This is a genomic window from Microbulbifer sp. SE14, assembly GCF_059834885.1.
In genome coordinates, this window is the sequence record NZ_JCBAJA010000020.1 from 1 (window position 1) to 57,671 (window position 57,671).

At 58.7% G+C, this 57,671-nt stretch carries 44 protein-coding genes, 2 tRNA genes and 1 pseudogene (1 of these 47 running past the window's edge); 11 read left to right on the top strand and 36 right to left on the bottom strand.

From position 1 onward, the window contains the following. Positions 1 to 122: 122 nt before the first annotated feature. The 6 genes from AC6R19_RS14315 to AC6R19_RS14340 all read right to left on the bottom strand — a co-directional run bounded on the left by AC6R19_RS14315 (position 123) and on the right by AC6R19_RS14340 (position 8,441). Positions 123 to 848 carry a DUF6445 family protein gene (locus tag AC6R19_RS14315; protein WP_500580518.1) on the bottom strand — a complete coding sequence of 242 codons (726 nt, stop codon included), beginning with the start codon at positions 846 to 848 and terminating at the stop codon, positions 123 to 125. 2 nt (positions 849 to 850) lie between these two features. After that, entirely contained in the window at positions 851 to 1,564 is a 714-nt protein-coding gene (locus AC6R19_RS14320; RefSeq protein WP_500580519.1) for a SapC family protein, read from the bottom strand. Positions 1,565 to 1,597: 33 nt separating this feature from the next. Further along, positions 1,598 to 3,151: a tryptophan halogenase family protein gene (locus AC6R19_RS14325; protein ID WP_500580520.1), complete on the bottom strand. Its 1,554-nt coding sequence runs from the start codon at positions 3,149 to 3,151 to the stop codon at positions 1,598 to 1,600. 203 nt (positions 3,152 to 3,354) lie between these two features. Then, positions 3,355 to 6,477, bottom strand: a complete 3,123-nt coding sequence (locus AC6R19_RS14330; RefSeq protein WP_500580521.1) for a TonB-dependent receptor — start codon at positions 6,475 to 6,477, stop codon at positions 3,355 to 3,357. 306 nt (positions 6,478 to 6,783) lie between these two features. Then, positions 6,784 to 7,881, bottom strand: a complete 1,098-nt coding sequence (locus AC6R19_RS14335) for a FecR family protein (RefSeq protein ID WP_500580522.1) — start codon at positions 7,879 to 7,881, stop codon at positions 6,784 to 6,786. Beyond that, positions 7,878 to 8,441, bottom strand: a complete 564-nt coding sequence (locus AC6R19_RS14340) for an RNA polymerase sigma factor (protein ID WP_500580523.1) — start codon at positions 8,439 to 8,441, stop codon at positions 7,878 to 7,880. Before AC6R19_RS14340 ends, AC6R19_RS14335 begins: the two co-directional genes overlap by 4 nt. Before the next feature lie 111 nt (positions 8,442 to 8,552). On the opposite strand from AC6R19_RS14340, the gene xylE reads away from it, so the two are divergent. After that, a complete protein-coding gene (gene xylE, locus AC6R19_RS14345; RefSeq protein WP_500580591.1) occupies positions 8,553 to 10,151 on the top strand; it encodes a D-xylose transporter XylE in 1,599 nt (532 codons plus the stop codon). 52 nt (positions 10,152 to 10,203) lie between these two features. Here the strand turns inward: xylE and AC6R19_RS14350 are convergent, their stop codons facing one another. Beyond that, on the bottom strand, positions 10,204 to 11,064 hold the full coding sequence (locus AC6R19_RS14350; protein ID WP_500580524.1) for a helix-turn-helix domain-containing protein: 861 nt from the start codon (positions 11,062 to 11,064) through the stop codon (positions 10,204 to 10,206). Positions 11,065 to 11,195: 131 nt separating this feature from the next. Between AC6R19_RS14350 and rep the strand changes: the two genes are divergently transcribed. Beyond that, complete coding sequence (gene rep / locus AC6R19_RS14355) at positions 11,196 to 13,229, top strand: DNA helicase Rep (protein WP_500580525.1); 2,034 nt, start codon at positions 11,196 to 11,198, stop codon at positions 13,227 to 13,229. A 247-nt stretch (positions 13,230 to 13,476) separates the two neighbouring features. On the opposite strand, the gene AC6R19_RS14360 is transcribed toward rep, so the two are convergent. Next, positions 13,477 to 13,896 carry a c-type cytochrome gene (locus tag AC6R19_RS14360; protein ID WP_500580526.1) on the bottom strand — a complete coding sequence of 140 codons (420 nt, stop codon included), beginning with the start codon at positions 13,894 to 13,896 and terminating at the stop codon, positions 13,477 to 13,479. Between the two features lie 223 nt (positions 13,897 to 14,119). Here AC6R19_RS14360 and AC6R19_RS14365 point away from each other — a divergent pair. The 5 genes from AC6R19_RS14365 to AC6R19_RS14385 all read left to right on the top strand — a co-directional run bounded on the left by AC6R19_RS14365 (position 14,120) and on the right by AC6R19_RS14385 (position 19,358). Next, positions 14,120 to 14,196: transfer RNA gene (locus AC6R19_RS14365), tRNA-Arg, on the top strand. 127 nt (positions 14,197 to 14,323) lie between these two features. After that, positions 14,324 to 15,358, top strand: a complete 1,035-nt coding sequence (selD, locus tag AC6R19_RS14370) for a selenide, water dikinase SelD (protein WP_500580527.1) — start codon at positions 14,324 to 14,326, stop codon at positions 15,356 to 15,358. Between the two features lie 94 nt (positions 15,359 to 15,452). Then, complete coding sequence (gene mtgA, locus AC6R19_RS14375) at positions 15,453 to 16,133, top strand: monofunctional biosynthetic peptidoglycan transglycosylase (RefSeq protein WP_500580528.1); 681 nt, start codon at positions 15,453 to 15,455, stop codon at positions 16,131 to 16,133. 106 nt (positions 16,134 to 16,239) lie between these two features. Then, positions 16,240 to 16,902, top strand: coding sequence for a CAP domain-containing protein (locus tag AC6R19_RS14380; RefSeq protein ID WP_500580529.1), 663 nt, complete (start codon positions 16,240 to 16,242; stop codon positions 16,900 to 16,902). A gap of 200 nt (positions 16,903 to 17,102) precedes the next feature. Then, positions 17,103 to 19,358 carry a TonB-dependent receptor gene (locus AC6R19_RS14385; RefSeq protein ID WP_500580530.1) on the top strand — a complete coding sequence of 752 codons (2,256 nt, stop codon included), beginning with the start codon at positions 17,103 to 17,105 and terminating at the stop codon, positions 19,356 to 19,358. A 313-nt stretch (positions 19,359 to 19,671) separates the two neighbouring features. Here AC6R19_RS14385 and AC6R19_RS14390 read toward each other — a convergent pair whose 3' ends face one another. Continuing rightward, positions 19,672 to 21,366, bottom strand: a complete 1,695-nt coding sequence (locus tag AC6R19_RS14390) for an alkaline phosphatase D family protein (RefSeq protein ID WP_500580531.1) — start codon at positions 21,364 to 21,366, stop codon at positions 19,672 to 19,674. Positions 21,367 to 21,536: 170 nt separating this feature from the next. Between AC6R19_RS14390 and AC6R19_RS14395 the strand changes: the two genes are divergently transcribed. Both AC6R19_RS14395 and AC6R19_RS14400 read left to right on the top strand, forming a co-directional pair. After that, the gene (locus AC6R19_RS14395) at positions 21,537 to 22,898 is read left to right on the top strand and encodes a Fic family protein (protein ID WP_500580532.1); all 1,362 of its coding nucleotides are present in this window, start codon (positions 21,537 to 21,539) and stop codon (positions 22,896 to 22,898) included. Beyond that, positions 22,895 to 24,370, top strand: coding sequence for a C13 family peptidase (locus tag AC6R19_RS14400; RefSeq protein WP_500580533.1), 1,476 nt, complete (start codon positions 22,895 to 22,897; stop codon positions 24,368 to 24,370). The genes AC6R19_RS14395 and AC6R19_RS14400 overlap by 4 nt, the downstream gene beginning before the upstream one ends. A 215-nt stretch (positions 24,371 to 24,585) precedes the next feature. Here AC6R19_RS14400 and AC6R19_RS14405 read toward each other — a convergent pair whose 3' ends face one another. Both AC6R19_RS14405 and AC6R19_RS14410 read right to left on the bottom strand, forming a co-directional pair. Next, a complete protein-coding gene (locus AC6R19_RS14405) occupies positions 24,586 to 26,787 on the bottom strand; it encodes an OsmC domain/YcaO domain-containing protein (protein WP_500580534.1) in 2,202 nt (733 codons plus the stop codon). Between the two features lie 181 nt (positions 26,788 to 26,968). After that, entirely contained in the window at positions 26,969 to 27,562 is a 594-nt protein-coding gene (locus AC6R19_RS14410; protein WP_500580535.1) for a tRNA-uridine aminocarboxypropyltransferase, read from the bottom strand. Between the two features lie 2 nt (positions 27,563 to 27,564). Between AC6R19_RS14410 and AC6R19_RS14415 the strand changes: the two genes are divergently transcribed. After that, the gene (locus tag AC6R19_RS14415) at positions 27,565 to 28,014 is read left to right on the top strand and encodes a GNAT family N-acetyltransferase (RefSeq protein WP_500580536.1); all 450 of its coding nucleotides are present in this window, start codon (positions 27,565 to 27,567) and stop codon (positions 28,012 to 28,014) included. A 211-nt stretch (positions 28,015 to 28,225) separates the two neighbouring features. On the opposite strand, the gene AC6R19_RS14420 is transcribed toward AC6R19_RS14415, so the two are convergent. From AC6R19_RS14420 to AC6R19_RS14510, 19 genes and pseudogenes are all read right to left on the bottom strand, one after another. Next, positions 28,226 to 29,101 carry an HNH endonuclease gene (locus AC6R19_RS14420; protein WP_500580537.1) on the bottom strand — a complete coding sequence of 292 codons (876 nt, stop codon included), beginning with the start codon at positions 29,099 to 29,101 and terminating at the stop codon, positions 28,226 to 28,228. Between the two features lies 1 nt (position 29,102). Further along, entirely contained in the window at positions 29,103 to 30,680 is a 1,578-nt protein-coding gene (locus tag AC6R19_RS14425) for an AAA family ATPase (protein ID WP_500580538.1), read from the bottom strand. Between the two features lie 294 nt (positions 30,681 to 30,974). Continuing rightward, positions 30,975 to 31,394 (bottom strand): ASCH domain-containing protein, encoded by a 420-nt coding sequence (locus AC6R19_RS14430; RefSeq protein WP_500580539.1) that lies wholly within the window; start codon positions 31,392 to 31,394, stop codon positions 30,975 to 30,977. Beyond that, a complete protein-coding gene (locus AC6R19_RS14435) occupies positions 31,387 to 33,492 on the bottom strand; it encodes a GNAT family N-acetyltransferase (RefSeq protein ID WP_500580540.1) in 2,106 nt (701 codons plus the stop codon). The genes AC6R19_RS14430 and AC6R19_RS14435 overlap by 8 nt, the downstream gene beginning before the upstream one ends. Positions 33,493 to 33,843: 351 nt before the next feature. Further along, on the bottom strand, positions 33,844 to 36,921 hold the full coding sequence (locus AC6R19_RS14440) for a type I restriction endonuclease subunit R (RefSeq protein ID WP_500580541.1): 3,078 nt from the start codon (positions 36,919 to 36,921) through the stop codon (positions 33,844 to 33,846). A 310-nt stretch (positions 36,922 to 37,231) separates the two neighbouring features. Next, positions 37,232 to 37,498 (bottom strand): hypothetical protein, encoded by a 267-nt coding sequence (locus AC6R19_RS14445; RefSeq protein ID WP_500580542.1) that lies wholly within the window; start codon positions 37,496 to 37,498, stop codon positions 37,232 to 37,234. Next, positions 37,495 to 38,067 (bottom strand): hypothetical protein, encoded by a 573-nt coding sequence (locus tag AC6R19_RS14450; protein ID WP_500580543.1) that lies wholly within the window; start codon positions 38,065 to 38,067, stop codon positions 37,495 to 37,497. The genes AC6R19_RS14445 and AC6R19_RS14450 overlap by 4 nt, the downstream gene beginning before the upstream one ends. Then, positions 38,033 to 38,353: a hypothetical protein gene (locus AC6R19_RS14455; protein ID WP_500580595.1), complete on the bottom strand. Its 321-nt coding sequence runs from the start codon at positions 38,351 to 38,353 to the stop codon at positions 38,033 to 38,035. Before AC6R19_RS14455 ends, AC6R19_RS14450 begins: the two co-directional genes overlap by 35 nt. Further along, on the bottom strand, positions 38,244 to 38,492 hold the full coding sequence (locus AC6R19_RS14460) for a type II toxin-antitoxin system ParD family antitoxin (protein ID WP_500580544.1): 249 nt from the start codon (positions 38,490 to 38,492) through the stop codon (positions 38,244 to 38,246). The genes AC6R19_RS14455 and AC6R19_RS14460 overlap by 110 nt, the downstream gene beginning before the upstream one ends. Further along, positions 38,474 to 38,770, bottom strand: a complete 297-nt coding sequence (locus tag AC6R19_RS14465; RefSeq protein ID WP_500580545.1) for a hypothetical protein — start codon at positions 38,768 to 38,770, stop codon at positions 38,474 to 38,476. The genes AC6R19_RS14460 and AC6R19_RS14465 overlap by 19 nt, the downstream gene beginning before the upstream one ends. Before the next feature lie 68 nt (positions 38,771 to 38,838). Continuing rightward, positions 38,839 to 39,313, bottom strand: a pseudogene (locus AC6R19_RS14470) (DUF4268 domain-containing protein). A gap of 9 nt (positions 39,314 to 39,322) precedes the next feature. Further along, entirely contained in the window at positions 39,323 to 41,713 is a 2,391-nt protein-coding gene (locus AC6R19_RS14475) for a DNA/RNA helicase domain-containing protein (RefSeq protein ID WP_500580546.1), read from the bottom strand. A gap of 2 nt (positions 41,714 to 41,715) precedes the next feature. Then, entirely contained in the window at positions 41,716 to 42,063 is a 348-nt protein-coding gene (locus AC6R19_RS14480) for a nucleotide pyrophosphohydrolase (protein WP_500580547.1), read from the bottom strand. A gap of 14 nt (positions 42,064 to 42,077) precedes the next feature. Then, complete coding sequence (locus AC6R19_RS14485; RefSeq protein ID WP_500580548.1) at positions 42,078 to 42,362, bottom strand: PIN domain-containing protein; 285 nt, start codon at positions 42,360 to 42,362, stop codon at positions 42,078 to 42,080. Further along, positions 42,343 to 43,416 (bottom strand): helix-turn-helix domain-containing protein, encoded by a 1,074-nt coding sequence (locus AC6R19_RS14490; protein ID WP_500580549.1) that lies wholly within the window; start codon positions 43,414 to 43,416, stop codon positions 42,343 to 42,345. Before AC6R19_RS14490 ends, AC6R19_RS14485 begins: the two co-directional genes overlap by 20 nt. A 388-nt stretch (positions 43,417 to 43,804) precedes the next feature. Beyond that, positions 43,805 to 44,959, bottom strand: a complete 1,155-nt coding sequence (locus tag AC6R19_RS14495) for a slipin family protein (RefSeq protein WP_500580550.1) — start codon at positions 44,957 to 44,959, stop codon at positions 43,805 to 43,807. Between the two features lie 488 nt (positions 44,960 to 45,447). Further along, positions 45,448 to 45,520: transfer RNA gene (locus AC6R19_RS14500), tRNA-OTHER, on the bottom strand. 318 nt (positions 45,521 to 45,838) lie between these two features. Next, entirely contained in the window at positions 45,839 to 46,921 is a 1,083-nt protein-coding gene (rtcA, locus tag AC6R19_RS14505) for an RNA 3'-terminal phosphate cyclase (protein ID WP_500580551.1), read from the bottom strand. 139 nt (positions 46,922 to 47,060) lie between these two features. Then, a complete protein-coding gene (locus AC6R19_RS14510; RefSeq protein WP_500580552.1) occupies positions 47,061 to 48,287 on the bottom strand; it encodes an RtcB family protein in 1,227 nt (408 codons plus the stop codon). Positions 48,288 to 48,511: 224 nt separating this feature from the next. Between AC6R19_RS14510 and rtcR the strand changes: the two genes are divergently transcribed. After that, positions 48,512 to 50,107, top strand: coding sequence for an RNA repair transcriptional activator RtcR (rtcR, locus tag AC6R19_RS14515; protein ID WP_500580592.1), 1,596 nt, complete (start codon positions 48,512 to 48,514; stop codon positions 50,105 to 50,107). A 53-nt stretch (positions 50,108 to 50,160) separates the two neighbouring features. Here rtcR and AC6R19_RS14520 read toward each other — a convergent pair whose 3' ends face one another. The 6 genes from AC6R19_RS14520 to AC6R19_RS14545 form a co-directional block, all read right to left on the bottom strand. Next, on the bottom strand, positions 50,161 to 50,601 hold the full coding sequence (locus tag AC6R19_RS14520; protein ID WP_500580553.1) for a hypothetical protein: 441 nt from the start codon (positions 50,599 to 50,601) through the stop codon (positions 50,161 to 50,163). After that, positions 50,588 to 51,172: a nucleotidyltransferase domain-containing protein gene (locus AC6R19_RS14525; RefSeq protein ID WP_500580554.1), complete on the bottom strand. Its 585-nt coding sequence runs from the start codon at positions 51,170 to 51,172 to the stop codon at positions 50,588 to 50,590. Before AC6R19_RS14525 ends, AC6R19_RS14520 begins: the two co-directional genes overlap by 14 nt. A gap of 141 nt (positions 51,173 to 51,313) precedes the next feature. Beyond that, on the bottom strand, positions 51,314 to 52,726 hold the full coding sequence (locus AC6R19_RS14530; RefSeq protein ID WP_500580555.1) for a DUF6880 family protein: 1,413 nt from the start codon (positions 52,724 to 52,726) through the stop codon (positions 51,314 to 51,316). Continuing rightward, positions 52,723 to 54,489 carry a DUF885 domain-containing protein gene (locus AC6R19_RS14535; protein WP_500580556.1) on the bottom strand — a complete coding sequence of 589 codons (1,767 nt, stop codon included), beginning with the start codon at positions 54,487 to 54,489 and terminating at the stop codon, positions 52,723 to 52,725. The genes AC6R19_RS14530 and AC6R19_RS14535 overlap by 4 nt, the downstream gene beginning before the upstream one ends. 342 nt (positions 54,490 to 54,831) lie before the next feature. Beyond that, on the bottom strand, positions 54,832 to 56,418 hold the full coding sequence (locus AC6R19_RS14540) for an AMP-binding protein (protein ID WP_500580557.1): 1,587 nt from the start codon (positions 56,416 to 56,418) through the stop codon (positions 54,832 to 54,834). A gap of 154 nt (positions 56,419 to 56,572) precedes the next feature. Continuing rightward, on the bottom strand, positions 56,573 to 57,671 hold the 3' portion of the coding sequence (locus tag AC6R19_RS14545; protein WP_500580558.1) for an alkyl/aryl-sulfatase. It continues 878 nt past the right edge of the window; only the last 1,099 of its 1,977 coding nucleotides appear in the window; its start codon lies off the right edge, out of view; its stop codon occupies positions 56,573 to 56,575.

Here is a 57,671-nt window from a genome sequence, read left to right on the forward strand (position 1 = left end):
CTTCTGGTTTAAGGCGCTTAGCGACCTTGTGATTCAATCTCAACCAGATTAGGGGACTGACCCCTTCCAAAGCTAGATCAATGCCTCGCCGCTTTATTACATCTCCTACAATCAGTGGAACATCAGTTTTCAGTGGCTTCGGGAACACTGAAACGGATAAAACTGGTGGCGGTCAGGCGGCCGGTGCGGGGATCGGCGGAGAGGCCGGCGGTGGGGTCTATCAGGCCGGAGTGCAGCTGGTTCCCGCGGTAGATCAGCGCCCGATTGAACTGCGCATCGAAGTGGGCAATCTGCTCGAACAGCTGGCTGTCGCCGCCGGCATAGCCTTGGGGCGGCGACGCCATCACCTGCTGCTTGAGCTCGGCGGCGTAACCGTGCAACCGCCCCGCGTCGATGGACTCGAAACCGCTGGCGCGGTGGCGGTAGAAGGCAGTGCCGCCGAAGTGCGGCGCGCACAGGTAGTGCACCACCGCCAGCTGGTCGGGGTCGCTGCTGTCGAAGTGCGGCAGCCGCTGTATCGGCCGCAGTTTTTCCGGCGGTGCGGTGGCGATGGACAGGGCGCACAGCAGCGGCTCGGCGGTGGCAGCGGCGGGCAGCCGGAACACCTCGCGCAGGGTTCTATCCAGGGCGCGGCACAGGTTCTGTGCATAGGCCGATGGCAGCGGCTTGCGGATCCCCGGGTAGTAATCGCCGGAGCGGGCGCTGAAGCCCGGTGCCGAAGCGGCGTATTCCAGCAGCGATTCCGGCTCGGCCGCCAGTCCGTCCACCACCAGCACCGGCAGCTGCTCATTGCCGATGGCGTTGACTTCCCAGCGCGGCTCTGCTGCGCAGGCAAATTTCCTTTCCACCGTCAGGCGGCCGTGGCGGCGTCGCGGCGATTCCTTCGCTCTATCAGCGAGTAGATATGCCCCAGGGATGTGAGCATGGTGTGGATGCGGGCCAGCTGGCCACTGGCGTGCAGCTGCTGCAGCGGTTCGCCGTCCAGCGATTGCAGTTTTTCCTCATCCACCGTGTAGAGCCCTTCGATGCGCTGCGACGAATCGTCGGCAAAGGTCACCTCGAGGCGCATCGGCGCAATCAATTCCAGCTCCTGTAACTGTTGCACGAACTCGACGCCCTGCCGCTCGCCGTCGAGCAGCTGCGCCAGTATGCCTTGCATCTTCTGCAGGTAGGACGTGGCCGCACCGCCTTCGTCGAACAACCGCTCACCTTTGTTTCGCACGCAGGGGCTGTCCTCGTCGATACATACCAGCGGTTGGCCACCGTCATCGGTGCCGACGAAAAACGGCTGGCGGGCGATGTTCAGCGGCGTGTACAGCGATTCCCAGCTGCCGCCCTGCCAGAACAGGTTTTCTCCCTCGGCGAAACCGAACAGGGCCACGCAGACGAACTGGCCGGTCTCCGCGTTCTTGGTCAGCACTATCGGGTAGTCGATTGCCAGCTTCAGGAATTCGCCCGGCATCACCGGCACCATGTGCAGCGCCGCGCCCTGCTGCTCGATCTTGCTGGTATCGATGCTCAGATTTCGGTGGTGCTCGCTGTTCAAGGCTACCAGTCTGGTCATGGTTTTTACCTCGCCGTTTTTTATCGGAATGAATCAAATCGCCTGCAGGCCGTACTCGTGAATTTTTTCCAGCAGTTCGCGGTGCTTCGGCAGCGCGGCCAGCGCGCGGGCGGTGGCCTTCTGGTTGGCGGCGAAGTGTTCCGCTGCGGCCTTACCGTCGCGCAGCCGGTGCGCCAGACTGCCGACCTCCGTCTCAAAACCCATGCCGTAGAGCACATACTGGTAGCTGGCCGCCGGGAACACCTCTTTGTTGCTGGTGAAATCGCAGTCCGCCGGCGGGCGGTGGCGCCACAGGGCCAGCAGTTCCCGCAGGCTGTCCGGTACCGAGGCCGGGTCGCGGTTGTCGCGCCAGAAGGCCTCCTCGCGCCGGCTCAACAAATAGTGCAATTTCAGGAAGTCGACGATGCGGTCCCAGCAGTAGCGGAAGGTGTCGTTGAAGCGGCGCGCGGTGATATCCATCACGTCGCGGCGCGCCGGCAGCTGTTCGGCGATCATCTCCGCCGACAGCTCCACCAGCACCAGTGCCGAGGCCTCGAGCGGTTCCAGGAAGCCCGCCGACAGGCCCACCGCCACGCAGTTATTGACCCAGAACTTTTCCCGGTGGCCGCAGTGGATGCGGATCTCGCGCACCGATAGTTTGTCGATGGCCGGGCCAACATAGTCGCGCAGCCGCTGTTCCGCCTGGGCCGCTGAAGTGTGGCCGCTGGAATACACATAGCCGACGCCGCGGCGGCGGGTCAGGCCGATATCCCAGATCCAGCCGGCGTCCTGGGCGGTGGAAATGGTGTGACAGGCGATGGGGTCGTCTTCCTTTTCGTAGGGCACCTGCACCGCCAGGGCGCGGTCGATAAACAACACATCGCCGCGATCGACAAAGGATACCTGATAGTGGCCGCCGAGCAGGCGCGAGGAAAAGCCGGTGCAGTCCACGAACAGGTCGCCGGCCAGCGCGCCGGAGTTGCGCATATTCAGGGATTCGATATCGCCATTGGGTTTAATGTTTACCGACAGCACCTCGTCGCGCAGGTGGCGCACCCCCAGATTCTGCGTGCAGTGGCGCTCCAGCAGCCGGGCGAATCTGCCCGCGTCCAGGTGGTAGGCGTAGTTGGCCACCGAGGCGAATTCCGGCGTGGTCATCTGCTTCGGCGCCAGGCCGCGTTCGCACAGTTGCTCCTGGTAGCAGACCGCATTGGAGAAGGACTGGCCGTACGGTTTCAGGTCGCGCTGCCAGTAGGGGGCCAGGTGCATCTTGGTAAAGCCCTGGGGCAGCACCAGCGGGTGGTAGTAGAAATCGTCTTCGCCGCCGTTGACCCAGCGCGCGAACTTGGCGCCCTGCTTGAAGGTGGCGCCACACTTGCGCAGGAATTCGCTCTCGGAAATGCCCAGCTTGCGCAGGGTGTTGCGCATCGTCGGCCAGGTGCCCTCGCCGACGCCGACGGTGGGAATATTCGGGGCCTCGATCAGCGTGACCTCGATGCCGCCGTCTCCCGCATGCAGCGCGGCGATGCGCCCGGCGGTGATCCAGCCGGCGGTGCCGCCGCCGACCACCACCACGGATTTTGTCGGTCTGTCTGTCGGTTCTTTCATGGCCGATCTCGTTATCAGTGATTAAACGGGCTCCCGCAGGGTCGGAGACCTGGGTGGATTCAGATCCACTCTAAAGTTCTTATGCGCCGGCAAAAAGGGCCGCAGCCCGTTTCGGGCGGCGGCCAAGGAGAGGCGACAAACGCCTACAAGCCGGGCGCCCAATCGGCGGGCGCCCGGCACTGTCCTCTTTTACCTCTTCCTTTTTAGAAGGTAGCGCGCAGGCCCAGCGCAAAGCGCCTGCCGCTGTCTTCCGCCAGCAGGAAGTGGTTGCTGTAGCGGCCGTGCTTCAACAGCGTTTCCTCGGTCAGGTTCAGGCCTTCGAAGAACACCGTGATGCTGTCGCTGACGTCGTAGCTGGCGCTCAGGTCCCACTGCTGGTATTCGTCGACGAAGGTCGGCTCGCCGCTGACATTCTGCACCAGGGACTGCAGGAACTCGTCGCGCCAGTTCCAGGCCAGGCGCGCCTGGAAGGGGCCCTTCTCGTAGAAGCCCACCAGGTTGAAAGAGTCGCTGAGACCGGTCAGGGCGAAGGTCTGGGTCACGTCGTCCACATCCAGTTCCGCGTCGCTGTCCACCAGGGTGGCGTTGGCGATCACGCCGAAGCCGGTGTCGGCGAAGCTGTGCTGCACCGCCAGTTCCAGGCCGTCCACCGCGGCGCTCTCGCCGTTGCTGGGCTTGGTCAGGGTGAACACCGCCACGCGGTCGTTGGCATCCACCGCGTTCTGCGGATCCTCGCCCGGGGCTATGCCGGTGATATCGCCGGTGGAGGGATCGGTCACCTGTTGGCCATCACTGTTGGTGAAGGTCTGCTCCTCGGTGGTGCTGATAATGAAGTTCTCCACATCCTTGCGGAAGTAGCCCACCGAGACATAGCTGCTGTCACCGTAGTAGTACTCCAGGGACAGGTCCAGGTTGTCGGAGGCGAAGGGCTCCAGTTCCTGGTTGCCGGAGCTGGAGCGCAGGTTGCCGCCCTGGCGGGTGGTGTTGATCACGGTGACCGGCGACAGCTGGTCCAGGGTCGGGCGGGTCAGGCTGCGCGAGGCGGCGAAGCGGGCCACCAGCGAATCGGTGATATCCAGCTTCACGTCCATATTCGGCAGCACCGCGTTGTAGCTGGAGTCGGCGCTCAGCGGCTGGGCCTCGCCCACCACTGCCTGCAGCTCGGTCAGGTCGAGGATATCCAGGCGTTGCAGCGGTGACTCGGTCCCCTCGACGGTGACGTCGGTGTTCTCCACGCGCACGCCGCTGTGTGCGGTCAGCGGCATGCCCGCCAGCTCGCCGGCGAATTCCAGTTCCAGGTAACCGGCGAGGATGTCTTCCTGCACCTCGTAGGAATTGTTGCGGCGCACCGCGTCGTAGCTGATACCGGCGATATCCTCCAGGTAGGCGAACAGCTGCTCGCCGTCGTGGGCCAGCCACCGGGTGGTCAGGTTTCCACTGCCGCTGACGTCACCGAGGAAGCCGGAGCCGGCGTCGAACACGCGCATGTACTCATCGGGAATATCGATACCCTCCGGGTAGCCGCAGAAGGTGCAGTGCACGCCGTTGGCCTCGTCGGTGAGGCGCACATTCTCCTTGGTCTGCTGCGAGTAGAGCAGGCCGAATTTGGCCATGGTCAGGCCGCTGGAGCTGCCCTCGTCCCAGGTGCCGTCGAGGCGGAACTGGTTCACCCGGTCCTCGGTGGCCCAGCCGCGGCGCAGCATCACGTGGGCGCGGCCGTTGCCCGGGTCCAGGTAGTCGCTCACCCCGGCCTGCACGCCGTCGGCGTTGTAGATGGTGCTGTCGGCGGACTGGAACTCGCTGGAGTGCGGCAGTATCTGCCCATCGTGGATCTGCAGGCGCGAGCGGTTCAGGTAGCCGATCAGCGACAGCTGGTTCTCGCCACCGTTGTTGCCGGCGCGCTCGGCGCGGGAGCTGGAGGCATCGAAGCTGAGGTTCAGGTTTTCGCTCGCCACCCAGTCGACGTTGACCCCGAACTGGGAGGTCTCGGTCAGGCGGTCGAATTTCTTCGCGTGGAAGTCGGTCGCGTGGCCCACTTCCTGGAACAGGTCTATGGCGGTGCCGTTCTCGTCGAGGACGATATTTTCCAGGTTGTCGGCGGTGAACCAGTGGCCGAAGGAGGTGGCGTCCGTCTCGATATCGAAGTCGGAATAGATACCGTCGACGGTCACCTGCAGCTCGTCGCTGGGCGCGAACTGCAATACCAGGCTGCCGTTGGTGCGAGTGCGCTCCTCGAAGGTCACCTTGGTGTCGAAGTTCTGCGGAATAAAGGTGTTCTGCGAGCGGCTGGCGGAGTCGTCTATCTCGCCCGGGTCCACGTTGCCGAGCACGTTGGTGAGCCAGCCGTCGGTCTGCGCCTGGTTCAGGCGGGTGCTGCGCTCCTGGTGGGACAGGGACAGCAGCACGCCGAACTTGCCGTCGGCGAAGGTGTTGCTGACCAGGCCGGACACCTGCGGCGACGACTCGCCGCTGTTGTCGTCATACAGGCTCTTGACACTGCCGGCGACCTTGAGGCCATTGAAGTCGAAGGGGCGCGCGGTGGTCACATTCACCGTGGCGCCGACGCCGCCGGACTGGCGGGTGGCGGTAGAGGTCTTGTGCACCGCTATGCCCTTCACCAGCTCCGAGGCCAGGGTATCGAAGCTGAATTCGCGGCCCTGGTTCTCGGTGGCCATCTGGCGGCCGTTGACCAGTACCGTATTGAACTGCGGGCCGAAGCCGCGCACGGTGATCAGTTGGCCCTCGCCGCCGGAGCGGTCGATGGAAACCCCGGTAATGCGCTGCAGGGATTCCGCCAGGTTGGTATCGGGAAACTTGCCGATATCCTCGGCGGAGATGGCATCCACCACGCCGCTGCCGTCGCGCTTGATATCCACAGCGCGCTGCAGGCTGGCGCGGATGCCGGTGACCGCCACTTCCTCGATGGTATTCGCCTGCTGACCATCATCGCTCTGTGCCTGGGTGCCAGCGCCGGTCATGGCAGCCATGACCGACAGAATGGCGCTGGACAACTGATTCTTCTTATACACTGTGCTCGACCCTCCGATGGGATGTCCCGCTGTTATTGTCAGCTGGCCACCGTCGCCCACCATCGCCCTGAGGCCCGTTCCCTTCAGCAGTATCGCAACCGCCTCGTCGACCGGGTAATTCCCCACCAGCCGCTGTGCCTCGATTTCCCGCACTTCGTCGAAGGGGAAGATCAGGGTCACGTCGGCCTGCTCGGCAAATTCCGTGAGCGCGATGTCCGCTCTCTGCCGGGGAATATTGAAGGGGGTTTTTTCGTGTAGGCGAGCGCCATCCGCCAGCAACGATGAGGAACTCATCATCAGCAGGCCGAAGGTCAAACTCTGGAATAAAGCCCTGTCGTCCTTCCCCGTCGCCGCCGTTGTGGCGGCGTGGTTAGAAGACGACCCGGCTGAAAATTTCCGCCATCGGGTCACAGGTATTTGTGCATCTAGTTATTATTTTTGCAGTTTTTCTCTCACGCCCCATTGAAAGGAATTAGCGGACTCCTTTCAATGGCTATCCCGCCGTGCGGGGCACATAATTTTTCTCGCGGACCGACTCTGCAAACCGCACCAATATTGTGCAGCGGCGCCGGCCGGCCCGCCTCCCCCTCTGCTGGGGTTTGCTCAACGCGCCTCTTTGTGGGCCTCGCGGCGCGCCCTGAGCACCACCGTCTGCGCGTCGAGTCGCTCGCTGGCGATATCGAAGTTACTGTCCAGGGTGCTGAGCAGGCCCTTGACGTCGCCGGTGCGGAAGAGTCCGGCCACGCGCACACCCTTCAGCTGTTCGTCCTCGATGCGGAACTGCACCGATGTATAGCGGCTGATCTCGGCCATCGCCTGCTCCAGCGGCTCGCCGCGGAACACCAGGTTGCCGCTGCGCCAGGACAGGCGCGCATCCATATCCGCCGGCTCCATTTTTTCCACCTGTTCCGGGCCGGCCTGCGGCTGCCGCTCACTCATCAGCAGCCGCTCGCCGCCGGATACCGCGGTGGCGGTGGCGGGCAGCGGCTTCGGCTCCCTGCGCGCCGGCCCGCCCGCCTCGCCCTCGCGGTCAGCGACCCGCACCCTGCCCTCGGTGACGATCAGCTCCACGCGCCTGTCGCGCAGCAGCTGCACATTGAAGGCGGTGCCCACCGCCTGTACCACCCGCCCGGCGGCCAGCACGCTGAGCGGGCGCTGCTTGTCGTGCGCCACCTGCACGTTGAGCTCGCCCCGCTCCAGTTCGATCAGGCGGTGGGCCGCGGTGTAGTGCACGCGCACCAGGCTGTCGGTGTTGAGTACCAGCACCGAGCCGTCCGGCAGGTTGACCGTGGAGTGCTCGCCGATCGCGGTCTCGTAGAGACTGTCGACATTGGAGGCCATCCGGGATTCGGGCAACAGCAAAACGCCCGGCAGGGCGCCCGACTGCCACAGGACGGCGCCCACCAGCAGCAGCACCGAGGCGGCCGCGGCCAGCCAGCCGGGAGCCAGCAAATTGGGAGATGGCCGCGGTTTCTTTTCCGCCGCCGGCGGAAACAGGTCGGCGAGCCGGGACAGGATGTCCATCTTGTCCCACAGCTCCGCCACCTGCATGAAGGTGTCATGATTCTCGCGGCTGGCCGCCAGCCAGCGCTGGAAATCGCGGGTCTCGGACTCATCCAGGCCGCGGTCGAGTTTCGCCAGCCATTCGCTGGCCTCATCCAGGCAGCGCTCGGGGTCCGGCAGCCGGTAAACGTTGCTCATTTCTGCCCCCCGCGGCCGGCCCTGGGCCCGCCGGTTTTTGACGCGTCACTGTTGCGCTGCTGCAGCATAAACAGGGTGCAGCGCTTGATCCCTGTGGCGATATGTTTTTCCACCGTACTCTCACTGATATCCAGCTCGCGGGCTATCTCCCGCTGCGAATAGCCGTAGACCTTTTTCAACACGAATGCGCGGCGGCACTGGATCGGCAGCTGCCGCACCGCCTCGCAGAAGTGCGCGAACTCCTCGTTGCTGGCCACAGCCTCGAAGGTGCGGTCGCTCGCGTGACCCAGGTCGAGCCCAAGGTCGAGCTCCTCGTCCATGCTCACCGTCAATCGCGACTCGGCGCGCTTCACGTAGTCCAGCGCCAGGTTGCGCGCAGTGCGCAGCATGAACGAGCGCGGCTGCTCTATGGTGCCGCGCTTGGCCGCCTGGCAGACCCGCACATAGGTCTCCTGGACTATGTCCTCAATCTCCTTCGGCGGCGCTATGCTGGAGACCAGCCGCGCCAGACTGCCGCGAACACCGAGGAAGATGTTCGCCAGCCTGTCATCATTCGCCATAAGACCGCTCAATATTATTGAAATTATTATGTTTCCACGCGGGTAGACGACTCGGGAAAAGTTTTCCCCCAGTGCCCCGCCGAATTCTTAAAAAAAACCTGCACCCCGTATATTTTCGCTTTTCTCCTCCGATGGAATTGGTTAGCTTCGGCGCGCTCGCACAATAATAACCGCTGTTCGCGCCCTCCTTTCAGTCAGTGGGCCCCGGCAGTCGCGCGCCGAAGCAGTGGACAAAACCAACTTGGGAGTCACCCTATGTCAGCGGAAAACCTGGGCCAGATACGCCTGCTCACCCTGGTCGCCTGTCTCGGCGGCCTGCTGTTCGGCTACGACACCGCGGTCATCTCCGGCGCCGTCGGCTCGCTGAAGAGCCAGTTTATCCTGCCCCAGGCACTGGGCGAGGCCCAGGCCAATTCGCTGCTCGGCTTCGTCGTCTCCAGCGCACTGATCGGCTGCGTGATCGGCGGCGCCGCCGCCGGCTACCTGAGCCACCGCTTCGGCCGCCGCAGCATATTGCTGCTGAGCGCGGCGCTGTTCAGCCTGTCCGCGCTGGGCTCGGCACTGCCGGAGCTGGGCTTCGCCGCCGTCGGCAGTGACTATATCGTACTGGAGCAGTTCGTCTTCTACCGCATCATCGGCGGCATCGGCGTCGGCATGGCCTCGATGCTGTCGCCGATGTATATCGCCGAGATAGCCCCGGCCCACGCCCGCGGGCGGCTGGTGTCCTACAACCAGATGGCGATCGTGACCGGCATCGTCGGGGTCTACTTCGTCAACTACAGTATCGCGCTCGCCGGCGACACGGCCTGGAACCAGGCCTGGGGCTGGCGCTGGATGTTCGCCTCCGAGCTGCTGCCGGCGCTGCTGTTCTTCGCCCTGCTGCTGCGCGTGCCCGAGAGCCCGCGTTGGCAGGTGCTGAACGGCCAGGCCGGGCAGGCGCTGGCGACCCTGACCCGACTGCAGGGCGCCGAGGCCGCGACCGCTTCCATGCGCGAGATAGAAAAGTCCGGCAGACAAGTCGGCGGCAGGCTGCTGTCCTTCGGCGCCGGCCTGCTGCTGATCGGCATCATGCTGTCCGCCTTCCAGCAGTTCGTGGGCATCAACGTGGTGCTCTACTACGCGCCGGAAATCTTCAAGAGCATGGGCGCAGGCACAGACGCGGCCATGCTGCAGACGGTGGTGGTGGGCGCCATCAATGTGATCTTCACCCTGGTGGCGATCAAGACCGTGGACCGCTTCGGGCGCAAGCCCCTGATGATCTCCGGCGCCCTGGGCATGGCGGTGGCCATGCTGGCCCTGGGCACCAGTTTCGCGCTGCAGGCCACCGGCACCGCCGCGCTGCTGTTTATGCTGCTGTACGTGGCCTGCTTCGCCTATTCGTGGGGCCCGGTGTGCTGGGTGCTGCTCGCGGAGATATTCCCCAACAGCATCCGCAGCAAGGCGCTGGCGGTGGCGGTGGCCGCGCAGTGGATCGCCAACTACCTGGTGTCCTGGACCTTCCCGATGATGGATGGCAACAGCGCACTGGTGGAACGCTTCCACCACGGCTTCGCCTACTGGCTCTACGGCCTGATGGCGCTGCTGGCAGCGGGGCTGGTGTGGAAGCTGCTGCCGGAAACCAAGGGCAAGACCCTGGAGGAGATGGGAGAGCTGTGGCAGAAGGAGCCTGCCGCTGGCGGCGGCACTGCCGAGCCGCTGCCGCAGAACTGAGATTCGCCCGACTGAAAACCGGGAACCCGCCCCCTGCGCGGGTTCTCGCGTTTTACAGGTCGCGAAACAGCAGTGGATGCTCCGCCGGCGCCGCCGCCAGTTCCGTCTCGCTCAACAGGGGCGCGCCGTCGTCGCGGTAGATGCGCCCGATCAGCAGGCGCGGCTGCACCAGCAGCGAAGTGGAGGACAGGGTGTCGTTGTAGACGGTCAGGTCGATTGCGCCGCTGTCGATGTTCAGCGCCAGCGGGTAGTCGCTGGTGTGCACCAGCCTGCGGCCCAGCTGCTCCCAGTTGTCCGGTATCGAGCCGGAGGCCCGCAGCCGCTCCAGCAGCGCCCAGCCCTCGGCGTCGTCCCCCTGCAGTGTCTCCATGGTGAGATAGAGGGCCAGGCCGCTGGCCAGCGCGCGGCCGTTGTGCAGCCGCGGGCGCAGGCCCTCGGGGTTCATCACCAGCTCATAGATATTGGCATCGCCCTCCAGCAACCGGGGCGAAACGCGGGGCAGGAAGAAGGCCAGCCAGGCGCGGTTCACCGCCAGCAGGCGGCCGTAGTTGTCGTGCACGAAGGCCGGCGCCGGCTCTGTCTGCTGCAGCGCCGTGCGCATCGCCTTGCGGATCCACACCGACAGCTCCGGGCAGTCGAACACCGACTGGTCGGCGGAGAAGCCAGCCGCGGTCAGCAGGTAGGCGCGGTCCCGCGCCGACAGTCCGAAGATATCCGCCAGCGTCTGCGCGACGATGCGCGAGGGCTTGGAGCGGCCGGTCTCGAGGAAGCTGATATGACGGGTGGACACCCCAAGCGGCTCGGACAGCTGCTCCTGGGACAGGCCGGAGGCCTTGCGCCAGAAGTGCATCAGGCGGCCGAAGGCGCTCTCGCCCCTGGACTTCTCGACCAGGGCCAGCGGGGATGGCTTCATGGTTGGCACTTCTCGTTACGCTGTTTCGGGCCAATATAAAACGAATCCGCCGCGACCGCCTAGTGACCACTCACAAGGGCCCAAGACTGGTAGAATCCCCGCCTCGCTCAAACCGAAGATTTAAGCCCAGAATGACCAAGCTGAACCCCCGCCAGGCGGAGGCGGTGAAATACGTCGACGGCCCCTGCCTGGTCCTGGCCGGCGCAGGCTCCGGCAAGACCAGCGTGATCACGCGCAAGATCGCCTACCTGATCGAGGAGTGCGGCTATGCCGCGCGCAATATCGCCGCGCTGACCTTCACCAACAAGGCCGCCCGCGAGATGAAGGAGCGGGTCGGCAAGCTGCTGGCGGGCGCGGACGGCAAGCGCTCCAGGGCCAGCCATGGCCTGACGGTGTCCACCTTCCACAACCTGGGCCTGAATATCCTGCGCAGGGAGTACCGCGCGGCAGGCTTCAAGCCCGGCTTCTCCATCTTCGACGCCGAGGACGCCCGCGCCCTGATCAAGGAACTGATGCTGCGCGACGGCGACCTGGACACGGACCTGCTGGACCGGGTGCAGAACCAGATCTCCAACTGGAAGAACGACATGCTCACCCCGCGCAGGGCCCTGGAGCAGGCGCAGAGTCCGGGCGAGCAGGCCATCGCCGTGGCCTACGGCCGCTACTGCGACGCACTGAAAGCCTACAACGCGGTGGACTTCGACGACCTGATCCTGCTGCCGGTGCAGCTGTTCGACACAGACCCGGAACTGCTGCAGCGCTGGCGAAAGAAGATCCGCTACCTGCTGGTGGACGAGTACCAGGACACCAACAATTCGCAATATCTGCTGGTGAAACTGCTGGTCGGCGGCCGCGGCGGCCTCACCGTGGTGGGCGACGACGACCAGTCCATCTACGCCTGGCGCGGCGCGCGCCCGGAGAACATGAGCGCGCTGAAGACCGACTTCCCCAATCTGCGCCTGATCAAGCTGGAGCAGAACTACCGCTCCACCAGCCGCATCCTCAAGGTGGCCAACCACCTGATCGCCCACAATCCACACGAGTTCGACAAGGCGCTCTGGTCCGACCGCGGCCTCGGTGAGGAGATACGCGTGCTCAAGGTGGCGAATGAGAACGAGGAAGCGGAGCGGGTCGCCAACGAGATATTCCTGCAGAAGGCGCGCCGCGGCTGCAAGTTCATGGACTTCGCAGTCCTCTACCGCGGCAACCACCAGGCGCGCCTGATAGAAATGAAGCTGCAGGAAAACCAGATCCCCTACCAGATGTCCGGCGGTACCAGCTTCTTCGCCCGCGCGGAGATCAAGGACGTGATGGCCTACCTGCGGTTGCTGGTTAACCCGGACGACGACAACGCCTTCCTGCGCATCATCAACACCCCGCGCCGGCAGATAGGCACCAGCACCCTGGAGGCCCTGGGCAACTACGCCAAGGGCCGCGAGATATCCATGTTCAGCGCCTGCTCCGAGATCGGCTTCAGGGAGCATATCAACGAGCAGGGTTACGAGCGCCTGAACCGCTTCGCCCTGTGGCTGGAGGGCGTGCAGCGCAACTGCCGCGAAAACAGCCCCGATGCCGCGTTAAGGGAAATGCTCGACGATATCGACTACGCCGGCTGGCTGTCCCAGAACGCCAGCAGCGAGAAGGTGGCCGAGAAGCGCATGGAGAACGTCTACTGGCTGCTGGAAAGCCTGAACAAGATCATGGAGGGCACCGACGACGAGCTGGAGCAGGATATCCGCCTGGAGCAGGCCATCTCCAAACTGATACTGCGGGACATGCTCGAGCGCCAGGAAGAGGAAGAGGCCACCGACAAGGTAAGCCTGATGACCCTGCACGCGTCCAAGGGCCTGGAATATCCCCATGTGTTCATGATCGGCATGGAGGAAAACCTGCTGCCGCACCGCAACAGCATCGAGGACGACAACATCGAGGAGGAGCGTCGCCTCACCTACGTCGGCATCACCCGCGCGCAGAAGACCCTGACCATGACCCTGGCCGGCAAGCGCAAACAGTTCGGCGAGACCCAGGACACCACCCCCAGCCGCTTCCTCGACGAGCTGCCGGAGGAAGACTGTGTCTTCGAGGGCTTCGGCAAGGCGACGCCGGAGCAGAACCAGGCCAAGGGGGAGGAGACGCTGGGGTCGCTGCTGAGTATGTTTGACTAGTTCGGGCCAGGTGCCACCCCGAGCACTGGCGAACACAAGGTTCGCCCCTACATGGCAGAGTTAACTGATAGCCATAACCCGTCGGCGCGCCCCCGGCACTACCGGTGCTTTGCACTCAAGAGCCGATCCGTAGGCGCCGCGAATGCCTGGAGCGGCTGGAACGAACCTTGTGTTCGCCCAACCCAACCCGCGGGCACAAAAAAGCCGCTCAATGAGCGGCCTTCTCGCAACCAAAGTAAGCAGTCGTTTACTGGCTGCCCTCCACCATATAGTCCACAGCGGCCTTGACCTCGTCGTCGCTGCAGTCCATGCACAGGCCCTTGGCCGGCATCGCATTGAAGCCGTTGATTGCATGGGTGTAGAGCGTATCCATGCCCTTGCCGATACGGGGGCCCCAGGCTCCGGCATCGCCGAACTTGGGCGCGCCTGCAGCGCCGGTACCATGACAGGTGGCACAGGTCGCCTTGTACACATCCTCACCACTGCGGGCCGCGCCGCCCGCCGCCGGCGCCGCGGCGACCGCCGCCGCGCACTCGTCGCCCTGCATGCAGGTCTCGCCTACCGGCGCGATGCGCTGGGCTATCGCCTCGTCCACCGACTGCGCCACTGCAGCGGCCGCACCCGCAACCACGGCCAGCGCCGCCACAACACTCAAAATCTTCTTCATCCTATCCCCCCTGTGGGCCACTTTCCCCTAATGGTCGAACTGGGCGACCCGTAGACTTCCGGCACACCGCCGCATACCTCTACCAGCGGCGCATTATAAGCACTGAGGCGCCCGCTGCGAAGGGCGCCAGCCTTTATTGCCCCGATAGCCCCCAATCCGCTTTGCCGCACAAGCGCCCTTCTGTATAATCCGCGTCCGCACTGGCCACAGGCCAGACCGCGACCCGCCCCTAGCTCAGCTGGATAGAGCGTTGCCCTCCGGAGGCAAAGGTCAGAGGTTCGAATCCTCTGGGGCGGGCCACATACGAAAAAGGCCACCCTCGCGGTGGCCTTTTTCGTATGTGGCCCGCCCCAGGGCTTAGATTCGAGCCTCGGCACCGCGCACGTTTGCTATTATCCCGCCTCGTAGCACTGCCCCAGGAGTTCCAATGACCGACCCGATCCGCCTCACCCAATACAGCCACGGCGCCGGCTGCGGCTGCAAGATTTCCCCCGAGGTGCTGGAAGTGATCCTCGCCGGCAGCGGCGCCCAGAACCTGGATCCGAACCTGTGGGTCGGCAACGCCTCGCGGGACGATGCCGCGGTCTATGCCATCGACGAGGAGCGCGGGGTCGTGTCCACCACCGACTTCTTCATGCCCATCGTCGACGATCCCTACGACTTCGGCCGCATCGCCGCCACCAATGCCATCAGCGACGTCTACGCCATGGGCGGCGATCCGCTGATGGCCATCGCCATCCTCGGCTGGCCGGTGAACCTGCTGTCCGCCGAGGTGGCGCGCGAGGTGATCCGCGGCGGTCGCGCCATCTGCGACGAGGCGGGTATACCGCTGGCCGGCGGCCACTCCATAGACGCGCCGGAACCCATCTTCGGCCTGGCCGTCACCGGCGCGGTGGACAGGCGGTTCCTCAAGCGCAACGACAGCGCCGGCGCCGGCTGTCGCCTCTACCTGACCAAACCCCTGGGCATCGGCGTGCTCACCACCGCGGAAAAGCAGGGCAAACTGCGCGAACAGGACGTGGGCCTCGCCCGCGACTGGATGTGCACCCTGAATAAAGCCGGCAGCCGTTTCGGCCGCCTGGAGGGTGTGAAAGCCATGACCGACGTCACCGGCTTCGGCCTGCTCGGCCACCTGGTGGAGATGGCCGACGGCAGCGGCCTCAGCGCCCGGATCGACTACACCGCGGTGCCGCGCCTGGCCTCCGTGGAACACTACCTGGAACAGGGCTGCGTACCCGGCGGCACCCACCGCAATTTCGCCAGCTACGGCGAGCGCATCGCGCCGCTGGCCGAAGCGCACAAGCTGCTGCTGTGCGACCCGCAGACCAGCGGCGGCCTGCTGGTGGCGGTCGCCCCCGAGGGTGAGGCCGAGTTTCTCGCCACCGCCCGGGAACTGGACCTGGAACTGGCGCCGATCGGCGAGCTGTGCGCGCCGCAGCGCCACGCGGTCGAGGTGGTGTGACGGGGGAAGTCCGGGGCCGACTGCCCTCCCGGAACCCCCTGCCCCCACAGGCGTCTCAGTACGCAAGCCCGGACGACCAGCAACCAGCGCCGCCATGCCCCGATTCCTGAAGCGCCCTCTCAGACTCGCCCTCTGGCTCTGCGCCACCTTTGCGACGGTCACGGCCGTGCCGGTACTGGCACTGCGCTGGATAGACCCACCCACCTCCGCGGTGATCCAGTCCTGGCAGCAGCACAGCGGTCGCGAGGCGCAGCACCAGTGGCGCCCGCTGGAGAAGATCTCCCCCCATCTGCAGATGGCCGTTATCGCCGCGGAAGACCAGAAGTTTCCCCACCACCACGGCTTCGATTTCGCCTCGCTGCAGAAAGCCCTCAGCGAAAACCGCAAGCGCACCCGCGGCGCCAGCACCATCACCCAGCAGACCGCCAAGAACCTGTACCTGTGGAACGGCCGCAGCTACCTGCGCAAGGGGCTGGAAGCCTGGTTTACCCTGCTGATGGAACTGCTGTGGCCCAAGGAGCGGATCCTGGAGGTCTACCTGAATATTGCCGAATTCGGCGAGGGGATCTACGGCGCCGAGGCTGCGGCGAGGAATTTTTTCGGCACATCCGCGCGGAATATCAACCGCCGGCAGGCGGGGCTGATGGCGGCGGTACTGCCGAGTCCAAAGCGAATGTCTGCGAAAGTACCGTCCCGCTATGTGCGCAGCCGCGCATCGACCATCGACCGGCAGGTGCGGCAACTGGGCGGCACCGGTTACCTGAAGGGACTGTGAAGGCGGAGTCCCGGTTCCGACCGGCCATTCACTGCCCTGTGGATCCGGTGATGTCCGACAATACAATTCCGGCGTTTTCCGGCGCAACCATTTATTGGGTGACAACGTGAAGCAAACCTGCAGGGCCCTGCTTGTCGTATCGATGTTCTTCACCATAGCCGCGCCGTCGAATGCGGCCCAACCGAATGCGGCCCAACCGAATGCGGCCCAACCGGACTGCACCAGGCCCGACAAGTGCAAGGCCCTGGAACTGCACAACCAGGTGCGAAAACAGCTGAACGCCGGCCGCCTGCCCAACAGCCCCAAGCCGAGCCCGCCGGTGGCGATGCTGGAATACGACCAGGCACTGGCGCGCACCGCCCACAACTGGTCGGCGGCCCAGTGCAATTCCCGCCCCGGTCACAACAGCAAACGGCGGGAGCACTTTATCGCCAACGGCGGCAACCCCGCCTATCCCTCGGTGGGTGAAAATATCTTCTACTACTCCGCGCGCCTGCCGGAGAAGGACGCACTGGCACAGGCGGTGGCCAGCTGGGCCGCGGAAGCCGGGCAGTATCGATACCGCCCTTTCAGGGACCTGAAGACCGGCCACTACAGCCAGCTGATCTGGAACACTGTGGATGCGTTCGACGCGCATGGAAAGAAGCTGCCCCGCGCTGTGGGCTGCGGGGTTTATTACTGCGTAAAGGGAAACTTCAGGACCATAGTGACCTGCAACTATGCCCCGGCGGGCAATATCTACAGGCACCTGCCCTACCGGATTGACTAGAAAACCCGCCTTTGCAGGGTGCGCCATGCGCACCGAAATGCGCCGACGCCATACCCGACCGTCACGGTGCGCGCGGCGCACCCTACCGCCCTTTCCTCTTCCTGAAGAAAACTGATTGTAACGAATCAGTCACACCACCGTATCAATCGGCCTCTAGTATCCAGCACCTCGAAACACCGATAACCAGTGCTGGAGTCACCATGAATAGAGCAGCAAAAAGGACCTTTCCTGTTTCCATCCTGTCCTGCCTGATCGCGGCGGCAGCCGCGCCTTCGGTTCAGGCGCAGCAGGGCGATTCGGACATGCTGGAAGAGATCATCGTCACCGCGCAGAAGCGCGAGCAGTCGATCTTGGATGTGCCGCTGACGATCAGCAGCCTGGACGGGGAGACCCTGAAAGACCTGGGCATCGACCGCTTCGACAGCCTGTCGGACATGGTGCCCGGCCTGGTGGTGCAGCAGCAGAGCGTCAACAACAACGGCTATGTGATCCGCGGCATCACCTCCGACGACGGCAGTGCGCCCGGCGCCGCGCGGGTTTCCGTCTACCTGAACGGCAGCGACGTGTCCCGCTCCCGCGCCTCCTATTTCGAGGTGTACGACATGGAGCGCATCGAGGTGGTCAAGGGGCCGCAGGCCACCCTGTTCGGCACCGCGGCCTCCATCGGCGCCATGAGCTTTATCACCGCCAAACCACAGCAGGAGTTCGCCTCCGAGCTGACCGTCGGCGCCGGCGATTACGATATGCGCAAGGTCGAGGGCATGGTCACCGGCGGCAGCGACACAGTGCAGGGGCGCCTGGCCTTCGTTTCCCGCGAGCGCGACGGCCATGTGGAAAACACCAGCGGCGAGGCGGACCTGAACGGCTACGAGCGGTTCGCCTACCGCCCCAGCCTGCGTATTGCGCCCAGTGAGAGCCTGACCATCGACCTGGTCTACAACTACGACAAGGCCGAGGACCCGGGCACCGCCTTCGTCAACGAAGCAGTCCTGTTCACCGACAATGCCGCGCTCGGCGTGCCGGACAACGATGTCCTCGGCATGGACGATATCGGTGTGGACCGCACCGTGAAGGACTTCAACGCGACCGTGTCCTGGGACATCGGCGACAGCCTGGTGCTGACCTATATCGGCGCCCGACGCGATTACGACTCCCTCGAGGCCTTCGATGCCGACGGCACCGGCTTCGAGATTCTGAATTTCTCCGAAGAGGCCAGCGGCGACCAGAGCAGCCACGAACTGCGCCTGAATTTCAGCGGCGATCAGTTGAACGGCTTCGTCGGCGCCAGCTATTTCCGGGAGGAGGCGGAGCAGTTCGTCGGCTTCGCCACGGAAGAGGGGCTCTACCTCAGCTGCGCCGGCGTTTTCGCGCCCGCCATCGAGAGCTGCGAGCCGAACTCCACCGCACTGCTGAGCGGCGGCCTGCTGTCCGCCCTGCCCTACGAGAGCTTCTACGCCAACGGCGCCGACAACAGCAGCCTGAACCTGTTCGCCGACGTCTCCTACCAGATCACCCCGGACCTGGAGGCCACCGTCGGCGCGCGCCTGGTGGAAGAGGAGCGGGAATCCAGCTATCGCAGCGAGCTGCCGCCCTCGGCGATACTGGCCGCCCAGGGCATCAACAGCGACCTCTTCTTCGGCCTGGCGCTGAACACCCAGGGCCAGACCATCGACGGAAATACCGACAACTCCGCCGTGCTGCCGCGCTTCAACCTGCTCTACACCCTGAACGACAGCGTCAACCTCTACGGCACCATCTCCCGGGGCGAGCGCTCCGAAGTGGTCGACGTGTCCGCCGGTGTGGAGAGCATCATCCCCGCCGAGGAGATCACCAATTACGAATTGGGTATCAAGGGCCGCCTGGCCGACACAGCGCTGGATTACTCGCTGGCCGTCTTCTACCAGGACTACGAGAATTTCCAGGTCAATGTGGTCGACCAGGACAACGGCCAGGTCCGCACCGAAAACGCCGGCTCCGCCACCAACACCGGTATCGAGGCGGACCTGCGCTGGAGCGCTTCCGAAAACCTGATGCTGCTGGCCAACGCCGCCTATATCGATGCCGGCATCGACGACGACCCGGCCAACGGCAACTACGCCGGCAACCAGTTCCGCCTGCAGCCGGAGGTGACCGGCGCGGTCAGCTATATCTACGAAATGCCGATCAACGCCGGCCTGCTGTTCACCAGCAGCGGCAGCTGGAGCTACCGGTCCTCGGTCTATTTCGATATCGAAAACCGCTTCGAGGAAGACGCCGTGGACCTGCTCAACCTGCGCGCGGGCGTCGCCGCCAGCGACCGCAACTGGACACTGAACCTGGCGGCGAGCAACCTGCTGGACGAGGAGTACATCATGGACGCGGGTAACACCGGCAGCGCCTTCGGCTTTCCCACCTATATCCAGGGCGCGCCGCGCACCCTGAGCCTGGAGTTCAGCAAACGGTTCGGCGCTTTCTGATCACTGGCAGTACTGCCCACAAACAAAAATGCCAGCACCTTCGCGCGCTGGCATTTTTTCAAGGAAGTCCCGTAACTACTCACCCCTGTGGGAGCCTGCTTGCAGGGCCAAGCCGCGAGCTTACAAAGAGCAGCTTTGTTCGCGGGTTGGCGACCCGCCAGGGATGGCGGGACCGGGGCCTGATCGAACGCGTCTCCGTCTCGCCATGGATGGCAACTGGAGACCTATTGCCGGCACGGTTCGCCTGCAAGCAGGCTCCTACAGCGTGGCTTCGTTATACCGACGCAGGCCGGAGTGACGAAGTGGGTTTGGATCAGACCAGGCTGTGCACCACCCGGTGGCTGCCGGCCTCGGCAAACTCGGTGCTGAGGACATTGTCGATAAACTTCCACTCCGCCTGCACCTGATCTTTGCGGAAGGTCAGCGCCATATAGCCGCGCTGGTGCAGGTTGCAGTACTGCAGGTCGTCGACCAGCAGCGACATGCCCCGGGCCAGTTCCTGCGCAGACTCGTCGTCCAGCTTCAGATAGCTCTCCATCCCCGGTGAAGTGACACTGGGCGCGGCGAATTCCAGCCCCACCAGTTGGCCATTCGCATCCTTCAGGTGATTGAACCAGGCATTGTGGGTATCCCCCGCCACCACCACCAGGTTCTTTTCCAGCTCGCTGGCGCGCCGGTACAGCGCCTCGCGCTCCACCGCGTAGCCGTCCCAGGCGTCCAGGTTGTAGGGCACCAGCTGCTCAAGCCGCGCGCGCTGGGCATCGCTCAGGGGCTCGCCCTTGAGGCTGGCCGCCTTCAGGGCCACAAGCTCGGGGGTGGGGTCCTGCTTCTTACCGCCGGAAGCGAAATTCATCATGATTTCCGCCGGCAGGTGCATCTTGCCCATCAGCACCTGCTGGCCCAGCAGCTGCCAGTGGCCGGTGGATTTCTCCAGCGCCTCGTCCAGCCAGGCGAGCTGCGATTTGCCGAGCAGGCTGCGCTCGGGGTCGGCCATTGCCGCGGCGAAGGAGCGGCCATCGAAGCTGCCGTCATCACCGATATAGCCGGCGAAATCGATCTGCCGGTCGCGGCCGATCACGCGGGTGTCGAGCATGTGCAGGTCCAGCAGGTCGCCGAAACGGAAGCTGCGGTAGATCTGCGGGTGCCGCTCGCCCATCGGCGGGCGGATCGGCAGCCACTCGTAGTAGGCCTGTACCGCCGCCGCGCGGCGGGCGAAGAAATCGCCCTCGCCCTCGTTGTGGTTTTCCGCCCCTTCCTTCCAGGTGTCGTTGGTGATCTCGTGGTCGTCCCACACGGCGATAAAGGGCGCGGCCGCGTGCAGCGCCTGCAGGCCGGCGTCGGAGCGGTAGAGGGCGTAGCGCTTGCGGTAGTCGGTCAGGGTCAGAATCTCGCCGCCGTTGTCCTCCGGCAGCGCGCGGCCGATTTCCGCCGAGCGCTCGGTGGCGTAGCCGTCGGCGGGGTATTCGTAGATGTAATCCCCCAGGTGCAACACCGCGTCCCAGTCGTCGCTCTGCGCGGCCAGTTGATAGGCATTGAAATAGCCGGCGGGATAGTTGGAGCAGGAGAAAACGGCCAGCTTCACCTGCTCCACGCCGCCCGCGGGCAGTGTCTTGGTGCGGCCGACCTGGCTCTGCTCGCTGGCGCCGACAAAGCGGTAGAAGTAGCTGCTGCCCGGCTGCAGGCCCTGCACATCGATCTTGATGGTGTAGTCCCGGGCCAGATCCGTCTCGGCGCTGCCGCGGCGCAATACGTCCGCAAACTCCCTGTCCCGGGCCAGTTCCCAGGTCACCTTCACCGGCCCCGCCGGTGCACCGCCCCCGGCCGGTGTGGCCCGGGTCCAGAGGATCACCGCATCCTGCAGCGGGTCGCCGCTGGCGACGCCGTGCTCGAAGGTGACCTCCGAGGGCAGCTCGGGGCGGGTCATCGCCTGCAGCGGAGTGGATACCAGCACGCCGCCGGAAGTAGCCAGGGCGGCCTTGATGAAGTTGCGTCGGGTGAATCTGTTCACGGTTGTCACGCCTGTCTTGTTCTGGTTATCGGATGGCCTCACAGCTTAGCGGGGGAGTATGACAGCCCGGCTAAATAGCAGTGAAGCGGCCAATTCTCACCCGCCCAACCTTTTGCAAATTGGCCGTATTCTGCCTATATTGGCCGTATTCCAACGATTTGGCCGTCAAAATGGTATCCAACCCCAAGAAAATGGCCGTATTCGAGGCGCTGGCAGAGGCCCGGGAGCCCGTTGGCCTCCCCGTACTCCTGGAGATGCTACCCCCCGGTTTTGCAGAGCGCTCGGTGCGCCGCTGGCTGGGCGAACTGGCAGAAGAAGGCCTGGTCATCAAATCCGGCCAAAAGCGGAGTACCCGCTATCAGCTCAACCCCTCCCGCCAGGGCGAACCCGGTACATACGGTGAGTCGGTCTTCAGCCCTGCGGCGCAGGAAGCCATCAATTACGTCAGGCAGCCGCTATTCAAACGGAAACCCGTGTCCTATAACCGGGAATGGTTTGAGAGCTATAGGCCCAACCGAAGCAGCTATTTCAATAAAGGCGAGATGGAGGCGTTGGCCGAAAGCGGGCAAAGGGTATCCGCGCGGGAGCCAGCAGGAACCTACGCCAGGCGAATCTACAACCGCCTGCTGATCGATCTCTCCTATAACTCATCCCGACTCGAAGGCAATACCTATTCGCTGATCGACACCGAGCGCCTGCTTATAGAAGGCAGGAGTGCCGAGGGCAAGCTGGATGAGGAGATGGTCATGATCCTCAACCACAAAGAGGCGATACGCCACCTGGTCGAGGGGGTGTCGAGAGTAGAGGTCAGCTACGACGAAATCTGTACCCTGCACTACCTGCTGTCCGACGGCCTGGTGCCCGCGCGCTATTCGGGAAAGATCCGTGATCACGGCGTGCGGGTCGGAGCATCGACCTACGTGCCATTGGAAGGGCCACAGGTGCTGGAGCGGCAATTGCTGACCATCGCCGACAGGGCTGCCACTATTCGCAACCCCCACGAGCAAAGCCTCTTCCTGCTGATTCATATCGCCTACCTGCAGGCCTTTACCGACGTCAACAAGCGCACCGCCCGCCTCAGCGCCAATATTCCGCTGCTACTGAATAACCTGGTTCCCCTTTCCTTCAATTCGATCGGAAAAGATGACTACGCCTCGGCTATGATCGCCATTTACGAACTCAACGATGTCAGGCCACTGGTGGACCTCTACCGCACCTCCTACCTGCGCGGCTGCCAGGAATACGACGCAACTGCGGAAGCCATGGGGTTTGACGAGATTCGGGTGCGTTACCGCGATCAGCGGCGGCAGGTCATCCGTGAAGTGATTGCCAACCGTCTTACCGGCAAGGCGCAGCGTGCCCGCATCGTTGAGATGGCAAGACAACTGATTCCCGACGGAGACCGGGATGGCTTTATTGAAGATGTCATGGAAGATCTGGAAGAAATATCCCCCCAGCGGATTGCCGGGCTGGGAATTACCCGACAGCAGTTGGCGCTATGGCTGGAGTCACGGCAGAGAGAAATGAAATGAAACGAGTTTGCTTACCCACCCTGCTGTTACTCCTCACCGGCTGCGGTCCGGATCAGTTCGCCGGCGGCACCGCACTGCCGGACGGCTCCGTCTATAGGGGCGATCTCGAAAACGGCCTGTTCCACGGCCAGGGCAAGCTGACCTGGCCGGATGGCCGCACCTACGAGGGCGAGTTCCGGCAGGGCCGGATGACCGGTCGGGGGCGGTTTGACTACGGCGATGGCTGCATCTACGAAGGCGAGTTCCTCAATGGCAATCTCAGCGGCAGCGGCCGCTACGACTGCGGGGAGACCGCATGGGAGGGAGAGTTCCAGCAGGGGGAACTGCTGAAAGGCTCCGTCTCCTGGCAAGGCGGGGAAGTCTACGAAGGGGAGTTCCTGGAATGGCAGCCCCACGGCCAGGGGCACCGGACAACCACCGAGGGCGCCCACTACGAGGGCACCTTCGAAAACGGCTACCTGGTGCAGGGCAGCTACCGGGACCAACAGGGCTATCGCTACCAGGGCGGCTTCGAATACTCCTACTACGCCGGCGAGGGGGAACTGACCCAGCCGGACGGCACCATCATCCGCGCCACCTTCGAGTACGGCGAGGCCAGTGGCGAGGGCGTGCGCATCCGCGTGGACGACAAGGGCGAACCGCTGGAGGAAGCGGGCTATTTCGTGTCCGGCCAGTACTACCCGAGCAAGCAGGCCTGGCGCGGCAACGACAGGCAACAGCGGGCCGCCGTGGAAGCGCGCCTCTACTCCGAGTCCGACCGACTGCAATCTGCTTTCTCCTCACTGGCCCCGCAACGGCCCGGCGTGCGCGATGTGTACCTGCTGATCGTCGGCGGCGACGGCACCTCGCCCGTGTTTGCCAAGGAGGTGGACTGGGTGTCGCAAAGGCTGGGCAGCGTACTCGATATCGAGCAGCGGCAGCTGCGCCTCTCCAACGGCGGCGGCGACAGATTCCCCCTCGCCACCCGCACCAGCGTGCGCGAAAGCCTGAAGGCGCTGGATGACCTGATGGACCCGGAGGAAGACCTGCTGCTGGTGCATCTGGTCAGCCACGGCGGCGACAACGGGGACTTCAAGCTGGCCGAGCAGAAGCTGCCGCTGAACGACCTGTCGGTGGCGGACGGTAAGCAATGGCTGGACGGCCTCGAGGCCCGGCACCAGTGGATCATCGTCTCCGCCTGCTATTCCGGCCTGTGGAAAAATGCCCTGGCCAGCCCCGAGCGCGCCGTATTCACCTCCGCCGCCGCGGACCGCACCTCCTTTGGTTGCGGCGATGACTCGGAGCGCACCTGGTTCAGTGCGGCGCTCTACGGCGACGCGCTGGAAACCGGTGTCGACGATCCCGCGGCCTGGTTCGCCGCCGCAAACAAGCGGGTTACCGAGATGGAAAAGGAACAGGGTATCGAGGAAGACGCGCACTCGCTGCCGCAGCATGCGGTGGGCGCGGAGTTTTTGCGCTGGTGGAGACCTTAAGGGCGATTTAGCGCCACCAGTCTGTCTACGACACCTCCGCGAGGCTTTCCCAATTCGAGAGACACTGTCTCTCGAATTGAACCGATTCCGTTGGCCGGTCGAAAAATTTCCTTAAGCAACTCTAAATCTCGTCATTCCGGCGCAGGCCGGAATCCAGAAACTCCGTAGCTTTCTCTGGGCTCCGGCCTACGCCGGAGTGACGAATCGTAAATAATTCAGCACAGGCCCGCCCTGGCCGCCCGCGCCGCATGCAGCTTCTTGTAACTCTCGATTAGCCGCAGGTGCTTATCCAGCCCTTCCAGCTGCATATTGGTCGGCGTCAGCCCGTGGAAACGCACGCTGCCATCCACCGAACCGACCACCGCATCCATGACCTCCTCGCCAAACATCCTCCGCAGGTTGGCAATGTAATCGCCCAGCTCCAGCCCGTCGTCGAGGACAATTTCCAGCACCGCATTCACCGCCTGGTAGAAGAGGCCGCGCTCGACGGTGTTGTCGTTGTACTGCAGGAAGGTCTCCACCAGCTCCAGCGCCTCCTCGTGGCGCTGCAGCGCCAGGTAGATCAGCAGCTTCAGTTCCAGCACCGTCAGCTGCCCCCACACGGTGTTCTCATCGAACTCGACGCCGATCAGGGTGATGATGGTCTCGTAGTTGTCGATCTGGCTCTCCTCCAGGCGCTCCACCAGGTCTTCCAGTTGCTCATCGTCCAGGGAGTGCAGGTTGAGGATATCCTCACGGTAGTCCAGGGCCTTGTTGGTGTTGTCCCAGATCAGGTCCTCGACCGGGTAGACCTCGGAGTAACCCGGCACCAGGATGCGGCAGGCCGGTGCGCCCAGGTCCTCGTAGGTGGCCAGGTACACCTCCTTGCCCATCTCCTCGAGAATCCTGAACAGGTCGCTGGCCTCTTCCCGGTTCGTCTCGGTGTGATCGCCGGTGAAATCCCACTCGCAGAATTCGTAATCGGACCTGGCACTGAAGAAACGCCAGGACACCACGCCGGTGGAATCGATAAAGTGCTCGACGAAGTTGTTGGGCTCAGTCACCGCCTGGCTGTTGAAGGTGGGCGGCGGCACGTCGTTCAGGCCCTCGAAGCTGCGGCCCTGCAGCAGTTCGGTGAGGCTGCGCTCCAGTGCCACGGGGAAGCTCGGATGGGCGCCGAAGGAGGCGAAGACACCGCCGGTGCGCGGGTTCATCAGCGTCACGCACATCACCGGGAAGCGGCCGCCCAGGGACGCGTCCTTGACCAGGATCGGGAAGCCCTGCTTTTCCAGCGCCTCGACGCCCTCGAGGATATCGGGGTACTTTTCCAGCACCGCGCGGGGCACGTCCGGCAGCGCGATTTCCCCCTCGATGATCTCCCTCTTCACCGCCCGCTCGAAGATCTCCGACAGGCACTGCACCTGCGCCTCGGCCAGGGTATTGCCGGCGCTCATGCCGTTGCTGAGGAACAGGTTCTCGATCAGGTTGGAGGGGAAATACACCGTCTTGCCGTCGGACTGGCGCACAAACGGCAGGGCGCAGATGCCGCGGTCGGCGCGGCCGGAGTTGGTGTCGATCAGGTTGGAGGCCCGCAGCTCGCCATCCGGGTCGTAGATGGGCAGCGTGTACTCATCCAGGATGCCCGCAGGCAGCGCGTCGTCCGGCCCCGGCGCAAACCACTTTTCATTCGGGTAATGGACGAAGTCGCTGTGGGCTATCTCCTCGCCGAAGTACTGGTCGTTGTAGAAGAAGTTGCAGTTCAGCCGCTCGATAAACTCGCCCAGCGCCGAACACAGGGCGGCCTCCTTGGTGGCGCCCTTGCCGTTGGTAAAGCACATGGGCGAAGCCGCATCGCGGATATGCAGCGACCACACATGGGGCACTATATTGCGCCAGGAGGCGATCTCGATCTTCATGCCGAGATCCGCCAGTATCTTCGTCATATTGGCGATGGTCTGCTCCAGCGGCAGGTCCTTGCCCTCGATAAAGGTGCGGTGCTCGGCGTCCGGCTGCACCATCAATAGCGCCTGGGCGTCCTCGGCCAGGTTCTCCACCGTCTCTATCTGGAACTCGGGGCCCGTCTGCACCACCTTCTTGACCGTGCAGCGGTCGATCGAGCGCAGAATGCCCTGCCGGTCCTTCTCGGAGATATCCTCCGGCAGCTCCACCTGGATCTTGAAGATCTGGTTATAGCGGTTTTCCGGATCGACAATATTGTTCTGCGACAGGCGGATATTGTGGGTCGGAATATCCCGCGCCTTGCAGTAAACGCGAACAAAATAGGCCGCGCAGAGCGCAGAGGACGCCAGGAAGTAGTCGAACGGACTCGGCGCCGAACCGTCGCCCTTGTAGCGGATCGGCTGATCGGTGATGACCGTGAAGTCGTCAAACCTGGCTTCGAGGCGCAGGTTATCGAGAAAATTGACGTTGATTTCCATTGCGGGACTGTCTCGCTAGTGCGGGGCTGAAGGCTGCGGCGGCCTAGAACTGAGGGCCGGCATTATCCCGATTTTCCCCCCCAGCCACCACACCCTCCCCTTGTAGGAGCGGCCGTTGGCCGCGATCCCAACCCGACGCCACCACAACCGCCATTACCAGGCACGAACCCCCGGACCACCCCTACCCGCCCGATCCGCCCCCGTCACCCCAAGCCCCCTGCAACAAAACCATCCTCTCAAACGCCCCCAACATCCCCAAAAAATCCCCCTCCGGCTCCAACGCCCCCATAGCCGCCACAATACTCTCCAACGTCGACAGACTATTGGGCAGAGAAGACCGCCGAACCCGATAATTCGACCGCAACTCCCCCTCAAAACTAACCCGAGGCAACCGCTGCAACACCGGATGCAGATGCAACATCTTCTTGGACTTCCGCCAGCTGGCATCAATCACCACCAACTGCTCCAGCGCCCGGGCCTGCGCAGTGCCCGCCTCCACCCGCTCCACCACCGGCAGCCACTCCAGCGACGGATAGAGCAAAGCCGAACACGGCGCCAGCAACCGCGCCAACTCCCCCTCGGACAGACTCTCCGCCACCACCAGCTCACTGTTATCCAGGCACAGCTGCGCCATGCGCCCGGTGTTGAATGGGTGCTTCTGTTCCAGGGGGTGCTGTATGATCAGCACCTTGATCCGGTTGGCAATATGGACCAGTGCGCTGCAGTAACAGACCTTCAGCGGACGTTGGCAGGTTGGGCAGATTTGACGCGGCATAGATGACTGAAAATCAGGATTCCCCGGCTCACTCTTTTTCGGCGCAGTGGCTCTCTGAAGCAGAGATACCCCTGGCCAACAAATTTTACCGCATGCATAAATTCCGCGGCAAAGCGCGGCGCAATGATCCCTGTATGGTAGTCAGGGACGCGCAGAACCAGATTATTGCCTGCGGTTGCCTGAGGCAGTTAACGGAATGTCAGTTGCTGGCGGGGGTGGCCGTGGCGGAAGAGTACCGCGGTCAGGGCGTTGCTCGATTGCTGCTGAATAACATGACGGAGGCTTTTGACGAGCGAACCTTTACCTTTCCCTACCGGCACCTAGTGCGGTTTTACCAATCTGAGGGGTTTGTAGAGGTAGATCCGGACGATCAGCCGTCGGCAATCATTGACCGATTTCACACCTACCATCGTCAGGGGCGGGATATTGCAATTATGCGCTATCATTCATAGCAGCAATTAAGCTGTGGACGTTAGTAGCGCGGCACCGTAACCTCATGTGGACAACTATATTTTTGCAGCTATTACACCTGCACTCTCAGTATCATGCACCAACTCTTTTAGCGCCCTCCTATTGAGCTCCAATCTTTATCTAATCGAAGTGCCAATTAGTTAGCAGATTTGGGACTTAAACCTCTAGCAGAGAAAATCCTGTATCTAAAAATTAACTTAATCGGAACCCCTCTTGACAATACCAATCACTTTCAACTAACGCTTGGTAAAAAGCTGTTTGCCAGGAGTTCTTGTATTTTTGATATTCGGCTTGTCCCTGCACGTTAAGATGCGACCTTACTGCCTCAGCCCCACCATTATTAAAGTAAATAGGTAATACGCCCCGCAACGTGGCAATTTGATCAGCGGCCTGAATGGAGTATCTCTTGCGTAAGTTATTTTTTTTGAAATGGTTTTCTATTCTTCTGTTAGTTACTTGATCCCATTCTTCTGGCGCTTTGACAAAAAACTTAACTAGAGGTGGGTTGCTTTGTTCTACTTCAGCAAAAACCCATTGTTCCTCACTAATCGCTTGATAGTCGTAGTAGGGGTGAAGTATTTGATCCTCTTCTATCTCAGCAACGTCAGCGCTCTTTCCTCCATTACAGTAGGGACAAGAAGGAACAAGATTAAAAGGAAGGACTGTTAATAAAGGATATTTCGCCTTTGGCAGATAATGATCAAGTTGCGTAGCATCACAATAACCACAAAAAGGACATTTTCCATGAGGAGCTCTATTCATAAGCTCATCATAAATTGTCCGACGAGGAATTTCTTTTTTTACTAAATACTGGCTATATAACTTACTGAATTGTTCCTTGGTTAAACTACCAAGATATATCGCTTCTTTTGGCCGATTATCCGCAGCAACCTCGTACAGGCATCCCCGGATCGCATGATCATCATATTGGTTAGCTGCATTTATGATCGCACTGGAAATACTGTAGAATTTAGATCGCGTCGCTTGATCTGATATCTCCTGAACACATTTAGTATATACATTGTTTATTACAAACCCATCCTCTGATGGTTTCGGGATGGTACGCATTTTAATTTTCCTCTCTAGAAGAAATCAGAGAGTGGAGCAATGCCTTACCTTCAAAACCTATTTGGTTATTGTAGTCATTTAAAATTTCGTCAAACGATTTACCTTCTTCAACACTTCTAGTTAACTCTGCGTAAAATCCCGAACGAAATACTTCTAAACCAAACACTTCCCGCGTGAGTATGCCAACATTTTCACCAAACGTTTCTAGCTCCGGTCTGTCACTTTTAAGATCTAGTCTACTCCTTCTAATTTTCCACACACAGTTGCGAGGGACTTCTTGAAGTATTACGGGAGAATGTGTAGCGATGATAGCTATTCCGTTTCTATTTAGGAGCAAATATGAAATGGCCCTAGTAAATGCTGCAAGTAGTGGAGGATGCAAATGACTTTCTGGCTCGTCTAGAAAGATTAATGTTTTTTCATCCACTTTATCTACGAGCTTTGTAATCGTCAGCAACACTATCGCATGACCTGAACTCAACTTCGTATCAAACAAATGTTTACATCTAGCTATAAGTTCGCTTTTTTGCTGTTCATTCTGTGGGTCAAGGTTTAAGTTATCCCATAAGTTCATATCTGAAAAATTTTTATCAGACTCTAATTTTTCGATAGCTGCCAGCCATCGTTTCTTTTTTGCACTTAAAGAAAAACAGGAAATAATGCATTCAATGAAATCGTTACATAACTCATGATTGTCTTTATGGCTAATTTCAACGATGCCATTATCATTTGTCTTCAATTTTTTCAGACCAATGTATGTATACATCAACCCTTGGTTAACATTGTCTTGATCTAAAGGTGGAACAAAAACATCGAAAGCACTAAAAGAAACTGAAATAACTCTTGAAAAAAAAGCATCTGGATCTATTTGTTTACTTTGCAATAAAAAACTATTTTTATGGAAAAAAGCTCCTGAACTTTCGTAATTTTTTTTAACTAGCGAGTTAACCATGTTATTTAACAAAGTAGTCTTTCCAATACCATTGCGACCTATTAAAACATGTATATTTGTAGGCGGCTTGCTATCTGGAATTATATCAAAATCAAGATTTATTCCCGAATAATCACTTGATGCGCTTTTTTGGTAGCGGAAATAAAATGGAGTCAGCATTGCTTCCCCATTTAGTACTCGCTGATACTGGCCAAATATAGCATCGGAATTAATGCCACGGGTTAGTGATATATTAAATACATCTTCATCTTTTGCTGACTCAAGTAACTCTGAATTATAAATAACATCTTTTATGAGAACCAAGAATGATGTGCGAATATGCTCAGGAAGCTCAGAATATATTGCAGAGTAATAGTCAACGTCTTGACCAAGAGAAAAATACCCTTCGTCTAACCCTGCAAATAAATGCTCCGGCAATTGTGCTTGTGTCCACCCGCTATCTTGGCCAATAAACCCAATCTTTACATCCCCTAATTCGTACTTATCGCCATGTTCATCGAATACTGCAACATGAAATAATGTTTTATGGCCGTAGTCATCCCAATTGTTGACTTTCAAATAAACAACGCTTTGCCCAGTATTGGGCATGGCAGATCCATAGGGAATTTTTTGAAAATTTAGCGACATGCATCTTCCCAATTCAAGACCAGAGTTCTTTGGCTTATCAGGCAAAGATAATCATCCACATCAAATATCGACAAAAAATATCTCAATATAACTACCCATTAATGCAAGCTGCTAGGATTTTTCAGAATATTAGTATTAATAAGCGACATTTTGAGTTTTGTAAACAACTTTAAAAATTTAAACTTTAGCGAAACTTACTCATCGCGTTACTTAGTGAATATGTACCAAAACCTTACCCCCAACGCAAATCATTTATTCTCCATCACAATTGTCATGTAAGCTTGCAGCTCTAAATTAATCATAAAAGGCCGAGTATAATGCTCTATCAGGGTAAAGCTTTGAAAAGAACTGAGGTGGCTGAAAATTTTTTTCGTACACTCTCATAGTTTCCAAGCAAATACTTCTTTCCAAAGGTCTAACATTTCGCAAACCGATTGCTGAAACCAGCTCCTTGCCTTCTGTATACCTATCAAACTCTCTTTCTGATATACATATATTACCTCTATATTTATTCCAAATTTCTTGGGGCGGCAAGCATTCAATAAAATCAATCTCTACTGAAAGGTTAACCTTACCAACAGGAAGAGTTGTATAAACCCATAATCGAGAACCCAGAGGTAAATTTATATTTCTTGTTCTAAGCTCAACCGTCTTAGCCCCAGACAGTATATTATCTACATGCTTTGGCTTAATAGAAATTATTGCATCATTCATTGAAAGCTTCTCCAATTAAAATTTTTAACTTGTCTGAAATTATCTCTTCCGGAGAAACTAGATTTGCACCGCTAATCAAACCGAGTTGTTTAGCCTTCTTAAAAGGAACTCTTTTATCAAACTCCAAAAAGTTATCAAATGTAAAAACATGAACTCTACCTAACTTATCTGCAATACCCACCAATTCGTCGCGTGATAAAACTCCCTGCCTGCCCAACTTGATAGCCGCCTCGTCAATGTTAATTACTTCTGAGAAAGTAATACGAGCAAAACCAATGATTTCTTGAATACTTTTATCACCAGAAACGTAGAAAGCGACAATGCCTCCCTTTTTAAACAAGGACGCTTTGCTTTTCGCTCGAAAATATGCCTTCTCAAGCAAAAGCACTTTATCATGCGTTGATAATAATGATAATTGATTTTTCAAGTTTCCTATTAGTCCACTTGCATAATTTTCTCTAATTGGAACAATTACGCAACTTCTGTCAGAGTTAAGTATGAATCTCGGTGAAATTATTGTTTCAAATTCGAACCATGAAAAAACTTTAGATGCGCCCTCAGAATCGGCAAAGCACACTCCCGTGTGTATAAGTTCTTTTTTTGAGGGAAGTTTATCCGGAATGGAAAATTTACAAAGTGAATTAACGCTGGAGGAAAATTTCGGCCAGTTTTTATTGTCCAGAAACAAATTGCAGATAATTTTCACAAAGTGATCCCCTAACTTAAAGAAACCTTTTTTTCGTAAAGTTTCTTCTGTCAGATCTTGACCTTTGCCGACATATAGATCGAGTCTATATATGTATCCACACTTGTATCTTAACGCTGTTTCCAGAAAATGATCGATTACAGCCGTTGCTTTGGGACTACTCTCATCAACATATAAACAAGCCATTGCGACGGCAGTCGCCTTAGTAGGCTTTTGGAAAAAATATACCCCAAAAACACCACTACTTAATTTTGCCTCATATACTATTCGATTATTTTGTACCGGTGATGTTGAGAACAGCTTTTCACGGATTACATTTGGTATCGAAAAACTCTCTAGGAAATTTCTAATCTCCTGAGTACTTGAAGTGGAATTCAATAGAAAATCTGTATTTAGAGGCGTAGAAATATCCAACATATCTCCATCGTCAAAAATCAATTCATCAGGAGATATTATAGCTACGTCGTACGTACTTTTAATTTTGTCGCAAGCTCTTAACAACGCCTTTTCACGCGTAATGAAACCTCTGACACCAGATACAATACAGTAGGCCAGATGCATTAGATCAGACTCATCATTTCTTGAAGACTTCCTATTTAAGTCCCGATCTGGAAATACTATTTTTCTTAATGACTCAGAGATACCTGATACCCCGTCCCTAGCTTTTATTTCAGGAAAAGTTTTAGCCAGTCTAAGAACAGGATCGTCATCGTAATTTTTAGCTTGATATTCCAGCTCTTTTCTAAATTCAGGTGTAACACAAATTGAAAAACTTCCCTCAAATCCAACCTGAATAATTTTGGCAACTTTTTCGTAGCCAGGCCTAGCTTTAGTTATGTCAAGCAATAAATTCAAGTCCAACGCATAAAATGGTCGATCCAAAACAGGTCTGCTGGGGATTATTTCATTCGTATCTTTAGTGACTCGACCAAACAGATCATTATCTTTCAGAGAATAACCCCTGATATTTATTATTCGTTTTTTTGTTTCCCCACCATTGACTTGCCTGTATACAGAAAACCCCATTTTTTCCCAAAAGTTGTTGGCAGGCAAATCAGCAGCTACCCGAGCAGAAATCGTATGATACCCATTCTCTCGCGCATGAATTTTTAATGCATCGATTAATTTCTTTCCAACCCCGTCTCCTTTTGTAGTTCTACAAGAATAAACTTGGAAAATTTTAAGGGTCGGCATTGTACCGCCAAATAATAAATATCCCTTCAACTCATTTGAACTATTCAACGCAACCCAAAGCTGTCCTTTTGACGCCATTTGCTCATATGCAGAGGATGCTAAAAATCCAAATGCATTTTTATTCTGATCGGCAACAGAGGATACTTGCTTAACATAAGTACAAACTTTGTCAAATTTTTTTAGAATAACGTAATCCATTACGACTCCACTCAACGTGTAAATTGATTATTGTTTTGTATTGTTCCTGCAGGCAGAACTTTCTAACCTACATTATTGGTTTAGTGACTGGTCATTAAATTGATGCATCAGCTCCTCCAATGTAGATATCGGTAAGGCTCCATTCGCCAACACCACATCGTAGAACTCGCCAGATCAAACTTATCTCCAAGCTCCCTCTCGGCCTGCTCCCACAACTCCCGATCTTGATCTCCCTCATCTTGGAAGACAGAACCAGCCCAGGCCAGGAGATATGACGGTCCACCTCGGCGCCCACATTGGCTGTCCGCAGAGGAGGCTAACTAATGAATGCCCCCATTAGTAACCATGTAGTTACGCAGCCCAACCTTCAGATAAAACCTCCGCCTGCTTCAGCACCAGCTCCACCGCCTCCTCTTGTCGATCCGGCGGATACTTGTACTTCTTCAGTATCCGCTTCACCAGCAGTCGCAATTTCGCCCGCACAGATTCCCGCACCTGCCAATCTACCGTTGTGCTGTTCCGCAGCCGCAAGGTGAGTTCCACAGCGATGGTACGCAGTACTTCCTCTCCAAGGTCTCGCACTGAGGCTTCATTGGCCTCCAACGCCTCATAGAAGGCCAGTTCGTCATCGCTCAGGCGCAATTGCTCGCCGCGGTTGGCGGCCGCCTTGAATTCCTTGGCCATGGCGATCAGTTCCTCGATCACCTGGGCTGTCTGGATGGAGCGGTTCCGGTATTTCACCAGGGTGTCCTTGAGGCGGTCGGAGTATTTCTTGGCCTGTACTATGTTCTTGGCGCTGCGGGTCCTGATCTCGTCCGCCAGCAGGCGCTCGAGGATCTCCACCGCCAGGTTGCGGTGCTTCATCGCCGCCACCTCCGTCATGAACTCCTCGGAGAGGATGGAGATGTTCGGCTTGTCTAGTCCCACCGCCTCGAAGATATCCACCACCCGGTCGGAGACTATGGCGTTGCTCAGCACTTGGCGCATACGCGCCTGCTTCTCGGCGTCGGTGAGTTTCTTGTCGGACTGGCCGCGCTTGATCAGCGCCGCGCGCACCGCCTGCAGGAAGGCGATTTCTTCCTTGTGAGCCGCCGCTTCGTCCAGGGTTCCGCAGAGGGCGTAGGCCTTGCTGATGGCCAGTACCGTGTCGCAGTAGCGGACCTTGCCGTCCTCGAGCCCGAGTACGAAATCCAGCACCGGGGCCATCAGTTGCAGAGGCCGGCTGGCGAAGTCCGCGTAGTCGCAGCCGTGCAGCAACGCCCGCACCACCTCCAACTTCTCCAACAGCAGTGCCAGTGCCTCGTGGGCGTCGACGGTGGGTTTGCCGCGGCCGTGGCTGGCGGTGTAGGTCTTGAGCGCCTCCTTCAGTTCGGTGGCGATGCCGATATAGTCCACCACCAGGCCGCCGGGCTTGTCGCCAAAGACGCGGTTTACCCGCGCTATGGCCTGCATCAGGTTGTGGCCCTTCATAGGCTTGTCGATATACAGCGTATGCAGGCAGGGGGCGTCAAAGCCGGTCAGCCACATATCGCGCACGATCACCAGTTGCAGGGGATCGTCCGGGTCCTTCACGCGCTCCTCGAAGCGCTTGAGGGTCTCTTTGCTGTAGAGATGCGGCTGGAAATCGGCCGGGTCGGCGGCGGAGCCGGACATCACCACTTTTATCGCGCCCTTTTCCGGGTCGCTGTCGTGCCATTCCGGGTGGATGCTGGTGATCGCGTTGTACATGTCCACGCAGATGGCGCGGCTCATACAGACAATCATGCCCTTGCCCGGCATCGCTCCCTGCCGGTTGGCGAAGTGCTTTACCAGATCCTTGGTCACCTGCTCAATGCGGGGCTCGGCGCCCACCACCGCCGCCAGCGCCGCCCAGCGGCCCTTGAAGCGCTCGCCTACCTCTTCCTCGTCCAGCTCGGTGATTTCGTCCACCTCGGCGTCGATCTTCGGCAGTTCTTCCTCGCGCAGCTGGATCTTGGCCAGGCGGGATTCATAGAAGATCGGCACCGTGGCGCCGTCCTTGACCGCCTGTTCCACGTCGTACACATGGATGTAGTCGCCGAACACCGCGCGGGTGTTCTTGTCCTCCAGCTCGATGGGCGTGCCGGTAAAGCCGACGAAGGCGGCGTTGGGCAGGGCGTCGCGCAGGTGCTTGGCGTAGCCGTACTGGTACTTGCCGGATTCGGTCAGCCGCGCTTTGAGGCCGTACTGGCTGCGGTGGGCTTCGTCGCTGATCACCAGCACATTGTCGCGCTCGCTCAGCGCCGGGTGCTGCTGCTCGCCGTCCAGCAAGGCAAACTTCTGGATCGTGGTAAAGATGATGCCGCCGGAGGCCCGCTCCGACAGCAGCCGGCGCAGTTCGTCGCGGCTGTCTGCCTGGACCGGCAACTGGCGCAGCAGCTGCCGCGCCTGGCTGAATGTCTTGAACAGCTGGCCGTCCAGGTCGTTGCGGTCGGTGACGATCACCAGGGTCGGGTTGCCCAGCTCCGGACTGCCGGCCAGCTTGGCGGCGAAGCAGCACATGGAGATGCTCTTGCCGGAACCCTGGGTATGCCACACGACACCGCCGCGGTTGCTGCCGGCCTTATGCGCCTCGATGGCTGTGCAGGTGGCCGCGCGCACGGCGAAGAACTGATGGTAGCCTGCGATCTTCTTGATCACCCTGCCGCGGTCTTCCTCGAAGATCACGAAGTGGCGCAGGTAGTCCAGCCAGTGCTCGCGGGTAAAGAGGCCGCGCACCAGCACTTCCAGTTCCAGCTTGCCGGTATCCTCGTCCCGCGCACCGCTGATACTGCGCCAGGGCAGGTAGCGTTCCTGATTGGCAGTGAGGGAACCCAGCCGCGCTTCCTGGCCGTCGGAGATCACCAGCGCCACATTGGGCGCGAAGAGGTCCGGGATCTGTTCCTTGTAGGTGCTGACCTGGTTGTAGGCGGCCCAGATATCCGTCTTCTCGTCGGCGGGGTTCTTGAGCTCGATGACCGCGAGCGGCAGGCCGTTGACGAACAGCACCATATCCGGCCGCCGCTTGCGGCTGCCCACCACGGTGAACTGGCGCACCACCAGCCAGTCGTTGTTCTCGGGATGATCGAAGTCCAGCAGGCGCACGAACACGCCTTCGGTCACTTCCTTGCCGACCACGTCCACGTTGACGCCGTCCACCAGCAGCCTGTGGAAGTCGCGGTTGGCCTGGGCCAGCACCGGTGCCTCGCAATTGGTGACGACGTGGAAGGCCTCTTCCCGAGCCACTTGCGGCAGGTAGCGGTTCAGGCGTTCGATGGCGGACTTCAGGCGCGGACGCAGGATTACCTGCTGCCAGTCGTCGCGCTCGGCGCCGCCGCTGTCCGGGGCTATGGCCTCGCCGGAGATCACCTGGTAGCCGAGGTCTTCGAACCAGATTTGGCAGAGGGTTTCGAGCTGGTCTTCTGTAATCATGCTTCGGCCTGACTGCTTTTTCTGCTTATTGCCCGTCCCGGATGCACGGCCGCACCAATTGCGAAAGTGGTCACAAACAATAACGGATTGGGACGGAATTGGCACCTGTTAGACCTTGTGATTTTTGCGCCATTCCGTGTAAGGGGCACCAGTATCCCGGGACGCGCCGCGCTCGAACTGATATCTTCTGGCTGCTGCGGGGTGTCAGGAGCTGAGCGGTATTGGAGCGCCTCGAGGACTTGGGATGATTCGGGGATGCCGAGGAAGGAGTAGAGGCAGTTATGGGACGGCGCGGTTGCCGCCCCTTGGCTCAATCTTTTTTCTTCTTTGAGTCGCCTTTATGAACCTTGAGGGCTTTACGGCGTTCCTCCGGGGTGTGCTCATCCAGCTCATCCAGCTCATCCGGGAAGGCTTCGGCGTCTGACTTGCGGATGGTCTCAGGGCCGCCCGAAAGTACGCCGCGCTCGTCGAAGTCAGTGGGACCCTGCTTGGCCATCTCGTCGGCTGTGGGCTGCAACTTCTTCCGCAGCCACTCCCTGAACTCTTCGGTCCCCGGTTCCGGGCGCTTGTCGTTCATGCCAAGTCCTTATAACAGAAGTCGCCACGGGCATCGTAAGAGAAGCCGGGCAGGCGATTTAAGTAGTGGTCGCGGACCTTCTCGTTAATGGGGTTCATTATCCGCACTTGGGTGGCACCTATCGCCTGGGCATAAGCCTCTGCGGACAAGGCTGTAAGCCTGGAGATCATACCGCTGAGTGGTGTGTTCTCCGGGCTGGCTTCTATGAAATCCAACCGCAGACGGCTACCGCCCCATGTGGGCCGGCCGAGAGAAAGACCGCACAGGAACATATTCCGGTACCAGACGGATAACTCAAAGCGCTTCGGGAAGGCCCACGCGTAGTCGGCGGACCCTTCCGACCAGCTCCACCAAGCCCGGCGGAAGGGGGAGGACTCCCAGCTCTTAACCTTGACCCTTGAACGGAAATCTATCCCGGCCAACTGGACGGACTTCTTCACGTTGATTACGTGTCCCCGGTTGTTGGCCATAAGCTCGGGGAAGGCGGAAAGCGCGGCGATACGTGAGTCCTCCCTGAGAACATCGTACTTATCTTCAGCCTTCCGGTGGGTAGCCGCTTTCAGCTTCATAGCCCCAAGTCCCTTTGTCTGATTTTTCGCCATTACAGCAAAGCGGGCTTTGGTAGTAAATAAGCAAGAAGACGAAACGAGCGCCACCTTTCGGATACGTGAATTCGATCATTAGCGACCCTGAATCCAGCAAGGCCACATACCCATGGTCAGAACAGGAGATAAATTGTAGTAATTCAAGCCTCTCCCATCTTCCCGTCATCAATCTCCGCAAGAAACGACTTGCAAGAATAGCCGGCAAAGCCGCTTTGCTCTCCTTCACGCAGCAAAGTACGAAGTGCTTCAAGCTTGGACTTGGCACCTTCAGACAATCGCTGGCCCAGCTCGGAGAACATTTTTTCGTGGAGAGGGGAGCAGTTTGCGTTTTTGTCAATCTGATGCAGTAGCTGAGCTCGGCAGGGGTGAGTTACTCGTCCCTGTCCCATTCCGCTTCATAACCGTTGCTGACGAAGTACCCGTTCAGGGAATGGAATATGTACTCGGCCCAGGCCTCGAACCCCTCCCGCTCCAGGACCGGCACACCCTTGCCGCCGTCATCGGTCATGACATCGAGCATCTTCCAGTAAAAGTCGGATAAGATTTCTGCCTCACGACTGTCTTTTACGCCGCGGTTTTCGAGGATAGCCCTGGCTTTCTCATCGCCCATTTTATCGGCGTAGCGGAGGAGAATGGCTTCTTCTTCCGGGTATTTGTATTCGATCATTAGCGACTCTGAATTGCGCTATATCCCATTCCCCCTGGCTGCAAACTCATTCGCCAGGCTTGCGGGCGTCAGGCGGGCTCCTGCTGACGCAGAAGCTCCCTGAGCCCGGGAACTTCCGGGCTGAAGGCTTTTTCCATGCGCGCGACCATTTCGCACAACCATTCGGCAATCAGCGGCCAGTTATCCGGATTGTAGCCATCCACTGGCGCTTCGATTTTTACGCGGCTGGATTTGCGATTATCCAGTCTTTCCCACTCCAGGGGTCCACCGAAACGCTGCTCCACCTCCCTTCTTCTGCAAGAGAGCATCAAAAATTGCTTTGTTTTCTTCTCGCTCGCTGCGGGATATGGCGAACTCCACTCGCATAAAATCCTTGCAGAACAGTACCGCATAGCGCACGCCGCTAAGGCCAGTGGCCGCGTTGAGCCAGTGATCCGTTGTGGCACTCACCCGGTCGTAGAGGTTGCAACTGCTGACCTGAACGGTTTCCAGAAACAGCTGCCAGAATTCCTTGCGATACTTCTTGACGCCCGCCTTAGCCAAAAAACCTGACTAACTTAGAATCGAGACATACTCGCCAATCACTTTTAAATCTATTGCTTGGTCTTCTGTCAATGTAATGTCCTTATACCCAAGAGCGCTGGTTTTTGGCCTCAATATAATCTTGGAATGGTTCCATCCATCATCCCCGGTATTTGTCTTCTCGCTATGATACACCTTCACTGTGTAATGTCCTCCCTGCTCAACATCCTGAATATCTCGATGTTGTACGAGTACAATCTTTCCTTCGCGAGAGCCACCAGGGCTGGCTCTAAAAAGGCACCATGAACCATTTGGGATGCGCCTGTTCATGGACTCGCCCAATACCTGCGCAACAAAATAACCATCTGCTATACGAATATGTTCCGGCAACTCAACCCAGTCAAAATCGCCTGCTGTCTGGTATTCACTGAAACTACCTGCGGCTATTTTGAGGTCATATACAGGGACAGAATTGATATACGGCTTTGCTTCCTGTGCTGGTAAGATACGGAGATTTAAACCAGGGTATTTTTCTTCCAGCGTTATTTGGCGAACTTGACAGACCTGATCGATTAACCTTGAAAAGTATTCGTTGGTCTCTTGGTCTGTACAAAATAGATAGCAGCCCTTTTGCCCGCGCGTCATCAGCGTTCGATATGTATTCTTAATAATGGCATCGGTAATTCTGGCTGCCTCCTCTGGCTTTTCCTTTAACAGTTTTTTGTAGCCCCTGATTGTTTTATCTCGACTATCCCGTTTTCCTGCATCGCTAATAACCTTGCCGTTGCGCACCACTAGATCAGGGCCGATAATCACACCGATATAATCTACCTCTAGACCCTGACAAGTATGAATACAACCAATTTCTCTCACTGATTCTGGGGAGATAATCCAGAGACTACCATCGGTCGACAGGTTCCATTGCGCTTCAAACCCATATTCCGGTATTTGGATATCCATTGCGGATTTATCTTTCTTGCTCGCCCACTTCCAGCAATACCCGGCAACTAGTCTAGCCTTATTATTGACGGCGTTTTTCTGAAATATTTCCTCACGCAATTTAACAGGTGAGTTAAACACCTTAAAATCGTAATCGATATCTTCGAGTGTTGTATTTGCCGTATCCCGTATCTGCAAAGTTGAATCAAGCCATGCAAGGTATCCATCAGAACCATTACAACGAAACTGGGACTTTAGCTCCATGTGGTGAATAGTCGCGCCCAGCTTACTTGACCAAGTTTCAATTTCCTCCAGGGAGCCAATGTCGTTTAAGGTTACACGCTGGTTTTCATCAAGAAAGAAAATTGCAAGTTTAGATGCATTAATAATCTCCTTGATCTGGTGTTCACCTTGATTGCCGTACAGACCTGACTTTTCATTTAATCGGTGAGCTTCATCAACAATCAGGGCGTCAAAAAAACTGGATTCAGTATCAATATAGGAACCAGATCCTTTGAACATATTATTGATTTTTGTTTTTGTCAGTGTGCCGGTCAATTTTGCAGCAAACACTGCACGCGGCGCTGCATTCTTGGAAACATACTGTGTGTTCATTTCTCGCTTGGTAAGCTCAACCAACAAATTGATGGCTACCACGGATTTTCCTGTGCCCGGCCCGCCCTCCACAATCAAAACCTGTTTTTTATTTTTTTGCGCCTTATGCGCCAAATCGATAGCTGCTTCATAAACCAGCTTCTGATCATCGATCATCAGGAATTCCTGATTGCCGCTTAACATAGAAGTAAGACTATCAGCCAACCCTTTGGAGGGTTTAATTCTGCCGTGCTCGATACGATACATGATGTTATCGCTATCGCCGTATTTGACATACTTCTTAAGAAATTCAGCGAGTTTTTTGGCATCTGAGGAAATGAAAATAGGTGCCTTGCTGGTGTGCGCAGTATAAAACGGGTCATTAATCGCAGAATCGGAAATCAGGTTATGCAGATAAGCGCAGGGCATTAACTTTATATCTTCTTGTCGAACGGTTTCATTGTAATCCTCTATCAGAGCCGCATAAGTCCATGCCTGATAGGAAGGGTGATTAGTTTCCCTTTCACCACCGGCCAAAAACGTTTTTACTATACCATCCTTGCTTGTTTTTTTTAATTCACTCCATTGTTTTAGCTCGATGATAATGGCAGTCTCGCGCTTTTCCTCATCCTTTCCTGTCAGAATAAAATCGATGCGTTTGCTGGTTAGAGGCAATACGTATTCAATCGAAACACCAGAGTCCTGCGGAATATCGGGGTCAATCAGAATCTTGAACATGTATTGCATGGAATTCTTCCATGAAAGTACTTCACTTTTAGATGGGCGCTTGAATAACTTCCTTTCAAATTCTGATAGGATGATATTTTCTATAGCGTTCGCACTGACATCCTCAATAAACTTCTTTTTGTTTCCACTGTATACCAACATGATTAATATTCCGTGTATTTCTTTGAGCTGCCTTTTACTTTATCCGCAGGGTACTTTATTTCATTTATAATAATTTTACTTTTAGCCGCTCCCAATAAATCAATACTCAACCTATCTGCTAACCTGAGCAAGTAAAGAAAAACATCCGCCACCTCCTCTTCAACTGCCTTGCGCTGCTCCTGTGTCAGATTTTTTGACTGTTCTTCCGTGAGCCACTGAAACAATTCCAGTAACTCACCAACTTCGCCTGCCAAAGCCATGGACAGGTTTTTGGGAGAATGAAATTGATCCCAGTCTCGGGCTTGGGCAAACTGACGGAGCTTTATTTTGATGTCGTCTAGATCATTCATTGCTTATCTCCACTTTAGAGTTCGGCTTTTTCATTAGCTGCCAATGCCAAAGCAAAGCAGTCATTGCGACTCGGCCGCCGGTAGCGTGAAATGAGCTCTATCGCATAAGTCATTGTGTCCGGGCTGAGTTCGCTGATGTGTAGGCCATGTTCGAGAAGATGTTGGTGCTCTTCTTCCAGCTCTTCGTAAAATAGGATATCCGGGATGGAGAATTGGTAGGGCAGCTGGAACATCAACTCAATCAGCTGCCCTTCTTCGAGGTCGATTAGGATATTCGCGTCACTGATCAGCAGCTGCATCGGTAACACCCAGCTTTCGCTCCTTGTGAAAGCTCGCCAGCGACATACCGATTAACTCCGCCGCTTTAGCCTCTCCGATATACCCCTCTCCCAGCGCCCGGTAAACCAATTGCTTGAACAGGTTGGTTTCCTCCGGCGGGTACGGAGCCCCGGGCTCTTCGGTCCGCCACCCCCGCCGGTTGAACGCCATGTAATACCGCTTTTGCAGGCTCTCGGGAATCACCCCGCATTGGCCCACACGTACCAGTATCGCCATCATGCTCATACCGAACTCATGTTTGAGCATCAACAGCTCACGGGGCTCAATGGCGCTGCGGCGCTCGCCCAAATGCTCCAGTAGGGCCTGCTTGGGCAGCAGAAAGGCGCCGGCAAAGTGATTACACGCCTTCTCTTCGTCCATATCGCTGCCGAGGCGGCCATTGAGCACCAGGTGACCCAGCTCGTGGGCGAGGGTAAAGCGCTGGCGATCCCCCGGCTGGTGTGTGGAAATCACAATCACAGGCGTGCTTCCAGTGGCGCCCGCCAGGCCATCAAACTTTTGGTTGACCTCGACATCCGTGGAAATAACCATGATGCCCTTGGACTCCAGGGTATCGATCATTTCGGGGATAGGATTCAGCCCCAATGCCCAGGCCGAACGCATCAGGGTCGCAATCTCCTCGATCTGCTCGGGTGAAGTGACCTTGCGCGGCAATTCTTCGGGAAGGCTAAATGAGGCGACCGGCTTGACCGAGTCCGGATAGAGATCCAGCAGCTCCGCCCACCGCTCGGCCTGATCCATAACGTCGCCATCAATCCGATCCAACAGCTTCTTAGGTGTGCTGGCATGTTTGCGATATTCGACGCCCTGTAAGTCGACCTTGAGCGGGCGAAAGAAGTACTCGGTGCGCACGCCCAGCGCCTTCGCCAGTTTCAGCAGGTTGCCCGAAGTGGGCATAGCCTCCCCATGCTCGTACTTCTTGATGGCATTGGCGGAGATTCCCACTTCGGCGGCCAGCGCACTCATGGATAGCCCCGCCGCTTTACGGGCGCGTACTAAGCGTTCAGCAAACACGTCCACCTCCAAACGAGACTATCGGTTGATACAGGTTTATAAATTTATCAATTTAATGAAAATTATAAACCTGATATCCACAGGTGTCGAGGTGGTTATCAAGCATCAATGGGGCAACTTTTCCGCCAAGGTCGGGCGCTTGCAACCGCCGGATTATCTGGGTCGATCTAAATGACCAATAGGTCAGGAGGATCGGCGTTGCCAATCTATGTAGAGTGAGGTCTTTTCAATTTGGAACGCAGTGCGTGCTGAATTGAGCGTAAATTTTATGCTCGCCGAGCATATATTTGCTCGACGAGCGCATATTCCGGGCGAAGCAGCTCAGGCGCGTTCATAAACCGCGCCCTTCTGCTCGCCAAGCTCACGGTGAGCCGGTGGGCGGACTGCATTACGAAGAACCGGAAGGCTGCAATTTGACCAGGTTGTTCAATACACCTTCCAATCCACCGTAAACGGATATCTTGTCGATACGCGCAGTCACCCGTTCCAGCGCTTCGAGCTCTTTCAATCGCATCAGAACCGGGTTGTTTTCCATCATCTTGGCGGTGTTATGCAGTGATCGCATCGCCTGGGTTTCCTCCCGGCGCTTGATCAGGTTGGCTTCGGATTCCTTTTGAGCTTCCACCACCTGATTGAGGATCTGCTTCATATCACCCGGCAGGATGATGTCTTTCACTCCAACGGTCACGATTTCGATGCCGTACTGGGCCAGCTTTTCGCGCACGTCCCGGGCGATGCCGAGGTTTAGGCTGTCTTTGTCTTCCAGCAGCGCGTCGAGGCTCTGTGTACCCACTGCCTCGCGCAGGCGCAGTTGGAGTTCCCGGTAGATGAACTCGGCATAGTTTCCCAGCTTCAATGCGGCCTTTTCGGGGTCCAGCACCTTGTAGCTGGCGCTCAGGTTGATGCGCAGGCTGACCCTGTCTTTGGTCAGGATTTCCTGGCCGCTGACTTCCACGGTCTGCAACCTGAGATCCACCAGCTGTACGCCGATGGAGCGGTTGCATTTCCAGAAGCCGTAGCTGCCGGGGCGCAGTTGCTGTTCCAGCTTGCCGTTGACGGTCAACAGGCCCAGGTGTTCGTCCGGTACCTCGACATAGTGGATCGCGGATATCGCTGTTGCGCTTTTACCCACTTTCGAGCCCCGGCCGAGCAAACTGACCAGCTTTTCGTCCAGGGTGTAATGCTCGCTGATGTCGATGATGTCGACGCGGACCTTCTCTACGCCTTTCCACACGGGCAGGAAGGTGCCCGGATTCAGGACATCCACCAGGTGTCCGTCGCGGTAGAGCAGGCCGACTTCGGTATCGCTCAACTCGTAGGATTCCAAATACGGAGTCAGCTTTTCGGCGTGTGTGTTGAGCAGAAATTTTGCGTTAGTGCGCTCGAACAGCACCTTGCTGATATCGTGGACCTCGACTCGGGTCTCGCCGGCCAGTCGCAGTATGCGATGGCGGCCCGGCTCGAGGACGCGGATAAAGCGGTTCCTGCGAAACAGGAATGCGCGTTCGTTGTCCGCTATATCTATACATTTCCAAATAATCATTGTACTTCTCCTTCTTAACTCCTCTCTCCTGCCTGCTTGCGCGGCAAGGACCCCCTCTCCCTAACCCTCTCCCCCAAGGGGGAGAGGGGACTGTTGCGGTGAGTTGCCATTCTCCTTCCTCGGGTTATTTATGTTGCTTCTGTGACAATCAAAGGTGAGGCTCACCCGGAAGCACGGAGGGCGACGGTTTGAACGGTGCTGGTCGCGCGGTCATTGGCGGAACCGGCCATTGTCAGAGGGAGCGGTTACAAGCCTGCCCCTCGTCTGCTGGCGAGTTCGGCTTAACCGAACGACGTGCAACGTTGCCCACCGCCGGCGTCTGTGCTTCCGGCGCTTCGAAACACCGAAGTGCTGTCTCCCCGGGAGGAAACAGCCCAACGGCACCTCTAAGCCATGGGCCTCTGACAGACGTCAAAAAGGGCCTAAACCCTGTGGGGACTCGAACCCCAGGCTTTCGCCTTTTCCAGATAGGTCGTGTGAAAGACGACTTACTTTGACAGGAGTCGAACCTGTGACCGGCCGATGGGTATCGGCTGCTCTACCCTACTGAGCTACAAAGTGGTGTTCAGGTGATTTTCCGGTAGGTACACGAGGGGCCAGAGGCCCTTGTGCCAGGCTGGCTTACGGAACCAGCTCCGCGAACCGGATAGTTTCCCTAAACTCTTTTACGGAAACCTCTAATAACTCGTTTCTTGTCACCCTCGCGAAGGTTGGGGTCCAGTGGCCACCTGTGGCCACGGGGCTTCTGGATTCCCGCCTTCGCGGGAATGACGATTTCTAGAGGTCCCTTACAATCACCTGCTTCCGGCAAATGATCTGTATTCTTACGTCGGCACATCCCCTGTGCGATCGATCATCCTTAATGCTTGCTAAAAGCCCCTACCCCGCTTGTGGGGGCGAGGGCTTCGATCGGCATCCCCTCTCCCCCAAGGAGGAGAGGGGACTGTTGGGGTGGATAGTTACGCTCCAAACGAGATCGCTTTCCTTTTTAAGCGCCACTTCAATGCCGGCGAGCTGGCGGATCACATCGATATTGGTCTTCAGGTGCAGGCTGGGTTCCAGGGTGGTGAATTGTCCTCCCTTGCCCAGCACCATCGGCAGCAGTATCTGGTCGGCCAAGTGCTCACCGACGGGCACGCCGGCTTCCAGGTACCGCTTTATCGCCCTGGCGGCACGTCCGGCGACCCGCTCCGCGCTGAGCTGCTTTTCACCCACTACTTCGACAACTTCGGTGATCTGCTCCGAGAAGAGCCGCAGCGACACGATGTTTCCCGGTCCGGCGGATTCCACTGTGCGCTGGTGAAGCGCCTCCTCCGGCCAGTGACATTTTTTGCGGATCTGCTTCAGTTCCCGCTCGGCGATATGCCCGGGTATCTGCGCAGACGTCACCACGGCTTCCGTGCCGAGAAGCGCACCGCGGCTGGTCAGGGCCAGGGGTTTCAGCTCCTGCACAGGGTGAATGCGCGCCCGCCACTGGCCACCGCCTGCCGGGTAGAAGCCATAGCGCTCCAGTTCGATTTCTGCCCGATAGCCCAACTGCGCCATCACCGGCAGAAAGGATTGCTCGATAAAGTCGAAACTGGGGGCATGGCCGTTGTGGGTACCGCCCTCCAGGCAGACTTCGCTGACGCCGTCGGACAGCAGCAGCGGCAGCAGGATCGTCTGGAACACGAGGCTGGTGCTGCCGGCGGAGCCTATGGCGAAGCGGTATTCGCCAGGCTGGACCCTGCCCGGCTTGAACATCACCTCGGTGGAGCCCAGCTCGTCGCCGGAGAACTCCGCGCCGCAGATGGCCTGGCCGGCGCGCAGGCACGCGAGGTGCTGGCGCAGCAGGCCCGGCTTGCTGCGGCCGGCGCGGATGTTTTTGATACGCACCGGTTTCTGCAGGCACATGGACAGCGTGAGCGATGTGCGGAAAATCTGTCCGCCGCCTTCTCCTTGTGATCCGTCGATGACCAACATCTTCCCGTCCCTTTTATCCTGTAATTGCTTAGCCCTCTTTCTGCTTCCGCGGCAGAGGAAAAATGCATGGGCCTCGATTGGCTCCCCCTCTCCCTAACCCTCTCCCCGAAAGGGGAGAGGGGACTGTTCGGGGGAGTAGTTACCCTTTTACGCAGACCACCTGCTTCAGGGTGTAGACGATTTCCACCAGGTCTTTCTGGGCCGCCATCACCTTTTCGATGGGTTTGTAGGCGGCCGGGGTTTCGTCGATTACGCCTTCGTCTTTTCGGCATTCCACATCGGCGGTCGCCTGCAGGTGCTCCTCCAGTGAGACCAGCTTCTTCGCCTTGGTGCGCGACATGACCCGTCCGGCGCCGTGGCTGCAGCTGCAGAAGCTTTCCGCATTGCCGAGCCCGCGGACGATAAAGGAGCGCGCGCCCATGCTGCCCGGGATGATGCCCATTTCCCCCTCGCGGGCACGCACCGCGCCCTTGCGGGTTATCAGCACGTCCTTGCCGTAGTGGTGCTCGCGGGACACATAGTTGTGGTGGCAGTTCACCGCCTCCATGCGCGCGTCGAAGTCCCTTCCCAGTGCGTCTTTCACGGCCTGGATCACGCGGGCCATCATCACTTCGCGGTTGATGCGCGCGAAGTTCTGCGCCCACTCCACCGCCTCGACGTACTGGTCGAAGTGCTCGGTACCTTCCGGGAGGTAGGCCAGATCGGAATCCGGCAGGTGTATATGCCAGCGCTCCATATCCCTTTTGGCCATCTCGATAAAATGTGTACCGATCCGGTTGCCCACACCGCGAGAGCCGCTGTGCAGCATCAGCCAGACGCTGCCGTGTTCGTCCAGGCACATCTCGATAAAGTGGTTGCCCGTTCCCAGGGTACCCAGGTGGTTGATGTTGTTGGTGTTCTTCAGCAGCGGGTGCTTTTCCTGCAGCACATCAAACTGCGCCGCCAGAGGCGCCCAGGCGTTCATCACATCGTCCGGCACATTGCTCCAGGCGCCCTTGTCACGACCGCCCCGGCGCCCCGCCGAGCGGCCGTGGGGTACCGCGCGCTCAATGGCCGAGCGCACTGCCGCCAGGTTGTCCGGCAGTTGCGATGCCTTGAGGCTGGTGCGCACCGCCATCATTCCACAGCCGATATCCACGCCGACGGCGGCCGGTATCACGGCGCCCAGCGTGGGTACCACGCTGCCGATGGTGGCGCCCTTGCCCAGGTGGACGTCGGGCATCGCGGCCACCCACTGGTGGATAAACGGCATGCGCGAGATGTTCTTCAGCTGCTCTTTGGCCTCAGCTTCGAAAGGCACCCCGACAGTCCAGGACTTGATGGGTACGCCGCCGTCCTGCATCACTTCGTACATTTGCTGAGTCATTGTTCTTTCCCTTGTTCAAATTCGCTTGCGGTGTTGTTCGCTTGAAACTTGTCCCCTGTATTGCCAGGAAGGTGCCAACTTTGCACAAGGTGCCGAAGAAATTTTTAAGTCTTTGATTTGAAAGGATTTATTTTTTGTTTTGGCAGATTTGATCGCGGCGTCGGGCACGCTGCGCCAACCTCTTGCCTATCTTTTCTGATAGCAAAATAATATATTTGATAACCATGAAAACAGTGGCCATCAGCATTCTCGGCACCACCATGGATCGGCGCGGCAAGGGGGACAAGCGCTGGGACAAGTGGCGGCCGACGGTTTCCATGTGCCAGCACGACGATCTGCTGATCGACCGGCTGGAGTTGCTGTTCGACAACCATTCCCAGAGCCTGGCGAACCAGGTGACGGAGGATATCGCCCGCGTCTCTCCGGAAACGGAAGTGGTCCACCACCGGGTGAACTTCAGGGATCCGTGGGATTTCGAGACGGTGTACAGCCAGCTGCTGGATTTCGCCCGCGGCTATCAGTTCAAGCCCAACCGGGAAAATTACCTGGTCCATATCACCACCGGCACACACGTCGCGCAGATCTGTCTCTACCTGCTGACAGAGGCGGGCTACCTGCCCGGCCAATTGCTGCAGACGGCGCCGGCCAGTCGGGACAGCAATCTGCCCGGGCAGTACCAGATCATCAACCTGGACCTCTCCAAGTACGACCAGATCGCCTCGCGCTTCCAGAAGGAGCACCAGGAAGGCACCGTCTACCTGAAGGGCGGTATCGAGACCAACAACGCGGCCTTCAACCGGATGATCGAGCAGCTGGAGAAAGTCTCCATCCGCTCCAACGCCCCGATCCTGATTACCGGCCCCACCGGTGCCGGCAAGACCCAATTGGCGCAACGGGTTTATGAACTGCGCAAGCAGCGCGGCAAGCTCGAGGGACGGCTGGTGGCCATCAACTGCGCCACCCTGAAGGGGGAGAACACCATGTCCGCGCTGTTCGGCCACAAGAAGGGCGCCTTTACCGGCGCCACGACCGATCGCGCGGGCCTGTTGAAGGAAGCCCACAAGGGGCTGCTGTTCCTCGATGAGATCGGCGAGCTGGGCCTGGACGAACAGGCGATGCTGTTGCGCGCGATCGAGGACAAGCGCTTTATCCCGTTCGGCTCCGACAGGGAGGCCAGCAGCGATTTCCAGTTGATTGCCGGCACCAACAAGGACCTGGCCCGGAAAGCCAGGGAGGGGACATTTCGCGCGGATTTGCTTGCCCGTATCGATCTTTGGACCTACGAGCTGCCGTCCCTCAAGGAGCGGATCGAGGACCTGGAGCCCAATATCGACTATGAGCTCGAGGCCTTCTCCAATAAGGCGGGGCACCTGGTCAGTTTCAACAAGGCTGCGCGGGAAAAATACCTGGCCTTCGGGCGCTCGCCGGAAGCCACCTGGTCAGCCAATTTCCGCGACCTCAACGCCAGTATCACCCGCATGGGGACACTGGCCGACGGGGGGCGGATCACCGTTGAAGTCGTCAGAGAGGAGATCAACCGGTTAAGGCGCAAGTGGCAGACGGCCTCGCCCAACGAAGAAAGTCCGAAGACTGCGATCGAAAGTGTTTTGGGAGCCGGCAGCAGCGAGGAGATGGATTACTACGACCAGCTGAAGCTGGCCGCTTTGATCGGGGTGTGCAGAAACTCCGGCTCGATGGCGGAGGCGGGAAGGAAGCTGTTCCACGTAAGCCGGCAGGCGAAGAAATCCAGCAATGATTCGCATCGAGTTAAGCAGTTGCTTGGCAAGCATGGGATTAGGTTTGAGGACCTGAAGGCCTAAGGGGGTAGCCGGGCTGTTATTAGGGGCCGCCACATGCCCATTGGTCTTCGCTCCTATTCCAATAGCTGCGGCCTGTATTCCCGCAACCAGCCATGCACCTGCTGCCACAGGGAATTGGCCATATTTACACAGGCCTCGCGCTCGGTGTCTGTCACCAGATCGCCGGAATAATCCGTCACATTGCGCTGTTTACGCAGGGCGTCCAGCTCGATCATGGTTTCGCTATCCAGGCCAATGGTCTTGGGCAGGCTCTGGATCATGGTCTGGTGGTGGCCCGGTTTGCTGGTGAGAGTGCGATAGCCGTTGGCCTGCAGGGCTGCATTGGCCAGTTGCATAATCGCCTTGTAGGCGATATCGAAGCGGTTCTCGTTGCTGAGTGAGGTTACCGCCGCATCGGCGAGACAGGTCTTGGCCGCCTGCAACAGCCGCTGGATGGCGAGCGGGTCCGGTATCACTTGCTCCAGACTGCGTTCGAGCAGGTTATCCAAGGTCATCCCTGTTCCCTATTACGTTGATCACCGGCTTTTCCAGTAACTCGCGCATGAAAGCCGATCTGGTTTTCAGATTATCCGACCACTCCCTGACACTGTAACACTTGGGGTTGATCTCCCGCGCCAGCAGCTCCTGGCTGGGATAGAGGGCGCGCACCACCTCGCCAAAGGCCACATCGCCGACCACACAGATATCGATATCGCTGTCGTTGCCCGCTTTGCCGCTGGCTACGGAACCGAACACGAAAGCGGCCTCTATCCTGTCCGCCAGCGGCAGCAGCGCCTCGGCCAGCACCTCTGCGATACCCGAGGTCTTGCGCAGTATGCCCACCAGTTCCTCGTAGATGGGGCAGTCGGTATTGGCAGCATACAGCAGCTGGTTGCCCTGCCTGCTGACGCTCAGGACCCCCGCCTCGGCCAGTTTTTTCAGCTCCTTGTTGATGGTGCCGGCCACGGTTCCGGTCAGGCGGGCGATTTCCCGTACGTGGTAGCGCCGCGCCGGGCTCAGGAGCAGCAGGCCCAGGACCTTGCGGCGGTACTCTTTGAACAGTATTTCGGCGAGTGCTGTGGCCATGGGCATTTCCGGTGTAGCTTTATTGGCTACAAATGTAGCTTTTTTGGCTACATTTCACCAGCCCAGGGAGTGGTGTAGAAGTGAGTTATGAGCCGCCATGTCCAAGCTATTCCCACCTATCAGCCCTGCGTCGCAACAATCTCACGGGCTCTTACTCGGATATCCGGCCTCGGCCCAGAAGGCACGCTTGCGCCAGTGCTGCTTCTGCAACTCGCGGATGAAGGCCTCGCCGTCGGCGAGACCGCGGTAATCGTCTATGTGCCCGTCCAGTCCGATCAGCTTGTGAAAGTAGCGCGCGCCGTGGTGGTAGGCCTTGCGGTAGCCGCGCTCGAGCAGGTCTGTCAGCAGGGCGCGGTAACAGACGGCGGCGGCCAGGGGCTGGCCCGCGGCCTCGAATCGGGCGGCCCACTGCTGCATGGTGCTGTAAAGGCGTGCCGGCAGCTTGTCCGCCCGTTCTACCGCGGTTTCGGCGGCCAGTGCGATATTGCCCAGGGCCAGCAATATTCCGATGCCATCGAGCGGGTCGTCGCAGTTCCTGGCCATGGTCTCCGCCTTCCCCTTTATGTCCTCGCGCTCCTGCTCGCCGGCAAGTTCCCAGTAGTGGCGCAGCGTGGTTTCTTTGGGGCGGTCCAGGAATGCCTGCAGGAAGTGATCTTTCAGCTCGTCGATGGCGCCCCGCTGCCGCAGCAGTTCGGCGCGCAGGCCGGACTGGCGGATGGGATCCTTTTGCAAGTTGGGGTGCTGCAGCCAGTGGTCCGCGCGTTCCAGTTCCTGGACTTCCAGTGCGAAGCGGACTATGCGCTCCAATTGCAGGTGGTTGGGCTCGGGGCTGATGATCAGTAGGCTTTTTTCATACAGGCCCATATCGCCCAGCGCCTCGGCCACGGAGCCTAGCCCCAGGCAGGCGTGAGACGCGGCGCGATTGTAGCCGCTTTCGGATGATTGACCGGTTTGCAGCGCCTTGCGCGCATCCTTCTCGAAGCGCCACGCCAGCTGCCGCAGTTCCTCGACGCTCAGCAGTTTGCGGCTGTGATTGATGATATTGTCCAGGCAGCCATAGTCGTTGTGATCGAAGAAATAGAGAATCTTCTCCACCCAGTTCAGGTGGTCCGGATTTGTTGTCCGCACCTGGGCGGCTGTGCCCAGCCACTGGTCCACCGCCTGGTGGAATACTTCCCCCAGGTCGCCACCCGAGTCGTCCACGCGATTCATCACCGGCTCGACGAGTTGCAGGAAGCGCTCGGTCAATTCCAGTGCCGCAGTCGCTTCCCGCTCCCGCATCAGGGTGTCGATATCCTCCAGCAGGCTGCGCAGGCGGCCGGCAAAGGCATAGCTTTGGCGGTAGTCGATAAATTCGTCTTCGCTGGCGATTTGCTCTATCCGCCGGGCCAGGCTCGCGGCAACAACATTGCCGCCTTCAGACTCAACGTCTGCAGACTCGATATGGGACTCGATGATTTCGTCGATATCGCGGTGGATGCCGTAGATTCTTTCCAGCAGGCGGGCCATGGCGGCGCGACCCAGGTTTTGCAGGGCGTTCTCAATTTCTATCATCGTGCTTCGGCGATAAACCGCTCCATCTGCGCTTCCAGCATTTCCATCGGCAATGCCCCGTTCGCCAACACCGCATCGTGAAACTCGCGCAAATCAAACTTATCCCCGAGCTCCTTCTCGGCTTTCTCGCGCAATTCGCGAATCTTGATCTCCCCCATCTTGTAAGACAGCGCCTGCCCCGGCCAGGAGATATAGCGGTCCACTTCCGCGCGCACGTTGGCCTGTGACAGGGAGGTGTTGTCGGAGAGGAAGTCCAGCGCCTGCTGGCGGGTCCAGCCCTGGGAGTGGATGCCGGTGTCGATCACCAGGCGGGCGGCGCGCCACATTTCGTAGCTGAGGCGGCCGAAGTGTTCGTAGGGGGTGGTGTAGATATCGTCCATCTCCACACCCAGGCGCTCGGAGTAGAGGGCCCAGCCCTCGCCGAAGGCGCTGAGGTAGAGGTTGCGGCGGAAGTCGGGGACTCCTTCCAGTTCCTGGCTGAGGGCGCCCTGCAAATGGTGGCCGGGGACGGCTTCGTGCAGGGTCAGGGCCGGCAGTTCGTACAGGGGGCGCTGGTCGAGGGCGTGGGTGTTGACCCAGTAGGCGCCGCCGCGGGTGCCGCCGATGGCGGCGGGGTTGTAGGAGGCGGTGGTGTAGTTGGGGGCGATTTCCTCCGGCACCGGCACCACGCCGTAGGGCAGGCGCGGCAGCACACCGAAGAATTCCGGCAGCTGGTAGTCGATTTTCTTGGCGATGTAGGAGGCTTCCTTGAGCAGGTCCTTCGGTGTCTTGGCGTAGAACTGGGGATCGGTGCGCAGGAATTCGGTGAATTCCTCGAAGCTGCCGTCGAAGCCGGACTCCTCTATCAGCTGGTCCATTTCGGCGCGGATGCGCTTCACCTCGCTGAGGCCTATCTTGTGGATTTCCGCCGGGTCCATATCCAGGGTGACGTAGGTCTTGATCGCGTGGCGGTAGTAGTCCTCGCCATCGGGCAGGTCTTCGGCGGCGAGGGTGTCGGTGGCGGCCTGCATATAGTCGCCCTCGAGGAAGTCGGCCAGCCTCGCGAAGGCGGGGATGGCGGACGCCTTGATCGCTCTCTGGCCCCTGGCGCGCAGGCGCTGCTGTTGCTTCTCGGAAATAGAGTCGGGCATGTTTTCGAAGGGCTGGTAGAGCTTGCTCTTCTTGGTGTCATCCTTGACCTGGGCGCGCACGGTCGGCGCCACCCCCTCGACGACGATCTTCGGCAGCACGAAGCCGTCCTTTATGCCCTTGCGCATATTGGCGATGTTCTCGTCGAAGTAGCGGCCGAAATCCTGGATGCGCGCTATGTAGTCCTCGTAGTCCTCAACCTTGGTCATGGCCAGGCCGTCGTTGGCCTCGAGGGCGGCGGCCCAGAAGCTGTAGAAGGTGTTGAAGGGGATGCGGTCGAGGAACAGCTGGTTGGACTCAGTGGAATTGCGCAGCACCCAGGTGAGCAGTTCCCGGTTGACGCGATCGGATTCGCTCAGCTGGTCTGCGTCTATCTGCTTCAGGCGGGCGAGGAATTCCTGCTCGGCCTTCAGGCGGCGGGCGCGGTCTTTGGGGGAGACGCCGGGCAGGCGGTCGTTGTAGTCGGGCACCCCCATGCGGCCGGCGGTGATGGGGTCTTCCCTGAGGCTGTATTGCCAGTGGTCGTCGATGATGCCTTGCAGTTGTTCGCTGGGGTCGGCAGCCCATGCGGCGGGGACCAGCAGGCAGGTGGCGATGGTGATTGATGTCAGGAACTTTAGGAGGCGTGACGCCATCTTTTGTCTCCGTGGTCGTGCTTCTTCTTTGTGGGCAACGATACCACGATGTGGCGGCGGTTGACTCCGAACAGCACCGCGTCACCCTTGGAACGGATACGCCCGAATCCGGCATCGTCTACGCCGCACGAAGTTCTCCCAGCGACTGCAGCCCAGCGTGACCTACAGGTCACGGGCAAACCAGAATTCGATGTCGCTGTCCGGAACTGATTGGATCAGGCGATCAAGCGCCCATTGCAGTGCTCTGCCGGAATGGCCATCTCCCATTCCAGCCTTCCAGACGAGAAAACGCGGGTCCAGGCCCGCGTTTCGATTCAAGTACTATGAAGTACTGAACCTGGATCAGGCACCCGTCGGCACCTCCCGCTCGCGCAGCTCGCGCCGCAGTATCTTGCCCACGGTGGATTTGGGCAGCTCCCTGTGCACTATCACGTGCTTGGGCACCTTGTAGGCGGTGAGCTCTTCGCGGCAGAAATCGATGATTGCCTGGCTGTCGATATCCTCCGACAGGACCACATGCGCACAGACGGCCTCCCCGGTCTTGTCGTCCGGGGCGCCGACCACGGCGGCCTCGACGATTTGCGGGTGGCGGCTGAGCACGTCCTCTATCTCGTTCGGATAGACGTTGAAGCCGGAGACGATGATCATGTCCTTCAGGCGGTCGACGATCCTGATGTTGCCGTTGGCCTGCACCAGGCCCATGTCGCCGGTGCGGAAGAAGCCGTTGTGCATGACCTTGGCGGTCTCCTCCGGGCGTTTCCAGTAGCCCTGCATCACCTGCGGGCCGCTGACGACCAGCTCGCCGACTTCACCCACCGGCATTTTATTGCCGTCTTCGTCCCAGGCTTCCACTGTGGTATCGAGTAGCGGTGCCCCGACGCTGCCGATTTCCTGTTTGTTGAAATGGTTCAGCGTGACCACTGGCGAGGTCTCGCTCAGGCCCCAACCCTCGGTCACCGCACAACCGGTTGTCGAATGCCACAGTTCGGCGGCGGCGCTGGTGAGGGCGGCACCGCCGGAAAAGGTCACTTTCAGGCGGGAGAAGTCCAGCGCGCGGAATCCCGGGTGCTGGCAGAGGCCGACAAACAGGGTGTTGATGCCGGAGAGGCCGGTGAATTTGAACGGCTTGATGGCCTCGACAAAGCCGTCCAGGTCGCGCGGGTTGGGAATCAGGATGTTCATGGCGCCGAAGCCAAACAGCGTAAGCATGTTCGCGGTAAAGGCGTAAATATGATAGAGCGGCAGCGGGCAGACAAAACTCTCCCCGCCCTCTTCGCAGTGCCGTTCGATTCGATGGTGCATCTGCGCGGCGTTGGCCAGGATATTGGCGTGGCTCAGGCAGGCGCCCTTGGCGACACCGGTGGTGCCGCCGGTGTACTGCAATACGGCGATATCGTCGCGACCGGCCGTCACGGGCTGCAGTTCCGGCAGCTCGGCGCCGCGCTCCATAGCGCTGGTGAAATCGTGGTAGTCGTGGGTGTTTTCCGCCGGCGGTGCAATCAGGTCCGTAGGGCCGGTCACCAGCACATGTTCTATGTCGGTATCGGCTTCGATGGATTTCAGCCGCTCCAGTGCGTCGGCAAAAATTACCAGCGCCTTGATGCCCGCGTCGCTGAACTGGTGGCGCATTTCCCGCGACGTATACAGCGGGTTGGTATTGACCACGATCAGGCCGGCACGCAGGGCCGCATAGGCGGCTATCGGGTACTGGATCAGGTTCGGCAGCTGGATGGCGATGCGATCGCCCTGTTGCAGGCCGCACTCGTGCTGCAGCCATCTGGCCAGGTTGCGGGATTTCTCGTCCAGCTCGGCAAAGGTCAGTGTCTGACCCAGACAGTGGTAGGCCGGCCTGTCGGCAAACTTGCGCAAGCTGTGCTCGATAAATTCTGCCGCATTGCCGAATTGCTGATTCAGTCTGTTCTCGCTCATTGTCTCTCTCTCGCGATGCTGCGTTCCCGCGCGCTCTCCTTCGGGGGAGAGCCAATGGGATAGGGGCGTCTGTGGGCGCCCGCGTTCATTGTTTTATTTTAGTTGTGAAGGAAAGAAAGAATTCTCTGCCTTCCACCTTATTAGTAAAAGCCGATCAAGGTTTAACGATATTAAACCAGAAGGGGAATTCCTCCATCATCTGCAGCAGTTGTACAAATGCCTGCTGATCGCCCTGCATTTTCAGCGCGCCGGATTGCACCAGCTGCGGGAAGGTCTTCCGCTTGGTTATCAGCAGGTTCAGGTCGCCGCGGTCAATGGCCACGGTGACGTCCGCGTCCTCGCTCTGCACACCGGCGATATTGTTCAGGTGCGAATTTTCCAGTTCCAGCAGGAAGGTCTCGTTCCGGTCCGGCAGCACAAAGTTGATGGACAGGTCCACGCCCTCGGCCTTGTCCGCATTCAGCCGCACACCGAAGAAATCGAATAGCAGTTCGGTGCTCATGGCACTGATCAGGTCCGGCCCCGCACGCGTGGCCAGTTTGCTCTCGGGCGGTCCGTTGCGCAGTTCATAGGCGCCCACCAGGTAGGTGTTGCGCCAGCCAGTGTTCTCCGCCTGGTAGCCCAGCTGTTCGAAGATATCCGCCTGCAGATTGCGGGCGTCTGCGTTGTCCGGCTCGGCGAACACCAGGTGGTTGAGCATCTGCGCCGCCCAGCGGTAGTCGCCCTCGTCGTAGGCCTTGCGCGCCCGCTCCAGCACGGCCCCGGCGCCGCCCATCGCCTCGACATAACGCGGCGCGGAATCCTCCGGGCTGAGTGGGTTCAGGTTGGCAGGGTTGACGTCGAAGTAGCCCAGGTACTTGTTCAGGATGCCCTTGGCATTGTGCTTGTAGGAGCCGTGGTAGCCGCGGTTGTACCACTCGTGGGCAAGGCTGTCCGGCACTTCGATCGCATCCTGGATCTCATTGATGGTCACACCCTTGTTGGCGAGATTCAGGGTCTGGTCGTGCAGGTAGCCGTAGAGATCACGCTGCTTCTTCAGCACTTCCAGCAGGTAGTCGTTGCCCCAGCGCGGCCAGTTGTGGGAGGCGAACAGTACCTCGGCATCCTGGGCGTAGCCGTGGATCAGCCGGTTGATATATTTGCTCCAGCCCTGGGCGTCGCGGATCTGTGCGCCGCGCAGGGTGTAGACGTTGTGCAGGGTACCGGTCACGTTTTCCGCGGCCCACAGCGCCTTGAACTGCGGGAACCAGGTG

What these genes read in the sequence shown, in the direction of transcription:
- AC6R19_RS14320 (WP_500580519.1), bottom strand. Translation starts at nt 1,564, where the DNA reads ATGACCAGACTGGTAGCCTTGAACAGCGAGCACCACCGAAATCTGAGC.
- AC6R19_RS14325 (WP_500580520.1), bottom strand. Translation starts at nt 3,151, where the DNA reads ATGAAAGAACCGACAGACAGACCGACAAAATCCGTGGTGGTGGTCGGC.
- AC6R19_RS14330 (WP_500580521.1), bottom strand. Translation starts at nt 6,477, where the DNA reads ATGATGAGTTCCTCATCGTTGCTGGCGGATGGCGCTCGCCTACACGAA.
- AC6R19_RS14335 (WP_500580522.1), bottom strand. Translation starts at nt 7,881, where the DNA reads ATGAGCAACGTTTACCGGCTGCCGGACCCCGAGCGCTGCCTGGATGAG.
- AC6R19_RS14340 (WP_500580523.1), bottom strand. Translation starts at nt 8,441, where the DNA reads ATGGCGAATGATGACAGGCTGGCGAACATCTTCCTCGGTGTTCGCGGC.
- AC6R19_RS14350 (WP_500580524.1), bottom strand. Translation starts at nt 11,064, where the DNA reads ATGAAGCCATCCCCGCTGGCCCTGGTCGAGAAGTCCAGGGGCGAGAGC.
- rep (WP_500580525.1), top strand. Translation starts at nt 11,196, where the DNA reads ATGACCAAGCTGAACCCCCGCCAGGCGGAGGCGGTGAAATACGTCGAC.
- AC6R19_RS14360 (WP_500580526.1), bottom strand. Translation starts at nt 13,896, where the DNA reads ATGAAGAAGATTTTGAGTGTTGTGGCGGCGCTGGCCGTGGTTGCGGGT.
- selD (WP_500580527.1), top strand. Translation starts at nt 14,324, where the DNA reads ATGACCGACCCGATCCGCCTCACCCAATACAGCCACGGCGCCGGCTGC.
- mtgA (WP_500580528.1), top strand. Translation starts at nt 15,453, where the DNA reads ATGCCCCGATTCCTGAAGCGCCCTCTCAGACTCGCCCTCTGGCTCTGC.
- AC6R19_RS14385 (WP_500580530.1), top strand. Translation starts at nt 17,103, where the DNA reads ATGAATAGAGCAGCAAAAAGGACCTTTCCTGTTTCCATCCTGTCCTGC.
- AC6R19_RS14395 (WP_500580532.1), top strand. Translation starts at nt 21,537, where the DNA reads ATGGTATCCAACCCCAAGAAAATGGCCGTATTCGAGGCGCTGGCAGAG.
- AC6R19_RS14400 (WP_500580533.1), top strand. Translation starts at nt 22,895, where the DNA reads ATGAAACGAGTTTGCTTACCCACCCTGCTGTTACTCCTCACCGGCTGC.
- AC6R19_RS14405 (WP_500580534.1), bottom strand. Translation starts at nt 26,787, where the DNA reads ATGGAAATCAACGTCAATTTTCTCGATAACCTGCGCCTCGAAGCCAGG.
- AC6R19_RS14410 (WP_500580535.1), bottom strand. Translation starts at nt 27,562, where the DNA reads ATGCCGCGTCAAATCTGCCCAACCTGCCAACGTCCGCTGAAGGTCTGT.
- AC6R19_RS14415 (WP_500580536.1), top strand. Translation starts at nt 27,565, where the DNA reads ATGACTGAAAATCAGGATTCCCCGGCTCACTCTTTTTCGGCGCAGTGG.
- AC6R19_RS14420 (WP_500580537.1), bottom strand. Translation starts at nt 29,101, where the DNA reads ATGCGTACCATCCCGAAACCATCAGAGGATGGGTTTGTAATAAACAAT.
- AC6R19_RS14425 (WP_500580538.1), bottom strand. Translation starts at nt 30,680, where the DNA reads ATGTCGCTAAATTTTCAAAAAATTCCCTATGGATCTGCCATGCCCAAT.
- AC6R19_RS14430 (WP_500580539.1), bottom strand. Translation starts at nt 31,394, where the DNA reads ATGAATGATGCAATAATTTCTATTAAGCCAAAGCATGTAGATAATATA.
- AC6R19_RS14435 (WP_500580540.1), bottom strand. Translation starts at nt 33,492, where the DNA reads ATGGATTACGTTATTCTAAAAAAATTTGACAAAGTTTGTACTTATGTT.
- AC6R19_RS14440 (WP_500580541.1), bottom strand. Translation starts at nt 36,921, where the DNA reads ATGATTACAGAAGACCAGCTCGAAACCCTCTGCCAAATCTGGTTCGAA.
- AC6R19_RS14445 (WP_500580542.1), bottom strand. Translation starts at nt 37,498, where the DNA reads ATGAACGACAAGCGCCCGGAACCGGGGACCGAAGAGTTCAGGGAGTGG.
- AC6R19_RS14450 (WP_500580543.1), bottom strand. Translation starts at nt 38,067, where the DNA reads ATGAAGCTGAAAGCGGCTACCCACCGGAAGGCTGAAGATAAGTACGAT.
- AC6R19_RS14460 (WP_500580544.1), bottom strand. Translation starts at nt 38,492, where the DNA reads ATGGGACAGGGACGAGTAACTCACCCCTGCCGAGCTCAGCTACTGCAT.
- AC6R19_RS14465 (WP_500580545.1), bottom strand. Translation starts at nt 38,770, where the DNA reads ATGATCGAATACAAATACCCGGAAGAAGAAGCCATTCTCCTCCGCTAC.
- AC6R19_RS14475 (WP_500580546.1), bottom strand. Translation starts at nt 41,713, where the DNA reads ATGTTGGTATACAGTGGAAACAAAAAGAAGTTTATTGAGGATGTCAGT.
- AC6R19_RS14480 (WP_500580547.1), bottom strand. Translation starts at nt 42,063, where the DNA reads ATGAATGATCTAGACGACATCAAAATAAAGCTCCGTCAGTTTGCCCAA.
- AC6R19_RS14485 (WP_500580548.1), bottom strand. Translation starts at nt 42,362, where the DNA reads ATGCAGCTGCTGATCAGTGACGCGAATATCCTAATCGACCTCGAAGAA.
- AC6R19_RS14495 (WP_500580550.1), bottom strand. Translation starts at nt 44,959, where the DNA reads ATGATTATTTGGAAATGTATAGATATAGCGGACAACGAACGCGCATTC.
- rtcA (WP_500580551.1), bottom strand. Translation starts at nt 46,921, where the DNA reads ATGTTGGTCATCGACGGATCACAAGGAGAAGGCGGCGGACAGATTTTC.
- AC6R19_RS14510 (WP_500580552.1), bottom strand. Translation starts at nt 48,287, where the DNA reads ATGACTCAGCAAATGTACGAAGTGATGCAGGACGGCGGCGTACCCATC.
- rtcR (WP_500580592.1), top strand. Translation starts at nt 48,512, where the DNA reads ATGAAAACAGTGGCCATCAGCATTCTCGGCACCACCATGGATCGGCGC.
- AC6R19_RS14520 (WP_500580553.1), bottom strand. Translation starts at nt 50,601, where the DNA reads ATGACCTTGGATAACCTGCTCGAACGCAGTCTGGAGCAAGTGATACCG.
- AC6R19_RS14525 (WP_500580554.1), bottom strand. Translation starts at nt 51,172, where the DNA reads ATGGCCACAGCACTCGCCGAAATACTGTTCAAAGAGTACCGCCGCAAG.
- AC6R19_RS14530 (WP_500580555.1), bottom strand. Translation starts at nt 52,726, where the DNA reads ATGATAGAAATTGAGAACGCCCTGCAAAACCTGGGTCGCGCCGCCATG.
- AC6R19_RS14535 (WP_500580556.1), bottom strand. Translation starts at nt 54,489, where the DNA reads ATGGCGTCACGCCTCCTAAAGTTCCTGACATCAATCACCATCGCCACC.
- AC6R19_RS14540 (WP_500580557.1), bottom strand. Translation starts at nt 56,418, where the DNA reads ATGAGCGAGAACAGACTGAATCAGCAATTCGGCAATGCGGCAGAATTT.